At 58.1% G+C, this 56,963-nt stretch carries 55 protein-coding genes (1 of these 55 running past the window's edge); 26 read left to right on the top strand and 29 right to left on the bottom strand.

Features of this window, described 5'->3' with window-relative positions; all coding sequences use genetic code 11:
* Together IC235_RS07885 and IC235_RS07880 are read right to left on the bottom strand one after the other, a co-directional pair.
* Positions 1–1,506, bottom strand: partial view of a valine--tRNA ligase gene (locus IC235_RS07885; protein WP_191004630.1) — the 5' portion only. Its footprint begins 1,233 nt before the window's first position; only the first 1,506 of its 2,739 coding nucleotides appear in the window; the start codon lies at positions 1,504–1,506; the stop codon falls past the left edge of the window.
* A 250-nt stretch (positions 1,507–1,756) separates the two neighbouring features.
* Positions 1,757–2,107: a 4Fe-4S dicluster domain-containing protein gene (locus IC235_RS07880; RefSeq protein WP_191004629.1), complete on the bottom strand. Its 351-nt coding sequence runs from the start codon at positions 2,105–2,107 to the stop codon at positions 1,757–1,759.
* 193 nt (positions 2,108–2,300) lie between these two features.
* On the opposite strand from IC235_RS07880, the gene IC235_RS07875 reads away from it, so the two are divergent.
* Together IC235_RS07875 and IC235_RS07870 are read left to right on the top strand one after the other, a co-directional pair.
* Positions 2,301–3,314, top strand: a complete 1,014-nt coding sequence (locus tag IC235_RS07875; RefSeq protein WP_191004628.1) for an aldehyde dehydrogenase family protein — start codon at positions 2,301–2,303, stop codon at positions 3,312–3,314.
* Between the two features lie 108 nt (positions 3,315–3,422).
* The gene (locus tag IC235_RS07870) at positions 3,423–3,728 is read left to right on the top strand and encodes a hypothetical protein (protein ID WP_191004627.1); all 306 of its coding nucleotides are present in this window, start codon (positions 3,423–3,425) and stop codon (positions 3,726–3,728) included.
* 10 nt (positions 3,729–3,738) lie between these two features.
* Here the strand turns inward: IC235_RS07870 and IC235_RS07865 are convergent, their stop codons facing one another.
* From IC235_RS07865 to xerD, 8 genes are all read right to left on the bottom strand, one after another.
* On the bottom strand, positions 3,739–4,608 hold the full coding sequence (locus tag IC235_RS07865) for a nucleoside phosphorylase (protein ID WP_191004626.1): 870 nt from the start codon (positions 4,606–4,608) through the stop codon (positions 3,739–3,741).
* A 307-nt stretch (positions 4,609–4,915) separates the two neighbouring features.
* Positions 4,916–5,878: an oxygen-dependent tRNA uridine(34) hydroxylase TrhO gene (trhO, locus tag IC235_RS07860; protein ID WP_191004625.1), complete on the bottom strand. Its 963-nt coding sequence runs from the start codon at positions 5,876–5,878 to the stop codon at positions 4,916–4,918.
* 108 nt (positions 5,879–5,986) lie between these two features.
* Entirely contained in the window at positions 5,987–6,619 is a 633-nt protein-coding gene (locus IC235_RS07855) for a NeuD/PglB/VioB family sugar acetyltransferase (protein ID WP_191004624.1), read from the bottom strand.
* Positions 6,620–6,732: 113 nt separating this feature from the next.
* The gene (locus IC235_RS07850) at positions 6,733–8,049 is read right to left on the bottom strand and encodes a hypothetical protein (protein WP_191004623.1); all 1,317 of its coding nucleotides are present in this window, start codon (positions 8,047–8,049) and stop codon (positions 6,733–6,735) included.
* Positions 8,046–9,347 (bottom strand): DUF2851 family protein, encoded by a 1,302-nt coding sequence (locus IC235_RS07845; RefSeq protein ID WP_191004622.1) that lies wholly within the window; start codon positions 9,345–9,347, stop codon positions 8,046–8,048. The genes IC235_RS07850 and IC235_RS07845 overlap by 4 nt, the downstream gene beginning before the upstream one ends.
* A gap of 161 nt (positions 9,348–9,508) precedes the next feature.
* A complete protein-coding gene (locus IC235_RS07840) occupies positions 9,509–10,150 on the bottom strand; it encodes a LolA family protein (RefSeq protein ID WP_191004621.1) in 642 nt (213 codons plus the stop codon).
* A 211-nt stretch (positions 10,151–10,361) separates the two neighbouring features.
* Positions 10,362–13,301 (bottom strand): FtsK/SpoIIIE family DNA translocase, encoded by a 2,940-nt coding sequence (locus IC235_RS07835; RefSeq protein ID WP_191004620.1) that lies wholly within the window; start codon positions 13,299–13,301, stop codon positions 10,362–10,364.
* A 329-nt stretch (positions 13,302–13,630) separates the two neighbouring features.
* Entirely contained in the window at positions 13,631–14,530 is a 900-nt protein-coding gene (gene xerD / locus IC235_RS07830; protein WP_191004619.1) for a site-specific tyrosine recombinase XerD, read from the bottom strand.
* Between the two features lie 178 nt (positions 14,531–14,708).
* Between xerD and aroQ the strand changes: the two genes are divergently transcribed.
* The 6 genes from aroQ (at position 14,709) to IC235_RS07800 (ending at position 19,838) form a co-directional block, all read left to right on the top strand.
* On the top strand, positions 14,709–15,155 hold the full coding sequence (gene aroQ, locus IC235_RS07825; protein WP_191004618.1) for a type II 3-dehydroquinate dehydratase: 447 nt from the start codon (positions 14,709–14,711) through the stop codon (positions 15,153–15,155).
* Between the two features lie 189 nt (positions 15,156–15,344).
* A complete protein-coding gene (locus tag IC235_RS07820) occupies positions 15,345–16,418 on the top strand; it encodes an aminotransferase class V-fold PLP-dependent enzyme (protein WP_191004617.1) in 1,074 nt (357 codons plus the stop codon).
* A gap of 211 nt (positions 16,419–16,629) precedes the next feature.
* Positions 16,630–17,100: a ribonuclease HI gene (gene rnhA, locus IC235_RS07815; RefSeq protein ID WP_191004616.1), complete on the top strand. Its 471-nt coding sequence runs from the start codon at positions 16,630–16,632 to the stop codon at positions 17,098–17,100.
* 284 nt (positions 17,101–17,384) lie between these two features.
* Complete coding sequence (locus tag IC235_RS07810) at positions 17,385–18,509, top strand: leucine-rich repeat domain-containing protein (protein ID WP_191004615.1); 1,125 nt, start codon at positions 17,385–17,387, stop codon at positions 18,507–18,509.
* 15 nt (positions 18,510–18,524) lie between these two features.
* Positions 18,525–18,839, top strand: coding sequence for a leucine-rich repeat domain-containing protein (locus IC235_RS22790; RefSeq protein WP_191004780.1), 315 nt, complete (start codon positions 18,525–18,527; stop codon positions 18,837–18,839).
* 252 nt (positions 18,840–19,091) lie between these two features.
* Entirely contained in the window at positions 19,092–19,838 is a 747-nt protein-coding gene (locus IC235_RS07800) for a tRNA1(Val) (adenine(37)-N6)-methyltransferase (protein WP_191004614.1), read from the top strand.
* Positions 19,839–20,042: 204 nt separating this feature from the next.
* Here IC235_RS07800 and IC235_RS07795 read toward each other — a convergent pair whose 3' ends face one another.
* The 6 genes from IC235_RS07795 to IC235_RS07770 all read right to left on the bottom strand — a co-directional run bounded on the left by IC235_RS07795 (position 20,043) and on the right by IC235_RS07770 (position 27,443).
* A complete protein-coding gene (locus IC235_RS07795; RefSeq protein ID WP_223847148.1) occupies positions 20,043–20,954 on the bottom strand; it encodes an SDR family oxidoreductase in 912 nt (303 codons plus the stop codon).
* Between the two features lie 1,034 nt (positions 20,955–21,988).
* Positions 21,989–22,681, bottom strand: coding sequence for an ATP-binding cassette domain-containing protein (locus IC235_RS07790; RefSeq protein WP_191004612.1), 693 nt, complete (start codon positions 22,679–22,681; stop codon positions 21,989–21,991).
* Positions 22,682–22,937: 256 nt separating this feature from the next.
* On the bottom strand, positions 22,938–23,939 hold the full coding sequence (locus IC235_RS07785; protein WP_191004611.1) for a WD40 repeat domain-containing protein: 1,002 nt from the start codon (positions 23,937–23,939) through the stop codon (positions 22,938–22,940).
* 274 nt (positions 23,940–24,213) lie between these two features.
* Positions 24,214–25,167: a hypothetical protein gene (locus tag IC235_RS07780; RefSeq protein WP_191004610.1), complete on the bottom strand. Its 954-nt coding sequence runs from the start codon at positions 25,165–25,167 to the stop codon at positions 24,214–24,216.
* Positions 25,168–25,383: 216 nt separating this feature from the next.
* A complete protein-coding gene (locus IC235_RS07775) occupies positions 25,384–25,884 on the bottom strand; it encodes a hypothetical protein (RefSeq protein WP_191004609.1) in 501 nt (166 codons plus the stop codon).
* Between the two features lie 194 nt (positions 25,885–26,078).
* Positions 26,079–27,443, bottom strand: a complete 1,365-nt coding sequence (locus tag IC235_RS07770; protein WP_191004608.1) for a saccharopine dehydrogenase C-terminal domain-containing protein — start codon at positions 27,441–27,443, stop codon at positions 26,079–26,081.
* A gap of 92 nt (positions 27,444–27,535) precedes the next feature.
* On the opposite strand from IC235_RS07770, the gene IC235_RS07765 reads away from it, so the two are divergent.
* On the top strand, positions 27,536–28,033 hold the full coding sequence (locus IC235_RS07765; protein ID WP_191004607.1) for a cytidine deaminase: 498 nt from the start codon (positions 27,536–27,538) through the stop codon (positions 28,031–28,033).
* 43 nt (positions 28,034–28,076) lie between these two features.
* Entirely contained in the window at positions 28,077–28,733 is a 657-nt protein-coding gene (locus IC235_RS07760; RefSeq protein WP_191004606.1) for an alpha/beta hydrolase, read from the top strand.
* A gap of 219 nt (positions 28,734–28,952) precedes the next feature.
* Here IC235_RS07760 and IC235_RS07755 read toward each other — a convergent pair whose 3' ends face one another.
* The 4 genes from IC235_RS07755 to IC235_RS07740 all read right to left on the bottom strand — a co-directional run bounded on the left by IC235_RS07755 (position 28,953) and on the right by IC235_RS07740 (position 33,743).
* Positions 28,953–29,693, bottom strand: coding sequence for an SDR family NAD(P)-dependent oxidoreductase (locus IC235_RS07755; RefSeq protein WP_191004605.1), 741 nt, complete (start codon positions 29,691–29,693; stop codon positions 28,953–28,955).
* Between the two features lie 170 nt (positions 29,694–29,863).
* Positions 29,864–30,667, bottom strand: a complete 804-nt coding sequence (porT, locus tag IC235_RS07750) for a type IX secretion/gliding motility protein PorT/SprT (protein ID WP_191004604.1) — start codon at positions 30,665–30,667, stop codon at positions 29,864–29,866.
* Entirely contained in the window at positions 30,616–31,344 is a 729-nt protein-coding gene (gene ubiE / locus IC235_RS07745) for a bifunctional demethylmenaquinone methyltransferase/2-methoxy-6-polyprenyl-1,4-benzoquinol methylase UbiE (RefSeq protein WP_191004603.1), read from the bottom strand. Before ubiE ends, porT begins: the two co-directional genes overlap by 52 nt.
* A 179-nt stretch (positions 31,345–31,523) precedes the next feature.
* Positions 31,524–33,743, bottom strand: a complete 2,220-nt coding sequence (locus tag IC235_RS07740; RefSeq protein WP_191004602.1) for an OmpA family protein — start codon at positions 33,741–33,743, stop codon at positions 31,524–31,526.
* 410 nt (positions 33,744–34,153) lie between these two features.
* On the opposite strand from IC235_RS07740, the gene yihA reads away from it, so the two are divergent.
* The 3 genes from yihA (at position 34,154) to IC235_RS07725 (ending at position 35,962) form a co-directional block, all read left to right on the top strand.
* The gene (yihA, locus tag IC235_RS07735) at positions 34,154–34,774 is read left to right on the top strand and encodes a ribosome biogenesis GTP-binding protein YihA/YsxC (RefSeq protein WP_191004601.1); all 621 of its coding nucleotides are present in this window, start codon (positions 34,154–34,156) and stop codon (positions 34,772–34,774) included.
* A gap of 78 nt (positions 34,775–34,852) precedes the next feature.
* A complete protein-coding gene (locus tag IC235_RS07730) occupies positions 34,853–35,299 on the top strand; it encodes an energy transducer TonB (RefSeq protein WP_191004600.1) in 447 nt (148 codons plus the stop codon).
* 120 nt (positions 35,300–35,419) lie between these two features.
* A complete protein-coding gene (locus tag IC235_RS07725) occupies positions 35,420–35,962 on the top strand; it encodes a DUF5606 family protein (RefSeq protein ID WP_191004599.1) in 543 nt (180 codons plus the stop codon).
* Positions 35,963–36,030: 68 nt separating this feature from the next.
* Here IC235_RS07725 and fbp read toward each other — a convergent pair whose 3' ends face one another.
* Positions 36,031–37,065, bottom strand: a complete 1,035-nt coding sequence (gene fbp, locus IC235_RS07720) for a class 1 fructose-bisphosphatase (protein WP_191004598.1) — start codon at positions 37,063–37,065, stop codon at positions 36,031–36,033.
* 173 nt (positions 37,066–37,238) lie between these two features.
* On the opposite strand from fbp, the gene IC235_RS07715 reads away from it, so the two are divergent.
* The 6 genes from IC235_RS07715 (at position 37,239) to rsgA (ending at position 43,097) form a co-directional block, all read left to right on the top strand.
* Positions 37,239–38,522, top strand: coding sequence for an aspartate kinase (locus IC235_RS07715; protein WP_191004597.1), 1,284 nt, complete (start codon positions 37,239–37,241; stop codon positions 38,520–38,522).
* A gap of 89 nt (positions 38,523–38,611) precedes the next feature.
* Entirely contained in the window at positions 38,612–39,385 is a 774-nt protein-coding gene (locus tag IC235_RS07710) for an enoyl-CoA hydratase-related protein (RefSeq protein WP_191004596.1), read from the top strand.
* Between the two features lie 165 nt (positions 39,386–39,550).
* Positions 39,551–40,135, top strand: a complete 585-nt coding sequence (locus IC235_RS07705) for a peroxiredoxin (RefSeq protein ID WP_191004595.1) — start codon at positions 39,551–39,553, stop codon at positions 40,133–40,135.
* Between the two features lie 120 nt (positions 40,136–40,255).
* The gene (locus IC235_RS22020; protein ID WP_223847141.1) at positions 40,256–40,471 is read left to right on the top strand and encodes a hypothetical protein; all 216 of its coding nucleotides are present in this window, start codon (positions 40,256–40,258) and stop codon (positions 40,469–40,471) included.
* Between the two features lie 209 nt (positions 40,472–40,680).
* The gene (locus IC235_RS07700; protein ID WP_191004594.1) at positions 40,681–41,931 is read left to right on the top strand and encodes a 3-deoxy-D-manno-octulosonic acid transferase; all 1,251 of its coding nucleotides are present in this window, start codon (positions 40,681–40,683) and stop codon (positions 41,929–41,931) included.
* Positions 41,932–42,167: 236 nt separating this feature from the next.
* The gene (gene rsgA, locus IC235_RS07695) at positions 42,168–43,097 is read left to right on the top strand and encodes a ribosome small subunit-dependent GTPase A (protein ID WP_191004593.1); all 930 of its coding nucleotides are present in this window, start codon (positions 42,168–42,170) and stop codon (positions 43,095–43,097) included.
* A gap of 281 nt (positions 43,098–43,378) precedes the next feature.
* Here rsgA and IC235_RS07690 read toward each other — a convergent pair whose 3' ends face one another.
* Positions 43,379–44,017, bottom strand: coding sequence for a fasciclin domain-containing protein (locus tag IC235_RS07690; RefSeq protein ID WP_191004592.1), 639 nt, complete (start codon positions 44,015–44,017; stop codon positions 43,379–43,381).
* 169 nt (positions 44,018–44,186) lie between these two features.
* On the opposite strand from IC235_RS07690, the gene IC235_RS07685 reads away from it, so the two are divergent.
* Positions 44,187–44,645: a peptidylprolyl isomerase gene (locus IC235_RS07685; protein WP_191004591.1), complete on the top strand. Its 459-nt coding sequence runs from the start codon at positions 44,187–44,189 to the stop codon at positions 44,643–44,645.
* A gap of 56 nt (positions 44,646–44,701) precedes the next feature.
* Here the strand turns inward: IC235_RS07685 and IC235_RS07680 are convergent, their stop codons facing one another.
* From IC235_RS07680 to IC235_RS07670, 3 genes are read right to left on the bottom strand one after another with little or no spacing between them, the layout of a single operon-like run.
* Positions 44,702–45,190 carry a hypothetical protein gene (locus IC235_RS07680; RefSeq protein ID WP_191004590.1) on the bottom strand — a complete coding sequence of 163 codons (489 nt, stop codon included), beginning with the start codon at positions 45,188–45,190 and terminating at the stop codon, positions 44,702–44,704.
* Between the two features lie 48 nt (positions 45,191–45,238).
* Positions 45,239–45,811 carry a DUF3109 family protein gene (locus IC235_RS07675; protein ID WP_191004589.1) on the bottom strand — a complete coding sequence of 191 codons (573 nt, stop codon included), beginning with the start codon at positions 45,809–45,811 and terminating at the stop codon, positions 45,239–45,241.
* A 44-nt stretch (positions 45,812–45,855) separates the two neighbouring features.
* Complete coding sequence (locus IC235_RS07670) at positions 45,856–46,023, bottom strand: hypothetical protein (RefSeq protein ID WP_191004588.1); 168 nt, start codon at positions 46,021–46,023, stop codon at positions 45,856–45,858.
* A gap of 280 nt (positions 46,024–46,303) precedes the next feature.
* On the opposite strand from IC235_RS07670, the gene IC235_RS07665 reads away from it, so the two are divergent.
* The 5 genes from IC235_RS07665 (at position 46,304) to IC235_RS07645 (ending at position 52,785) form a co-directional block, all read left to right on the top strand.
* Entirely contained in the window at positions 46,304–48,550 is a 2,247-nt protein-coding gene (locus IC235_RS07665) for an ATP-dependent helicase (protein WP_191004587.1), read from the top strand.
* 67 nt (positions 48,551–48,617) lie between these two features.
* A complete protein-coding gene (locus tag IC235_RS07660; protein WP_191004586.1) occupies positions 48,618–49,328 on the top strand; it encodes a DUF4290 domain-containing protein in 711 nt (236 codons plus the stop codon).
* A 92-nt stretch (positions 49,329–49,420) separates the two neighbouring features.
* Positions 49,421–50,725 carry a UDP-N-acetylglucosamine 1-carboxyvinyltransferase gene (murA, locus tag IC235_RS07655; RefSeq protein WP_191004585.1) on the top strand — a complete coding sequence of 435 codons (1,305 nt, stop codon included), beginning with the start codon at positions 49,421–49,423 and terminating at the stop codon, positions 50,723–50,725.
* 162 nt (positions 50,726–50,887) lie between these two features.
* Positions 50,888–51,796: a DUF4349 domain-containing protein gene (locus IC235_RS07650; RefSeq protein ID WP_191004584.1), complete on the top strand. Its 909-nt coding sequence runs from the start codon at positions 50,888–50,890 to the stop codon at positions 51,794–51,796.
* Positions 51,797–51,972: 176 nt separating this feature from the next.
* A complete protein-coding gene (locus IC235_RS07645) occupies positions 51,973–52,785 on the top strand; it encodes a DUF4349 domain-containing protein (protein ID WP_191004583.1) in 813 nt (270 codons plus the stop codon).
* An 11-nt stretch (positions 52,786–52,796) separates the two neighbouring features.
* Here the strand turns inward: IC235_RS07645 and IC235_RS07640 are convergent, their stop codons facing one another.
* The 4 genes from IC235_RS07640 to IC235_RS07625 all read right to left on the bottom strand — a co-directional run bounded on the left by IC235_RS07640 (position 52,797) and on the right by IC235_RS07625 (position 55,603).
* Positions 52,797–53,234, bottom strand: coding sequence for a hypothetical protein (locus tag IC235_RS07640; RefSeq protein ID WP_191004582.1), 438 nt, complete (start codon positions 53,232–53,234; stop codon positions 52,797–52,799).
* A gap of 305 nt (positions 53,235–53,539) precedes the next feature.
* Positions 53,540–53,923, bottom strand: coding sequence for a hypothetical protein (locus tag IC235_RS07635; protein ID WP_191004581.1), 384 nt, complete (start codon positions 53,921–53,923; stop codon positions 53,540–53,542).
* A gap of 216 nt (positions 53,924–54,139) precedes the next feature.
* Positions 54,140–54,478, bottom strand: a complete 339-nt coding sequence (locus IC235_RS07630; protein ID WP_223847140.1) for a phage holin family protein — start codon at positions 54,476–54,478, stop codon at positions 54,140–54,142.
* A gap of 27 nt (positions 54,479–54,505) precedes the next feature.
* Entirely contained in the window at positions 54,506–55,603 is a 1,098-nt protein-coding gene (locus IC235_RS07625; RefSeq protein ID WP_191004778.1) for an agmatinase family protein, read from the bottom strand.
* A gap of 1,200 nt (positions 55,604–56,803) precedes the next feature.
* Here IC235_RS07625 and IC235_RS22785 point away from each other — a divergent pair.
* Positions 56,804–56,963: transposase (locus IC235_RS22785; RefSeq protein WP_223847147.1), on the top strand; the 160-nt coding region annotated here is incomplete at its 3' end.

The following is a 56,963-nucleotide window of genomic DNA, read 5'->3' as shown; positions in this document are numbered from 1 at the left end:
CCACAGCCACGACGAAAACCACGTATCGAGCACGTCCTCGTCCTGGCGCAGGTCGCTGAGCTGCAGGTTGGGGTTAGCGCTTTGGACGCGGGCCTCCGCCAGGGCTGCCTCGGCGGTGAGGGCTACCACGAAGCTACCGTCGGGCAGGTAGTAGGCCGGTATTTGCTGGCCCCACCAGAGCTGGCGCGAAATACACCAGTCGCGCACGTTTTCCATCCAGGCCCGGTACATGTTCTTGAACTTGGGCGGGTGCAAGCGAACCGTGTCGTTTTCGACCACTTCGAGGGCGGGCCGGGCGAGGTGCTCCATTTTCAGGAACCACTGTAGGCTCAGCTTGGGCTCGATCACGGCTTTGGTGCGCTCCGAGGTCTGGACGATGCTGGCGTACTCCTCAACCTTCTCGAGCAAGCCGGCCTCCTGCAAGTCTTTGGCAATCTGCTTGCGCGCGGCAAACCGGTCCTGGCCCACGTAGAGCACGGCTTTTTCGTTGAGCGTGCCGTCGTCGGCCAGGATGTCGATAACGGGCAGGTTGTGCTTGACGCCCAGCTCGTAGTCGTTCAGGTCGTGGGCGGGCGTCACCTTCAGGGCACCCGTCCCAAAATCGGTGGATACGTACTCGTCGAAAATCACCGGAATTTCTCGCCCCAGCAACGGGATGCGCACGGTGGCCCCCGCCAGGTGAGCGTAGCGCGGGTCGTTCGGGTTCACGGCCACGGCCACGTCGGCCATAATCGTTTCGGGCCGCGAGGTTGCCACTGTTAAGAACTTAGAACCTAGAGCTGAGAGCTTAGACCCTTGATTTAATTCGTCTACAGCTCCAAGCTCTGAGTTCTCGGCTCTGGGCTCTAAGTTCTGAGTTCTAAATTCTGAGTTCTCAGCTCCCGGCGCTACAATCTCATACCGCAGATAGTACATTTTGGCCTGCACATCCTTGGCAATTACCTCCTCATCCGAGATGGCGGTGCGGCTTTCCGGGTCCCAGTTTACCATGCGTACGCCGCGGTAAATCAGGCCCTTCTTGTACAAGTCGACGAATACCCGCAATACGGCTTCGGTGAGGTCAGGCTCCATGGTGAAGCGCGTCCGGTCCCAGTCGCAGGATGCGCCGAGCTGCTTGAGCTGGTCGAGGATGATGCCGCCGTACTTCTCCTTCCACTCGAAGGCGTGGGTGAGAAACTGCTCGCGGGTAAGGTCGCGCTTTTCAATGCCCTGCTCCTTGAGCAGGGCCACCACTTTGGCCTCGGTAGCGATGCTGGCGTGGTCGGTGCCAGGCACCCAGCAGGCTTCCTTGCCCTGCATGCGGGCGCGGCGCACCAGCACGTCCTGAATGGTATTGTTCAGCATGTGCCCCATATGGAGCACGCCCGTCACGTTCGGGGGCGGAATAACGACCGTGTAAGGCGTCTTTTTGGGATTGGCGGAGGCTTTGAAAAAGCCTTGTTCCTGCCAACGCTGGTACCATTTGGCTTCAACGTCGGTGGGCGAATAGGTGGTGGCGAGAGACATAGAAAAGGTAACAAGAAGCGGAAAGGGCAAAAATAGGCATTAGAAGCCGGGGCCGAGAAAATGATCCGTCGCGCTTTAGGATCACGAAGTAGCCGCCCGCTATTGTCAGCAGGCGTAAGGCAAATGTTGCTCGCCGAGCTACGATCCGGGAAAAGTGCTCCGGGCTTTTTTACTTAGAAGAGGGAGCGGCTGGAAAGCAAAAAGGCCGCTTCTGCTGGAGAAGCGGCCTTTTTCGATGAAAGTCGAAAGCCTAGGCGGCAATGTGCAGCCACTCCTTCTTCTCGAGCAGTCGCTCGCGGGTTTCGCGGTAGTCGGGGTCGTCCACGCAGCAGTCGACGGGACAGACGGCGGCGCACTGCGGCTCTTCGTGGAAGCCCACGCACTCCGTGCACTTGTCCGATACGATATAGTAGTACTCGTCCGACACGGGGGCCTGGGGGGCGGTGCCGCTTACCACGGTGCCGTCGGCGACCTTTACCTCTTTCAGGGTGGTGCCATCGGCCCAGCGCCACTGGGCGCCGCCTTCGTAGATGGCGTTGTTGGGGCATTCCGGCTCGCAGGCACCGCAGTTGATGCACTCGTCGGTTATCATGATGGCCATGGGGCGTCGGGGGTCAGGGGTTAAAGGGAAACCAAAGTGTAACGGGACAGCTTTACGTAAAATGCCGGTCCCGCGCCGTTCTTTGGGGGTACAAAATTAACCAACAGCGGCCGGGTTTACATGGTTTTACTCGATTTCGCCCCGTATTTGTCCGCCGTGGCCCGTCTGTGAGGGCCCGGCGTCTTCCTTACTCATGAATCACTCCGAACGTTTAGCTGCTTTCGTCGCCCTCGGGCAGCGCCTGACTACCATTTCCCCCGACGAGCTTACCCGCCTGGCGGCCCGGGCCCGCAGCCAGAACGGCTGGTTCGACGAGCCCAACGTGCAGGCCGCCGTAACCGGCATCGCGCACCTGCTGGCCGAAGAGCCGCTGCGCCACTGGGCCGCCCGTTACCCTCCCGAACCCACCACCGTGCGCCAGGTTGGCGTGGTCATGGCCGGCAACATTCCCCTGGTGGGTTTCCACGACTTGCTGTGCGTGCTGCTGAGCGGGCATAAGCTGCTGGCCAAGCTCAGTGCCGACGACACCGTGTCGATGACCTGGGTGATCGAAGAGCTCACCCGCCTGGAGCCGCGCTTCGCCGATTTCATTCAGGTGCTGCCCCGGTTGAACGCGGCTGACGCCTTCATTGCCACGGGCTCGGACAACACGGCCCGCTACTTCGAATTCTACTTCGGCAAGAAGCCGCACCTCATCCGGCGCAATCGCACCAGCGTGGCCGTGCTCACGGGCCAGGAAACCCCGGGCGAGCTGGCCCGGCTGGGCCCGGATATCTTCCAGTACTACGGCTTGGGCTGCCGTAACGTGAGCAAGCTGTTCGTGCCCACGGGCTACGACTTCGTGCCTTTGCTCGACGCCCTGCAAACCTGCGAGGGGGTGCTCAACCATCACAAATACAATAACAACTACGATTACAACAAGAGCATCTTGTTGGTCAACGGCGAGCCCCACTTCGACAATGGCTTCTTGCTTGTTCGGCCCAGCACTGCCCTGGTATCCCCTATCTCGATGGTGTTTTATGCCGAGTACGCCAGCGAAATCGAGCTCGTCGACCAGCTCACGGACATTGCCGCGCAAACGCAGTGCGTGGTTTCGGCCGGGGGTCGCTTTGCGGGCAGCCAGCCCTTTGGCCGGGCGCAGTCGCCGGCCGTCGACGAATACGCCGACCGGGTAGACACCATGGCCTTTTTAGCGCAGCTACCCTAATCAGCTTTCATTGAAAAATCCGATTAAAGTGATTACCTTAACGCCTGAAACAGTAACCAACTGAGTTCTTTATTATTTTTCAGGCTCTTTATTTAATCACACTTCCCCATGTACTTCTCGCATCCCACCACAACTGTCGAAATTATTGAAAAAGAGGAGCTCGCCAGCATGCACTTCGCTGCCGGCGACGTGCTGACCGACCAAGCGGCCCGGCAGCGGCGGCGCGTCGACGCCGACCGCGCCACAACGCTCGGCAATGCCTACCACGGCAAGCTCGAAATCTATTTCCAGACCGCCGATGGTGCCGCCAAGCGCGTAGCCACCACGGTGTGGGCGGCCGATGGCGACCACCTCACACTTAAGTCGGGGCTCGCGCTGCCCCTGCGCGCCGTGCTCGGCTTCGATTTCTACTAAAGCGCCGGGCTTAGAGGCGTTGCAGGGTGCGCTCAATCAGGGCGTCGACCACGGCGGGGGCATTTTCGGCGAATTCCCCGGTAGCCCGGTTGGCGACGATGGCATTCAGCGAGAGCACCTCGTGGCCCAACAGGCGGCCCAGGGCGTAGTAGCCGGCGGTTTCCATCTCAAAATTACTGAGTCGAAACACACCCTCCGCGCTCTGGTGCCGGAAGTTCTGAAGACGGGAGATGTAGTCGGGCTGGCGCAGGTCGAGGCGCAGACGGCGGCCCTGCGGCCCATAAAAGCCGGGGCAGGTGAGCGTGTTGCCCATCACCATGCCCACTCCCAGCTGCTCCCGTAACAGGTCGGAGCCCCGCACCACGTAGGGCGCGTACGGCAGCCCGAGGGTTTGCTGCAGCTCGGTGGCGATTTCGGTTTCGAGGCCAGTTTCCACCAGTGGGTAAAACTGCATGAGGCTGTCGAGGCCCACCGCGTGCTCAGTGGCCAGCATCGCCCCGATGGGCACGTCGGCCTGCAGGCTGCCGCTGGTGCCGAGCCGAATAATGCGCAAGCTGATGCGCTCCTCCGCCGGGCGCACGGTGCGGGCCATGAAGTCGATATTCACCAGCGCGTCCAGCTCGTTCATCACGATGTCGATGTTGTCGGTGCCCATGCCGGTGCTCAGCACCGTGAGGCGCTTGCCGTGGTAGTAGCCCACGTGCGTCACGAACTCGCGGTGCGCCGTTTCAAACTCCACCGAGTCGAAGTGCCGGCTCACCTGCTCGACTCGGGCGGGGTCGCCCACGGTGAGAATGGTGTCGGAAATGTGGTCGGGCAGCAAGTTGAGGTGATAGATGCTGCCGGTAGGATTCAGAATAAGCTCGGAGGAAGGAATCATGGAGTTAATTAAAAATTAAAAAGGAGGAATTAAAAATACAAGTCTTAGAACTGAAGCGTATTATCGCTGATTTTTAATTCATCCTTTTTAATTTGATGATTATCTAATTTCAAGATGATTACAGGTTTTATTTTTCACCAAAGCATAATTTTTCAGCATTTCTCAAATATCTATCTCACTGAATCTAGCGTAAGATATTTCCCCAAAGGTGCCGCTTAATCATCGCTTAAATACCTTGATTTAGGTCACTACCAAATTAAAAATAGAGAATCAAAATTAACGAGTACTGCTGCCAATTCTTCATTCTTCATTCTTCATTTTTAATTCCCACCTTGGCGTACGAAGTCAGGCCTTGGGCGGGGTTGTAGTGGTTACTGAGTTTAGGATACGCGCCGGTGCCGTCGTAGGGCCGCTTGTCGGGGTGGGCGGCGCAGACTTCGGAGCAGGCGCCTTGCAGCTGTTCGCCGCAGGCTTCGCACAGGGGCAAGTGGGCGTTGCAGTGCGGGTTGGCGCAGTTCACGAGGCGGTTGCTGGGCTCCTGGCAGTGCTGGCAGCGCGAAATCACGGATGGGTTCACGCGGTTCACGTCCACGGCCACGCGGTTGTCGAACACGTAGCACTGGCCCTCAAAGTCTTCGCCACCGGCCTCAATGCCGTACTTAATGATGCCGCCGTGCAGCTGGTACACGTTTTCGAACCCTTGCTCGAGCAGGTAGGCACTGGCCTTTTCGCACTTCACTCCGCCGGTGCAGTAAGTCAGGATCTTCTTGTCCTTGAACTCCTTGAGCCGCTCCACCCGCGCGGGGAAGTCGCGGAAGTTTTCCAGGTCCAGCGTCACGGCATTTTTGAAGCGGCCGAGGTTGTACTCGTAGTCCGAGCGCACGTCGACCACCACTACATCGTCGCGGTCCTTCAGCGCCTTGAACTCCTGGGGCGACAGGTGCTGGCCGGTTTTCTCGTGGGGCCGCACGTGATGCAGGCTGCTGTGCACGATTTCGGGCTTCACACGCACGTGCAGCTTCTGAAACACGTGGGCCGCTACGTCGTCAACCTTGAACTCGAGGGTTGCGAAGCGCGGGTCGGCTTTCACGGTTGCCATGTAGCGGGCGCAGCTCTCCACCGTGCCCGATACCGTGCCGTTCAGCCCTTCCGCCGCCACGATGATACGCCCGCGCAAGTCCAGCGCCAGGCAGAGCCGGTGGTGCTCTTCCCGAAACTGCTCCGGGTTTTCGAGGGGCGTATAGCAGTAATAAAGAAGAACCTGGTACATTTTCAATTAAAAATTAGGAATTAAAAATTAAAAATTAAATGGGCTGACATAGGAAGCTTTGCTTCTTTTGACGAACGAGTTTTTTAATTCTTAATTTTTAACTTTTAATTAAACTTTAACGGCTGGATTGCCAAACACGGTTTGTCCGTTCGGGACGTTGGCCACCACCACGGAGCCCGCGCCGACCCGGGCCTTGTCGCCTATTTTGACGCCGGCCACCACTACTGCGCCCGCCCCGACGAAGGCCAGCTCGCCCACCTGCGCATCGGCCCCGAGCTGGGCCCCGCTGCCTAGTTGGGCAAAGCTGCCCACCTTGGCCCGGGCTTCCACCACAGCATTGGCCCCCACCAGGCAGCCGTCGCCCAGGGTGGCGGTGGCGGCTACCACGGCGTTGGGGCCAATGTAGTTGCCGTGGCCCAGCGTCGCGTGCCCCGACACACTGGCCCGCTGATGAATGGCGTTCACGGGCACGGCTTCGTACTCTGTCCGCAGCATCTCGGTGAGGCTACGGCGGCTGGCGGTATCTTCGGTGGCAACGAATACTTCGCACTTTTTGCCGAGCAGCTTCAGCAGCTCGCCGTCGTCGGTGTTGCCCATTACGGGCACGTCGAGCAGCTCGGTGCCTTGCAGCTTTTGGTCGTCGTCGAGCAGGCAGTATACCACGACGTCATTTGAAAGAAACGCATCGAGGGCTGCCGTGCCAACGGTTTGGGCACCAAGAATAATGACGGGATTTTCCATAAGAAAGAAGTAGTCGGTTGGGCGCTCCCGCCCGGAAAGAGTGGTTCCGGCGGCGGGTAAAGGAATCGCAAAGTTACGCCACCGGCCGGGCAAGGTTTTTAAGCCGCCGCGAATCAGCGCTGCGGCCCGCCGCCCAGCCTCAGGCGGCGCAGCAGCCCCGCGGCGTAATCGTTCTGCAGCACCAACAGCAGGAAAAACGGCAGCAGCTCGCTCCGGTAGCGGTTCAGCGAGCCCAGGTTGGGAGTAGTCACCCCCATGAGAATGGCCAGGATCAAACAAAATATGCTGAGGCCAAATCCCAGTTCGAACGGCAGCCCTCCCGCCCGACCCCGCACCACTGCCACCACGGCCAGGGTCAGCAGCCCCAGCAGGGCCAGGTTTTCCAGGCCGGCGGCCACGTAGAAAGGCAGCCTCGACTCCCCCACCCACGGCCGGGTGAGGGTGTTCACGACGGCTGCCGGGGCGTGCGCCGCAATGCTGGCCAGAGTAGGCCGCAGGTCGGGGTATTCAAGGCGGGGCCTTCCCGGAGGAGTCGGCGACTCAACGTAAACCCGGATGACCTGATAGGTGAACTTATTGATGCTAAACGCAACGCTCACCTGGGATGCCAGCCATACTCCGCTACCAAGTAACAAGATCGGTACCAGCGCCTGAGCCCACCGTTGGCGCACCAGGCCGCGGTGCTTCAGCACTCGTACCAAGGCCACCCCAGCAAGGATGCCAAGTAACGGCGCCGCGAAGAAATAGCGCATCTGAAAGTGCAGTACCGCCAGTGCAACCGTGCCCAGCCACCAGCCAATTCGGTACGGCGCCCTGCCCGGTTCTCCGTAAAGGTAGCCCAGCACCCGGGCCGTGAGCCACGCTCCGCTGCCCAGCAAAACCGCTTCCTTGCTGATGCCCGCAGCCCAGAACCAGACCGACGGCCACAGTAAAAAAGCCACCGTCGCGGCTCCGGCCGGCGTGCTCGGGAACACCAGGGGCAGCTTACGCACCAAATGCCAGCACCCGACAAAAGCAAAGATGCTCAGATAAAGGCCATTAAGCCAACTGCAACGCAGTGAGCCCAGGTTGAGCAAAGCCAGCAGCTTGATCAAAAACCAAGTATTGGACAGGTTATGGAAAATAGCCTCGTAATCGTTGCCCTGGAGCTTGATTCGGAAGACGTTTGAAGCCCCGAACAGTACCTGCCAAGCCGTGTCTGGCCTCGTCCAAAGCTTGGTCGTGACTAGCTGGCCGACCGTACTCATAAACTTGGCATCTTCCTTCGGCTCCCAGCTACGGGCTACTCCTACCAGCACCCGCAGCCCCAAGCCCAGGCCCAGAGTGTAGCGCCACCACCCGGGCCCTACCAGGAGCCACTGCCGCCGTACCCAGGGCAGTAGCACCGCCAACAGCGCGGCGTTGAGTACAATAGCCAGAAAAACCCTCATGAGGTAGGGGGAGCCTGCTGCACCAACCGGCTACCAATGGCGCAGTGCAGGCACCGACGCGGGGCACAGTAGCCGGTATGTAGCGCGAGCAGCCCCTGCGATTCGGCGGCAGTACGATGGGCAAAGCCCAGCGTTTGGTAGCGGTCAGTGTATTGATTGTGTTCGGCCGGCAACCCACCGAGCAGCCCCACGCTGCTTTCGACCAGCGCGGGCTGATCCAGGTGGTGCGCGTACGCCACGCGCAGGGGCACTACCACGTTGGTAATCAGCAGGTCGATGCTGCCCTGGCCCAACGCCGGTACTTTGCCCGGCCGGCCGGGCCGGAAGTGCATGCGCCAGTAAGCCGGCCCGGGCGCCCGGAAAAACTCGCGGAGCGCGGCCACGCTTTGCGCTGTCAGCAGCGCATCGAACAGGGCCGGCCGGGCGTGCAGCAACCCCACGAGTTGGCCCAGGCGCACGGGCGGGAAGTTAGCGGGCCGCAGGCGCAGGTAGTTCCATTCGTGCGCCAGCAAAGCCGAGGCCCCCAGCTGGTATTTATGCCGCAGAAACTCGTACTCCTGCTTCAAATCCTGAATGTAGTCATCACCGACGGTCTCCTCATTATCGGCCAGGAAGCCGGCTTGCCCAAAGAGCAGTGCTTCGACCTGGCGCTGGTTGTGGCGGTGGCGGCGCAGCACGGCCAGGGGCACGGCTTTGGCAAGGCGGGCCAGGGGCTCGCTATTTTTTTGAAAGCCGAAGGCGGCCATTAAGGCGTGGTAGGCGGTGGCCTCCCAATCCTGGCCCAGGTGCTGGTGCAGGGCCATGAGGGTGTCGGCTTTGCGCCCTACCCGCTCCAGCAGTGCTCGTTCGACCATCATCGTTTTCGTGATTTCGGGCACCAGACTCAGCAACGGGGCGCAGGGCAGCGGGGCCGTTGGGGGCGCCTCCATGAGGGCCCGGTAGCGAGCCAGCAACTCGGGGCTGAGGCGGGGCTGCAGGGCTAGGGCCGGGATGAGGCTGCCGTTGGTGCGGGCCACGTCGGCATCGTGGCTGCCCACCACGTGCAGAATCACCTGGTCGTATTTGGGGTCGGTCTGGTGGCTGTGCCGTACCCAGTCGGAAGCGCGCAGGTGAATTTCTACCGCTCCGTTCCACTCCACCTCGCCCAGGCGCAGGCGGGCATTCAGGAAGTCGGGGCCCGCATCGGCGTTGCGGTAGCCAGGGCGCAGCACCTGAATTTCCTCACCGCCGGCCGTGCGCAAGTCAGCCTTGTCAAAATACTGGTGCTGCCAAACGTAGTGGAGGAAATCTTCGCGCATATTTTGGTGCTTGGTGCTTGGTTGTTGGTGCTTGGTTGTTGGTGCTTGGTTTGGCGGTAATGGATTCCGTAAAAGTAAAACGGCCAGCTTCACGAGAAAGCTGGCCGGAAACAAAAACTATAGTACCAAATAACCAAGCACCAAGCACCAATAACTAACAACTAGCGTAAATCTACCACCTTCACGCCCTTGTATTTGGCTTTGTCGAAGGCAAACGTGGCGGCGTTGACGGGCGGATTGGCCTGAAACTTCTTGATGTTGAACGTGTATTGGTTGCCGTTCTTTTTAAACATCTGCCAGCTTTTCACCGACCCATCCTTGCGCACTTTCAGGCGCACTTTGAACACGTCATTCTGGCGATTTTCCGGGGCTAGCTCGATCACGTCAACGGGCTCGCCGCCTTCTTTTGCTTGCTGCACGTAGGTGTACTTATAGCCTTTTTTGTACATCGTATAAATCTGCGAGGGCGACATTTCCTGCGAATCGGGGTCGGAGTCGGAGACGTTAACCTCGTTTTCGTTTTTGAGGTAGGTCCAGGTGGTTTTACCGTCGTTGATAACTTCCTGGCCGCTGATTCTCAAGCGAAACTTCTGGCCACTCACCACAATGTCGCCGTTGATGTTCTGCTTCACCTTTGCGCTGGGGTTTTCCAGCGTTTGCGTGAACGTGGCCTGATAAGCATTCATCGCCTGATACTTGGCGCTCATCTGGTCCAGAATTTTGCCTGCTTTGGGGTCCTGCTGCGCGGCGGCGGGCAAGGCCAGTGAAGCCGTGAGCAGTAGCAGGGAGAAAGATTTTTTCATTTAAAGAGGAGAACTGATAGCGTACCGGACACGCTTGAAAAACCTAATACGGAATTCTGCTAACAAATGGCCGGCCAAACTGCCGGGACCCGGCTGCTAAAGAGAAAATAATACCGCCTCGGCGAGCAAAACGGTGGCGCGACATTTTTGGCGCTGGCCAGCAGAACGGCGGCTCTACTCGCGCCATATTTAACAGGCATAGCACCCTACCCTATTTCATGCTGTTAAGCAGCTGCTCCAGCTGATATTCGTCGGGGATGAGCACGTCGCGGGCCTTGCTGCCTTCAAACGGGCCTACGATGCCGGCGTGCTGGAGCTGGTCGATGAGGCGGCCGGCGCGGTTGTAGCCCAGCTTCAGCTTGCGCTGCAGCAGGCTGGTGCTGCCCTGCTGATGCAGCACAATGCAGCGGGCCGCTTCCTCAAACATGGTGTCGCGTTCCGACGGGTCCATTTCGTCGTTGCCGCTGCCGGCATCGCCGTCGGCTCCGGCCACCTCCGGCAGCATGTAGGCATCGGCGTAGCCCTGCTGCTCCCCGATGAAGTCACAGACGCGGTCTACCTCCGGCGTGTCGATAAAGGCACACTGCACCCGAATCAAGTCGGAGCCAGCCGAGAACAGCATGTCGCCCTGGCCGATAAGCTGGTCGGCCCCCCCGGTGTCGAGGATGGTCCGCGAGTCGATTTTGCTCGTCACCTTAAAGGAAATCCGGCAGGGGAAGTTGGCCTTGATGATACCCGTGATAACGTTTACGCTCGGGCGCTGGGTGGCCACGATCAGGTGGATGCCAATGGCGCGGGCCAGCTGCGCGAGGCGGGCAATGGGGGTTTCCACCTCTTTGCCGGCCGTCATCATAAGGTCGGCCAGCTCGTCGATTACCAGCACGATAAAGGGTAGGAAACGGTGGCCTTTTCGGGGGTTCAGGCGGCGCTCGATGAACTTGTGGTTGTATTCCTTCAGGTTGCGGCAGCCGGCCTCTTTCAGCAGGTCGTAGCGCCGGTCCATCTCCATGCACAGCGAGTTAAGCGTGTTCACCACCTTCTTAGTGTCGGTGATGATGGCCTCGTCGGTGTCGGGTAGCTTGGCCAGGTAATGGTGCTCAATCTTATTGAAGATGCTCAATTCCACCTTTTTAGGATCGACGAGCACAAACTTCAACGTGGCCGGGTGGCGCTTGTAGAGCAGGGAGGCCAGAATCACGTTCAGGCCCACCGACTTGCCCTGGCCCGTGGCGCCGGCCATGAGCAAGTGGGGCATCTTGGCCAGGTCGGCCACGAATACTTCGTTGGTGATGGTGCGGCCAAACGCCACCGGCAGATCCATTTCGCTGCGGGCGAACTTCTCGGAACCCAGCACCGAGCGGATGCTCACCATCTCCTTCTTGGTGTTGGGCACCTCAATGCCGATGGTGCCTTTGCCGGGAATGGGCGCGATGATACGAATCCCCAAAGCCGCCAGGCTCAAGGCGATATCGTCTTCCAGGCTTTTGATTTTGGAAATGCGGACCCCCACCTCAGGCACGATTTCGTACAGCGTAACCGTAGGGCCAATGGTAGCCTTGATGCTGGCAATGCCGATGCCGTAGTGGCCCAGGGTTTCCACGATGCGGTCCTTGTTGGCTTCCAGCTCTTCTTTGGTCACCTGGGCCTTCGCCTGGCCGTAGTCGTTGAGCAGCTCTAGGGTTGGAAACTGAAAGCGGGAAAGCTCCAGCGTGGGGTCGTAGTTGCCAATGGGCATGGCGTCGGGGTCCTCATCCTCGTCGGCCACTGCCGCGATATCGGCGCCGGCGTTGGGGTCCAGGTCGTCGCGGCCGGGCGTAGTGATTTCCAACGAGCGGGGGGCCGGTTGCGAGGGCAGCGAAGGGGGCAGGTCGCCATCGGCCAAATCAGCTAGCGACAGCGGCGTGGGAATGGTCGAGGCCGGCACGCTCGGGGCTACCTCCGGCTCCGCTACCGGCATTTCGATGGAGAACGCCGGCCCGCTAGTGGCCAGCGGTACGGCCGCGGCCGCCGCAACGGGCAAGGCGGCTGCCAATGGGGTTGCCAACGAGGTAGCTACACTGAACTCTACTCCAGCGCCCATGCCAACTCCCGTACGCGGCGCGGGCTCAAACTCCACGGGCGCTGACGCCTCGGCGGGTTCGTCCCCGGCGGGCTCATCGGTGTTCAGCTGCAAGGCTGGAGAAGCTGCTGGGGCATCAGGTCCGGGCCCAGTAGCAGCACTCGCCGCTACCTCCGCCCCGGCGGGCCTGGGATTTGCCGAACCAGCTCCGGCCGTCGGAACCGCGGCTTGCTCGGCAGCCAACTCAGCTTCAATGGCCGCGTCTTCGTCGGCGTCGTCTTCGGTCCCCAGGCGGCGGAAGCTGCTCAGGTTGATGCTGGTGACGTTGAAGAAGAATACCACGAACGAAATCAGCACAAACGCCAGAAACAGCACCGAGCCCCACCCTATGAGGCTGTCGAGCCAGGAGGCGGCCTCGAAGCCCACCCCGCCGCAGAGGAAATCGAGCCGGTGGGCCAGTACCGGGTCGGCACCGGGCGTGGCCAGGGTCACCACCACGTAGCCCAGCAGCACGCTCAGCCACGCCATCGTGAACAGGCCCAGGGCCAGCACGTAGCTAACGGAGCCGGTGGCCGTTCGAAACACAATTTTATAGCCCAGAAAAAACACCATGGGCACGAGGGCAAATGCGGCCACTCCAAACAGCTTGTAAATGAAGAGCTGCGCCGCCCAGGCGCCTAACAGACCCAGCCAGTTACCGGACTCCTGCCCGGCTTCTTTGAGCGGGGTGGCGCCCAGGCCGGCCACTACGCTCTGGTCGGCATGCCCCGTGAACAAGAAGGAAGTGAAGGCAATGGTCAGGTACAGGCTGCCGAGCAGCAGGCCAAATCCAATGAATAAGTGAAAGCGCCGATCGCGCAGCAGCGCCAGTACGCCCCCCACCCCAGGCAAGGGCCGGGGCGGCTTGGTGGCGGCTGGCCGGGGAGTAGCCGCTGCTCCCCGGGCGGCCTTGGGCACGTTGGCGGCCGGGCGAGACTCCGAACGCACGGGCTCGGCCGTGGGGCGAGGCTCGTTACGCCGCGAGGGCCGGGGCTCGGCGGGGCGGTTGGCCGAGGGGCCGGGAGGAGTATTCTTATAACGATTGTCTGCCATTCGACGGAAGCATAAAGGCCAAATTTACGCAATGCGGGCTTGAAAATGGCTGCGGGCTGAAAGGTGGTACGGCCAATGAATAACGAACAAGCCGCTCTGCTCTTCAGGTAGGGAGGGAATGTACAGGCCAAAGGTGGATACAGGCCGGGCGGAATAATGAACGAAAGGAAAACGACGTAGCTGCACGGACCTTAGGCTAGTCGCGGGCCTATCGTTCACCAACTTAACTACTCTAACTCCCGCAGCACGAAAACGTTCTAACTCTTCAGATAAATCTAACCTTTAGATAAAGAGGGAGCGGGTCGCGCGCTCCTTCCCTCCCCGCCCACCTAGCTCCGCGGGTGAAACTCGGTAATGACCTGCCGCAGATAGTCGCGGTCGAGGTGGGTGTAGATTTCGGTGGTGGTGATGCTCGCGTGACCCAGCATTTCCTGCACGGCCCGCAAATCGGCGCCGCCTTCGATGAGGTGCGTGGCGAAGGAATGCCGCAGGGTATGAGGACTGATGGTTTTGCGCAAGCCAGCTTGTTCGGCCAGCTTTTTCAGGGTGGTAAATACGGTGATGCGCGAAAGCGGCCGGCCGCGCTGGCTGAGGAAGACGAGGTCCTCAGCACCGCTTTTAATGTCCAGGTGCCCGCGCACGCCGCTGAGGTAGAAGTTGAGATGCTTCAAGGCCTCACGGCCGATGGGAACCAGGCGCTCCTTGTTGCCCTTGCCGACTACTTTCACGAAGCCCTGCTCGGCGTACATGTTCGACAGGCGCAGGTCACACAACTCGCTTACCCGCAGGCCAGACGAGTACATTACTTCCAGCAGGGCCCGCGTCCGCAGGCCTTCGTCGGTGCTCAGGTCGATGGCGGCCAGCAGCTGTTCGATTTCGGGGTAGCTGAGGGTGTCGGGCAGGTGGCGGCCGGTTTTGGGGGCTTCCAGGGTGTCGGTGGGGTCCAGCTTCAGCAGGTCTTCCATGATGAGGAAGTTGAAAAAAGCCTTGAGCCCCGACAGCGTACGGGCCTGCGAGGTGGCCCCGAGGCCCAGGCCCTGCAGGGTGGCCAGGAAGTCGCGGAGCAGGGGCGTCGTCACCTGCGTGGGCCCGACGTGCAGACGGGCCAGCACCAAAAACTGCTGGAGCTTGACGACGTCGCGCACGTAAGCCTCCACCGAATTGGGCGAAAGAGACTTTTCGAGCCGGAGGTAGCCTTGAAATTGCTGAATAGCCTGGGGCCAGGTCATGTTGAAGGATTAAAAACCAGCCAAAGAACGGCACACCGCGCTTGCCGAACCGAAGGTCGCCGGAGGCCAGCCGCTCACCGGCCCCGTTGCCCGACCATCCACGCGTAATTTACCACTGGCCCCGAGGGGCCTCGGCAAACCCGGCGTGCCGTTCTTTGGGCTTTCCACTACTTTGCATATGGACCTTCTCATCCTCAACGGCCCCAACCTGAACCTGTTGGGCCGCCGCGAGCCCGGCATCTACGGGACCCGTTCGTTCGAAAGCTTTTTCCCCGAGCTGGAAGCCGCTTTCCCCGAGCAGAAACTCACGCACTTCCAGTCGAACCACGAAGGCGCGCTGCTGGATAAGCTGCACGAGGTCGGCTTCTCGCACCACGGCATCGTGCTGAATGCGGGCGGCTACACCCACACCAGCGTGGCCCTGGCCGATGCCGTGGCCGCCATTGCCACGCCCGTAGTAGAAGTCCACCTGAGTAACCTCGCCGCCCGTGAAGACTTCCGGCAGAAAAGCCTGCTGGGGCGGCACTGCGCGGGCAGCATCAGCGGCTTCGGGCTCGAAAGCTACCGGCTGGCGGTGCAGTGGTTTGTGAACCAACAGCCCAAGCGCGTGGGGTTCCGGGTGTGACCCAGAAAAGTAGCGGATTTTTCGGGGCCGCCGGATTTCGGGGACGATTTCCCGACGAACTTTGCGGGGTGCCTTTTGTTTCTCTCGGCCGAGGTATGGTAGCCGCGGGCGCGGCGCCCGCCCCAGGGCCGGTTTGCCTGAACAAAGCGCCTACATCCGTTCCCGAAACGCCAATCCGCTAACTCCGTGGTGCCGACCTTCACTTTCAACCCTGGGCCCTCGGCCGTGTACCCCGCCGTCCGCCAGTACCTCACCGATGCCTTCGACGAAGGCTGGCTATCGGCTCCGCACCGGAGTGAGAAAGTAACCAGCCTGGTGCGCCAGACGGTGGCCGACTTCAAAAGCAAGCTCAACGTGCCGCAGGATTTCACCGTCCTGTTCACCAGTTCGGCCACCGAGTGCTGGGAGATTCTGGCCCAAAGCCTCACGGCCCGCCGCAGCTTCCACCTGTATAACGGTGACTTTGGCCTGAAATGGTTGAAGTACGCCCAGGCCCTGCGGCCGGCCAGCACCGGCCTGTCGTTTGGCGTGGATGAGGTCCCCGACGTGGCCACCCTCCCCTTCTCGGCCGACGATACCGACCTGGTTTGCATTACGCAGAACGAAACCAGTACCGCCACGCAGCTGCGCGAGGGCTTCATTCTGAACCTGTACAACCGCCTCGGAAGAGCGCTGCTGGCCGTGGACGCCACCAGCTCGCTGGCCGGCCTCAATCTTAAATACATCAAGGCCGACGTTTGGTTTGGGTCGCTGCAAAAGTGCTTCGGGCTGCCGGCCGGGCTGGGCGTACTCATTTTGTCGCCGCGGGCCGTGGCCCAGGCGCGGGTGGTGAACGACCGGGCTCACTACAATGCCCTGCCTGCCCTGCTGGCCCAGATGCTCAACTTCCAAACCAATTTCACCCCCAATGTGCTGGGCATCTACCTGCTAAGCCGGGTGCTGGCCGACCGCGAGCCGATCAAGACCGTGCACCAGCACCTGAGCGACCGCGCGCAGAAGCTGTACGATTTTTTCGAGCAGGCCACCCCTCTCCAGCCCCTCATCACCAACCCCGAAACCCGCTCCACCACCGTTATCGGGCTGAAGGGCGACGCCGGCACCATTGAAGAAATCAAGCGCAAAGCCCTCGAAGCAAGCCTGTTGCTGGGCAGCGGCTACGGTCCGCTAAAAAACACCACCATCCGCATCGCCAACTTCCCCGCCGTACCCGACGCCGCCTTTGAAGCCTTAGTGCAGTTCTTTGTCAAAGAATTTCCGCAGTAGTGGTGCCTGGTGCTTGGTTATTGGTGCTTAGTTGTTAGTGCCTAGTGCTTGGTTGTTAAGACGTTTGGCTGAGCGTAGCCAAGGCATAACGCATGCATCTGTTGCAATGACATATGTTTACCGTCCCACCGGAGCTGCTTCGGCTGCGCGGACGCCAGAGGAACAAAACTCCCAGCAACCAGGCACCAAGCACCAACAACCAAGCACCAAAATGATACATCTGTTTACCGATGGGTCGGCCCGTGGCAACCCTGGTCCCGGGGGCTACGGGGCCATCCTCCGCTACGGCCCGCACGAGAAGGAGCTGACCCAGGGCTTCCGCCTCACCACGAACAACCGCATGGAGCTGCTGGCCGTCATCGTTGGCCTTGAAGCCGTGACCCGGCCCGAACTGCCCATCCGCGTCGTATCCGACTCGAAATACGTGGTCGATGCCGTGGAGAAAAAGTGGGTGTTCGGCTGGGAGAAAAAGGCGGACTTCGGCAAGAAAGCCAACGAGGACCTGTGGCGCCGCTTCCTGAAAATTTACCGGCAGCGGCAGGTTTCTTTCCACTGGATCAAAGGCCACGCCGGCCACGCCGAGAACGAGCGTTGCGATGTGCTAGCCGTACAAAGCGCCCTGGGCAAAGGGCTGCTGATTGACGAAGGGTACGAAGCCCTGGCTAAAACGCCGCTGCTTTAGAGTGGGTGGCCCTTCATCGGGTCGAATCGAGGGCTGCTAGCAGAAGGGTTACGGCCACAAATGAAATTGCGTTTTTTTCGTGAGGGTAGCGAATTGGCGGACTTCTCGCTACAATACCACTTGGATACCCAATCAATCGGTTGTTGCGCCCCGTGCCTGCACCCTTGTTGGGAAGTGCCCAGGCTGTATTTTAACCACTTGCCAGGCGGGCGCTTAATTGGTGGCGGCACATAGGCCCAATACTAAGCCCTACATTGTCCACAGTCTTTAGCACCTCTTTATCGATGACTCCTGACCAACATACTCCTGCGGATCCGGCTTCCCGTTCCGAGCCCGATGCGCTGGCCAAACAAGTGGCCGAGCTGATCCGATTACTCCGCTCCGGAAAAAGAGCCAACATCAAATTAGCCTTGCTCTTAGCTAAAGGGCTAGGTAAACCAACTGCTTTCCAGCAGTACTTAGACGGGCTGCTTTCCCTCTACCACTTTGTTTTTGAGACCCAGTGCCAGAACCTTGATGCTACCGCCCTCACCAAGTTGCTCCAACTCACTGAGCTGGATATACAGGGGAGAAAACTTACCGCCCTGCCCCCGAACTTGGGAGAATTACACCACTTGCAATACCTGGATTGCTCCAATAACCAACTACAAGTCCTGCCCGAAAGCCTGGGACAACTACACGACTTGAAATACCTGGCTCTCGAGAACAACCAATTGCAAGCCTTGCCTAAAAGCCTGAGGCATTTACAGCAGTTGCAAAGGCTGGATTGCTACAATAACCAACTCCATGCCCTGCCCGAAAGTCTGGGACAGCTACACCATTTGCAATACCTGGATTGCTCGTCTAACCAATTACAAGCGCTGCCCGAAAGCCTGGGACAGTTACACCATTTGCAAAGGCTCTATTGTGGTGGTAATCAACTGAAAGCCCTACCCGAAAGCCTGGGGCGGTTACAAAAATTGGAACAGCTCAATTGCCCGTCTAATCAATTACAAGCCCTGCCCGAAAGCCTGGGACAGTTACACCATTTGCAAAGGCTTAATTGCTCCAATAACCAACTACAGGTTCTGCCCGAAAGTCTGGGACAGTTACAAGAATTGCAAGAGCTCTATTGTAGTAATAACCATCTGCAAACCTTACCCGAAAGCCTCGGGCAGCTACACCTCTTGCAAGGGCTCTTCTGCTCTTCCAACTACCTCCAAGCCCTGCCCGAAAGCCTAGGAAGGTTACAAAAATTGGAGCAGCTCGAGTGCGCTAATAATCAACTGAAAGCCCTGCCCGAAAGCCTGGGACAGCTACAAAATTCGCGGGAACTCCAGTGTTCTTGGAACCACCTCCAGATCTTACCCGAAAGCCTGGGACAACTACAGCATTTGAAATCGCTCTTTTGTGGTAATAACCATCTATAAGTCCTACCCGAAAGCCTGGGACAGTTACCGAACTTACAATATCTGTATTGCACTGATAATCACCTCCGAGCCTTATCCGAAAGCCTAGGACAGCTACCCCACTTAAAAGGGCTCGATTGTGGTCATAACCACCTCCAAGCCCTACCCGAAAGCCTGGGACAGCTACGCGACTTGGACTGGCTCATCTGCGCTCATAATCACCTACAAACTTTACCCGAAAGCTTAGCTGCCTTGCCCAATCTTACCAAGCTGGATGCCCGTCACAATCCGCTCACGCATCTTCCACAAGCCTTACGCCACAAGCCCGGATTAGAATTACTGGTAGATTAGCCACAGGAATAAGTTGCTTATATAAAGAGTGGCCGCGGCAGGAGTTGGTGGCTATTTTACGGTTGCGCCATTGGGCCCCTGTTTTTGGTTGATGCAGTGGCGAATCGTTACCGTTTGCAGGCTTGCCGACTATGTTTAGATAGCGGCCCGTATTGCCGCCGTTGTACGGGCCGCCGTAGAGCACTGGTCCCGTAAGTTCGGGCAAAACTCAAGCCCTGAAAATACACCCTCACGGAACTATCTAGGCCCGGCATGCCCAACAACTACTTCCAGTTCCAGCAGTTCCGCATCGAGCAGGGCGCGTGCGCCATGAAAGTCAGTACCGATGCCTGCCTGCTGGGGGCGGCTGCCGACCTCACCGGCGCCACTCGCCTGCTCGATATTGGTACCGGCACCGGCCTGCTGGCCCTGATGGCCGCCCAGCGCCACCCCACCGTCGAAATTGAGGCCCTTGAGATTGATGCCGCGGCTGCCGCTCAGGCGGCGGCCAACGCGGCGGCTAGTCCGTGGGGCGGCCGGATTCGCGTGTGGGCGCTAAGTTTAGCGGAGTACGTGGCCGGGCGGCCGGCACCCCTGGCGGAGACGGCCCCGGGGTTCAGCCACATCGTTTGTAATCCGCCCTTCTTCCGGCATTCGTTGCGCTCGCCTGATGCCCGACGCACCACTGCCCGGCACGAGGCCGCCGATACGCTTACTTTCGACGCCCTGGCGGGGGCCGCGGCCACGATGCTAGCGCCGGGCGGCCTGCTGACCATGTTGCTGCCGCCGCTGGAAATGCGAGCATTTGAGCAGGTGGCTGCCGCGGTGGGCCTGCATCCGGCCACGCGCCTGGTGGTGCGGCACCGGCCCGGCAGCCGGCCGCTGCGGCACATTACCGGGTTCCGGTCCGCCCTGGGCGCAACCCACGAAACGGAGCTGAGCATTCGAACGGCCGAGGATGACGCCCTTTATTCGGCGGACTTCCGGGCCCTGTTGGCAGGGTTTTATTTGGATTTGTAGTGCGAAGACAAGAACGATATCCGCCTGGCACTAGGTCGGGCGCTGCAGACGGACGCAGGCCTCTTGCGGGGTAATGACCTGGTCCGTAACCTTCCAGCGCATCCGTTTTTCGGCCCCATTCTGCAGCCTGTTCAGTGACGATTAAGTGTCATCTTTTCAACCCGCAGAAAGCAACAGGACAATTAAAACATTACTGGGCGGACGCTAGGGCTGGCCACCGCCGCCCATGGCCCCGTACACCTGACCGGTAGCGTAGCTAGCGTCATTGGCAGCCAGTTGCACGTAGATGGAGGCCAGTTCGACGGGCTGCCCGGGCCGGCCCATGGGCGTATCCCCGCCAAATTTTTTGAGCTTTTCCGGGGTTGCGCCGCCGCTCACCTGCAAGGGCGTCCAGATGGGGCCCGGGGCCACGCCGTTCACACGGATACCTTTGGGTGCGAGTTGCTTAGCCAGAGAGCGGACGAAGTTCGTGGTGGCCGCCTTGGTCTGGGCGTAGTCATACAGGTCGGCGGAGGGGTCGGTGGCTTGCTCGGAGGTGGTACCGATGATGGCTGCCCCGGGCGGCAGATGGGGCAGGGCCGCTTTTATAAGCCAGAAGGGCGCGTAGATATTGGTTTTCATCGTGGCGTCAAAGTCCTCGGTGGAGAGGTCGAGGATGGATTGCCGCTGCTGCTGCCGGGCCGCGTTGCTCACCAGGATGTCCAACCCGCCCAGGCCGCGCACGGTGTCGTCGATGAGCTTCCGGCAAAAGGCCTCGTCACGCAAATCCCCGGGCAAGGCCAAGGCCTGGCGACCTTCTTTCTTAATTAAGGCAATGACTTCCCGGGCGTCCGCCTCTTCGGCCGGCAGGTAGTTGATGGCCACGTCGGCGCCTTCCCGCGCGTAGGCAATGGCGGCGGCGCGGCCCATGCCGGAGTCGCCGCCGGTAATCAGGGCTTTGCGTCCTTTCAACCGGCCCGATCCCTTATAGCTTTTCTCACCGTGGTCGGGCACGGGGTCCATCTGTCCAGCCAAACCCGGCCAGGGCTGCGACTGGCTTTTGAACGGCGGTTTCGGGTATTTTTCGGAGGGGTTTTCCAATTTTTCAAGGGTGTCTGCATCGCTGGGGGCGGCCATTCCCGGTATGGGGAAGGAAGGGGCAACGGCAGCAGCGGCTAAGCTCGCTCCTAAGCCGCCAATCACCCGGCGCCGACTAAGTTGGGTTTTCTCTGTCATGGTAATGTGCTTAATGGTTAGGATAGGATGGAGCCGGGGGCGGCAGTTCCGGGGTGACCGTTTCCGGGCCTGTTACCGAATAAGAGCCCGCCTTCACTGGTTGAGCCGGTGCATTTGCGGAATCATCTCCGATAGGCTACGGGCGGAGCATGGGCAATAGGCGGCGAACACAGCTAAGAGCCGGGTAAAGTGGCAATGCGCGGAAGTGAAAAGAAAACGACAGACCTGGTTAAACTGCCAGGGGCGGGCAGCAAGCTTCTGTGCAGCGGCGGCAGGCGGCGCACTACTGGCCGTGGTCCATCTGGTGCCGGGCGCATTCCTCGCCGCAAGCGCGGCGGATTTCGGCACAGTCGTGGTCGGATGAGTGCAACGGGCCGTCATCTTTACGTCGTCTTCCGGCAAGCAGGCCGAAGCGCAGTATTGGCAGGCGACCACGCAGGCGGCCAGGGTTGGGAGAAAGAGTGGTTTTGCGGAGCCATGGTGGGGTGTTTTAGCAGATTTCGGCACTTGGTTTAGTGTAATACCCACATCATGCCGAAAGGGTTGTTAGGGCCGAGATTGATCTACGCCCCAGTGTGGAAGTAGGAATACGCTCAGAACCTTAACCAGAGTCTGGTAATACGCGAGGCTGTCGCACCTTCCCGTTGTTTCCTGCTTCGCATTTGATCATGCCCGACGAACGACTGAAGCACTTCAGGCCTGCGAACCAGTATTTTTTGGGGTTGGCGCTATTCTGGGCGCCAGCACTTCCACCATCATCGGTAAGGTGGCGCTACACCGGCACCAGCATAAGTGGATTTCGGTCCACCAGCAGCGCCCCCCCGAAGCGAAGCTGATTATTTAAACGGCCAATGAGACACTTTATTTGGTGGCTTTCCGAGCGGCTGGCGGGGCTTTATTTGGATTGGTAGCGCAACGGCAAGAGCGGTATTGGCCTACACCAATTCATCCAGCAGCCCCAGCTTTTCGCGGTGCAGGCTGTCGAGCAAGTCCTTTTCAAGGCGGCCAAAGTCGGCTGCCGGGTAATGGCGCTGCACCCGCCCCCCCACCAGCACGGTTATTTCATCGGCCGTTTCGGTCAGGGCCCCCAGGATGTGCGAGGTCAGCAGAATGCCGGTCCCCCGGTCGCGCAGCCGCCGCAGGATTTCTTTCAGCAGCAGGTTCGCCTCCAGGTCGAGGCCGTTGAACGGCTCATCCAGAATCAGGTAGTCGAAGTTCTGGACCAGTAAGGCCAGCAGGGCGAGCTTCTTGCGCATACCCGCCGAGTACTCCTCGGCATACTGGTCGAGTGGCAGCTCGAGTAGGCGGTTCCAGGCGGCAAAATCCGTCAGCGGGCGGCGGCGGGCTTGCAGGCAAAACTCCAGGTACTCGCGGCCGGTGAGGCGCGGGTAGAAATATGGTTCGTAGGGCAGCAGGCCGGTATGGTCGCGCAGGGGGCGGCCCGTGGTGTCGCGCACGGTGCCGCCAAACTCCGCTTCCAGCCCATACAGACAATTGAGCAGGGTTGTTTTGCCCGCCCCATTGGCTCCCACCAAGCCGTGAATCGTGCCGGGCCGCAGTGTCAGGCTTACGTCGTGGAGCACCACGTGGGGGCCGTAGGCTTTGCGTAGGTTAGTAATTTCAAGCATTCTAATAACGCCACCTTTTAGCTGGAGCTTTGATTGAACTAAATAATCAATGGGTAACAACAATTACCATTGGCATCAAAGTCACCCGTTTTCCTCCGACGCTAGAAGCATGTATTAATGGTATTGCGACTGATATTGAATAACTCACTGGCTTCGTAGCGCTTTATCCCATTGCGTTCAACTCCCAAGCACTTTCAGTCGCAAATTATAATTGCAAGAGCAGGTCATAAAAATATAAAAACCAATCACTTCTTCATCAAAAACTCCCTAATTCTTCTAAATTCACAATGGTAACTGTTCCATCTTCTCCACCTGAAATCATTCTTTTGCCATCGTTCGTGAAAACTATCGATTCAACTTGCCCTATATGGGTAAAATCAGAAAAAATAGTTCTTTTACATTCCAATGATTCGAGAGCGATTCTACCATTCACATAACCCGTAGCCAAGTAATTACTACTGGGATGAAAAGCAATTGCAGAACAGTTATCACTAGGCGATTCAAAGTTTTCTTGAGCTATTAACTCTTGAGTTTTTAGCGACCAAACAAATCTTTTTCGTTCGTCGGATTCATTTTTAGATTCTTCACCCCTTATTGCTAAATAGTTAGTATCTAATGACCAGCTTATCTCCGACCCTGCAAAAGGAGCCTGAAGGATAGTGTGGAGTAAAGCGCTCGTCTCGATATCGTAAACCAATATTTTTTGACTACCAGTGCGGATTACGGCTACTTTTTCTCCATCAGCAGATATATCTGCAGCACTATAAAAATAAGTCCAGTCTCGATAATCGGATTCGTGTCCTGGTAATTGCCAAACTTGTTCTTTTTTCAGAACATCCCACACTTGAACTGTTTGGTCTGACCCTCCATAAAAAACGACCCGACTTTCCATGCTAGTTTTGACTAGCCCCCCTATATCTCTAAAGGGGATAGTTGCTACTATTTCCTTAGCTCGACAATCATACAGCTGGATTCCTTCATAAACATGGTAAATCAGGAGCGGACTACGATTGATAAAATTTAGTTTAGTGCCTGGTCGTTCACCTGTCAGGTTTATTGTCGCTAGATGCTGCCCATTATTAATTGATAGGAGACTGATTTTGGGCTGATCTGGAATATCAACATCATTTCTAACAGCCAAGAATGTCTCATAGCTATCAAAATCATGGCTTAACGCTAAATACTCTCCGTCACAACTCACAGCCATCTGAAGGACAGGTGAATCAAATGTTAGTTGCCGTATCAATTTATCGGCCATAATAGAAGTGATTTATTTTTACAAAAAAGATCGTATACATTTGTATTTCAATCCACAAAGCTTCAAAGCCAACCCTTTATGCACAGTATACGGAACAGAAATATAATAAATAGAGGGATTATTCCTCATCTTCCATCACCCAAATGAGGTTTTAAGCATACTGTCAAAATAAGCATAGAGCCTTGGTTAAAGTAAATGAGTTGGTTAAATTAAAAGTCAGCAGGCTAGCAACCATTACAAAGGAAGCAAAAATTACTACTCCCAAGATCAGGCTTCACGCCCCGAGCACCGCGCGAAGCCGCCGCTGGCTCTGCCAGATGAGTCCCCCAACGGCCACCAGCAACAACGCCGGGTACATTGGGTGCCCAGGCATTACCAGGGCCACGCCCACTACTAACCCTTGGGTGGTTCGAATGTGCAGGGCATTGGGGTAAAAAGCATATTTGGTTAAGATGATAAGCGCTACCAGCCCGAGCCAAACCAATCCCACGCCCAGCGCGCCCCCGGCTCCCACCGGGCCCACGGCCAGCAGCCAGCACAATGGAGCGGCAGTAAGCGCCGCGTACCCCACCCCCAGCCCCAGCCGCCGACGCAGAAATTGCTGGGGAGTGCGCGCCGCCAAGGCCATCATGGGCAGCGGCTCGGGTATCCTATAGCAGCTCAGCACCACCAGCAGCCACCCCGCCAGGGCCAAGATGGGCCCCAGCGGTGATTCGTGCTGCCATACCGCCCCGGCCAGCAGGGCCACCCAAAGCCATCCGCCACCCCGCCGCAGGCCACTTACCCACTCGAATGCCTCGCTGCGAAACGCGCTCCGCCCCCGGTATTGCGGGCTTCGGCCTTCGCGGGCGGGCGGCAGCCAGGCCACTGCCGGTGCCAGCCCCAGCGTGAGGGCCGCCGCGCCCCAATCGTTGAAGAGCACTAGTATTCCCGCCAAAGGCAGCGCGCCCAAGGCGTACTCTACTGCCAACCACCGCCGATGGCCCGGCGCGCTGATGGCCAGAAAGCGTAAGTCGGAGCGCTGCCGGTGCGCCGCGGCCAGCCACAGCCCAAAGCCCACGGGCAGCGCCCATTGCCCCTGCGGATGAGGAGCCACCACTACGAGCAGCCGGCCAAGGGCCGCGACCAGCACCGGCGCCAGGATTGCCAGGCGCAGCCAACCTATTTCGCGCACCAGGCGTCCTAAAAGGCGTAGGCGCAGGTTCAAGTAGGCGCAGGTTGCTGGCATGTGGCGACCCAATAAGCTGGTTTATAATATGTTTGCCTTAGCTACTCCAACGATTGCTGCGCTAGGATGGAGAACCTAGAGTGGAGAACGTCTTCTTTTTTAACCCCAGCCAGCTCCTTTCCTCAGTCTAAGCTCTAAGTTCTAAGGCTAAATCAAACAGCTTTTTAGGGTTCTATTGTAGTCATATACTGTATAGTTAATGAGTACTAGACTCCATTATTTAATTTTCACTTTGGTGATCCTGCTAGAAAGCTTTTCTGTACTTATGCCAATCTCATCGCCAAAGTTAAAAATTTGTAAGTTGTCATTCGGTTCAAATACTAGCTCAATTCCATATAGCAAAATCTCGTATTCAAGTAAGATATTAATCTGTTCAATCTTCTTGCCGAGGAGTTTATTGATATCTTCCTGACAATTGGCTTTCCATTTCAATGGGATTTCACATCCTGCTCCGTACCAATCCAATGGTTGGCTTATATCAATTCGGTCCGCCGTTAGACCAAACAGATCTTTATAGGCAGTCAATTCATAGTGGTAAGAACCTATTTCTAATATTACTGGCCCCTCACTCCACCATTTATCAGCTTTGGTCTCCCACATCAGCCAATAGCTATTTAATCTTTGATCGATCAATTTTGACAATACTTCCTTATGGTCCCTGATCAGCAAACCTGCCTCATTATAAAAGTCGGGTTTGTAATTTGGAATACCGAGCATATTTTATCTAGTTAAACAGATAACCGGTTTTAAAAAATCATTATACTCCTGCCATTTTTTTGTTGTTTTTACTTCATTATACTATAGGCACAGCCAGCCTGCTTCGCGCGACAAACGTCCCAAAAGGCGTCGGCGCAGGTTTAGGTGAGTGCCGGTTGCTGGCATGTGGTGGCCCAACGAATTGGTTTAGGGTTCTATTGCGGCGGGGCCACCGGCTGCTCTTCTTCGTTGAAGCGGATGCTGTACTCGGTCGCCAGCTCCTCAAGGATGGACTCGTACAGCGCGGCATCCAGGGGCAGCAGCACTCCACGGGTCGTGACCTGCCCCCGGGCCAGCCGGCGCACGGCCATGCCCAGGGGCAGGCCGACGGTTTTAGCCATGCCGGTGTGGGTAGCATCATCCCCCACCACGGCCAGCGACGAAGTAAGCCGATGGGCCTGCCCCGCCAGCTCAAACTCGAACTGGTGCTGCATCACAATCAGGTCATGGTCGTGGGCCTGGAGCTGCCATTTTTCGCTCAGCAGGCGTTCGAGCAGCTGAGCGGGGGTCGCGTTGGCGTGGCCCACGGGCCGGTCCGAGAACAACCCCAGCCAGCGCAGGCGGCCCATTTCTTCGCCCGTGGGGTTGAGCCCCAGGTAGGTGGCCAGGCGCAGCGATAAGTCCAGGTGCGGAATGAGCGAAGCCGGCAGGTACGCCTCAATGAGCTCAGCCCAGGTCATGGTCTCGGCGTTGCCCAGGTTCACGGAGTCGTCCGTGAGGCCCAGACGCACCAGGGCGTGCCAGGCCGCGCAGTAACCGGGCCGGCGCAACGTGCCGCGCAGGATGGTCGGGATATCGTCGAGGCCGTAGGGGGCGCAGTAGCTGAGCGAGTCGCGGTTGGCGTAGCCCTCGTACTCGCCATAGTCGGGCACGGCCAGGGTTTCGGTACGAGCAAATAGCTGCTGGTAAGGAATGAATCGCGGGTGGCCGTTTTCGAGGTACTTGGCGGTGCTCTGTCCGGCCAGCACCACGTTGCGCGGGTTCCAGGTGAACTTGTACTTCCACGGATTATCAGCTTCCGCCGCCGGGGCCAGCAGCCCGCCGCAGTACGACTTAAAGGAAGTAAGCCGCCCGCCCCGGGCCCGAATGTGCTCGATAGCCCGCATGGCCGACATATGATCCAGCCCCGGGTCGAGGCCGCACTCCATCAGCAGCGTCACGCCGGCCGCGGCGGCCGCAGCGTGCAGGGCCCGAATTTCCGGGCTCACGTAGCTGGCCGTGGCCAGGTGCCGCCCGTGCCGCACGCAGGCCCCCGCCACCACCGGGTGCAGCAGCGCCGGCAGCATGGAAATAACGATATCCGCTTGCCCGATCAGTTCATCCAGCAAACCCTCGTCCTCCGCGTTGAAGGGCACCGCCCGGGCGTACTCCGAATGGGCCGCCAGCACCGGGGCCAGATGAGCCGGATTAGCATCAGCTACGGTCAGAAACCACTGTTCGGCAGGCGCGTGGCGCAGCAGGTACTGAATAAGCGACGAGGCCGAGCGGCCCGCGCCGAGCAATAATAAACGGGAAGTCATGCGGCAAAAGTACACGTCCCGGGCAGTGCTCCGCGCTTCGTTCCGCATTAAGCGCCGCGTCATTACCTTCGCCGCCTGCTTACCCCAGCCCCATGGCCCGTACTTCCCGCCAGCAGCTCATCTCCTACGAAGAGCTGGATTCCGTCAACGACCTCACTCCTGCCGAACAGGTGGCCTGGGCCGCCGCCCGCGACGCCACCCAGCACGCCTACGCCCCCTACTCTGGTTTTCACGTGGGGGCCGCGCTGCTGCTGGCCGATGGCACCGTGTTCCGCGGCACCAACCAAGAGAATGCCGCCTATCCCTCGGGCCTCTGCGCCGAGCGCACGGCCTTGTTTGGGCTGGCGGCCAACCAGCCCGGCCACCCGCTCATCGTGGGCATGGCAATAGCCGCCCGGCCGGCCCGCGGGGAGTTCGGCGCGGCTTTTCCCTGCGGCGCCTGCCGCCAGGTAATGCTGGAAAGCGAAGTCCGGCAAGGCCAAGCCATTCCGCTCCTGCTGCCGGGCCGCACTGGCACCATCCTCCGCTTCCGCTCGCTGGCCGAGCTCCTGCCGTTCAACTTCTCGGCCGACGACCTGCCCCCGAGGTAGGCTTGGCACTCATAACTATCCGGCAATAACCCCTCACTCAATTATGGAACGCCATCTAGCCGTCACCCGCTCGGCCCGCTACTACCAGCTGGGCGAATTATCGGCGGCCACTAAGCGGGTTTGGTTTGTATGCCACGGCTATGGGCAGCTGGCGGCCTACTTCTCCCGCCACTTCGCTTTTCTGGCCGAAGCCGACCCGGCCACGGTCGTCATCGCGCCCGAGGGCCTCTCCCGCTTTTACCTCAGCGGCAACAGCGGCCGCGTCGGGGCCAGCTGGATGACCCGCGACGACCGGCTGCACGAAATTGCGGACCACGTCGGCTTCCTCAATCAGTTAGCCGACCAAGTACTGGATGAATGCCTGGCCGACGTCCGCATCACGGTATTGGGCTTCTCGCAGGGCACGGCTACCGTTGGCCGCTGGCTGGCCCAGGCCCACTTCCGGCCCGCTCACCTCATCCTGTGGGCCGGCGGATTTCCCGAGGACCTCACGCCCACCCAGGCCAGCAACCTGCTGCACGGGCTTCCGCTGACCATCGTCGTGGGCACCAACGATGAATTTATCCCGGCCGCCCAGGTAACCGAGCAACAGCAGCGGCTGCAAGCGCTTGGCAGTTCTCCCCAGCTCATCCGTTTCGAGGGCAAGCACGAGCTCAACCGCGCCGTGCTAGAGGAACTGGCGGCCCAAGGGCATATCTAGAGCGGTTTGCTGGGCCATATCCCGGTTATCTTCCCTGTCCGGCAGAAGGCCCCTTGCGGGAGCACCTAAGGTTTAACCTCCCACGCCGGGCACACCGACCCAGAATCCACTCTATAGCCGTATCCCAGTCCTTATCGTCTGGCTCCCCTCTCCTGAGGCTTCGCGCATGAAGCGAACTGGGGCCGGGGGTGAGGTTGCGCCCCGGGTACACGAAGCACGTTACTTTCTCACTATCGTCGTGGCCGCGCCCTGGGCGCCGGCCAGCACCTCGGCAATGGTCACGTGCGGCGGTCGGGTCACCATAAATACGATGATGTCGGCAATATCTTCGGGGCGCAGGGGCTCGAAGCCCTCGTACACCTTGGCCGCCCGCGCCGTGTCGCCTTTGAAGCGCACCTGCGAAAACTCCGTGGCTACGGCCCCGGGATTTACCTCGGCCACCCGGACGCCGGTGGGCAGCAGGTCCAGCCGCATGGTTTTGGTGAGCATGCCCACGGCCGCTTTGCTGGCGCAGTACACATTGCCGTTGGCGTAGGCCTCCTGCCCCGCCACGGAGCCGATGTTCAGAATGAAACCCGTTTGCCGGGCCGTCATGCCCGGCAGCAGGGCGTGGGTCACGTTGAGCAAGCCGCGCACGTTTGCATCGAGCATCTGGTCCCAGTCGGCCGGGTCGCTAGCCTGCACCGGTGTCAGCCCGTGGGCTCCCCCGGCGTTGTTCACCAGCACGTCGGGAGCTCGCAGCTCGGCCGGTAGCGTGGCGACGGCCGCCTGCACCGCCCCCCGGTCCCGCACGTCGAACACCAGAACCTGGACGGGCGCCGGGGCCAATTGGGCCGCCAGCTCCTCGAGCCGCTCCCGCCGCCGCCCGGTTACAACCAGCTGAAACCCGGCTCCGGCCAGGGCAACGGCCGTCGCCCGCCCAATGCCCGACGACGCCCCGGTGATGAATGCGGTTTTCATAGCTTGTTTAGCTGTTGGCTGTTGGTCAGACCTTAAGGGTAGCGCTTTAGGGTACCGTTTTTTAGGAATTAAAAATGTGCTGGTCCATTTTTAATTCTTCATTTTTAATTTTTAATTCTTTCCTCCTCTGCGAGAACTGCACTAATAACCCGCCGGTAGCCGCCGGCAGCTCAGTTTTGGATGTTGATATACAGCGTCACCGTGTTGGTGCTGATGCTTTGCAGGCTCCGGCTAAAAACGTCGTTGTGCGGCACCAGCAAGTTGCGCAGGCCGTGCGAGAAGCGCAGCTCCGGCGCCAGCTTGAACAGGGGATAGAACAAGTCCATCCCCACCCCATACTCCAGCGTCAGGTCGCTGCTCACGGCCTGCAGCTGGTTGCGCATGGGGTCGCTGCGGCGGCTGCTAGCGGTGATAATCGGGTTGATTCCCGCCAGCATGTACACCCGGGAGTTGCGCCGACGGTTCGACTGATACTTAAGCAATAAGGGGAATTGAATTACCGTCGAGGTCACCTCCTGGGTCAGGATTGAATCCGGGTTGGGATAGCCCCGCGGAAGAAACTCCACCTTGCGGGTGAGAAAGATAACCCCCGGCGCAAACCGCAGAATAAACGGCGAAAATGCCGGGCCCAGGCGCGCGTCGCCAATAAAGCCCACTCCCAGGCTGGGGCTATACACCGAGTTGGCGATAACGTTTTGCCGGTTGGTGTAAAGCGCCGACTGCTCAATAACAAACCGGGAGGCCGTGAGCCCAATGTACATGCCGGGATGAAACCAACGCTCGTCGTAAGCCGGCAGGTTCTTCACCGTGATGGACTTGACTGCGCCGGAATGGCTGCGGTTGATTTTGGAAGTCGATTTGTGTTGGGCCAGTGCCGCCGTGGGCACCAGCAACCCCCAAAGCCCCAGCAGGGCCAGTCGTTTTATTTGTGCGCCGTGTAAACGGAACTGATGCCGAATGTAAGTGGTTGCCATGAAGGTTGGTTGAAACCGACTTTGGTTAGGATGGCCAGGAAGTCGGGCCCGTCGGGAAATGCCTGCACCGAAGCCGGCAAATAGGTGTACGCCGATTGGTCTTTGGAAATCAACTTGCCGAACACCGGCAAGACCCGACGGAAGTAAAAATTATACGCTTGCTTGAGCGGAAATGCGGTCGGCTTGCTGAACTCCAGAATCACGAGCTTTCCGCCGGGCCGCAGCACGCGCCGCATCTCGGCCAGGCCGGCCTCCAGATGCGCGAAATTACGGACTCCAAAAGAGGCGGTCACCGCGTCGAACTCGCCATCGGCAAACGGCAGGTTTTCCGAATCGCCGAGTTCGAGCTGAATGCGGTGGCCCAGCCCTTTCGCGGCCAGCTTCCGGCGCCCCACTTCCAACATGCCCTCCGAGATGTCGACCCCGGTCACGTGGGCGTCGGTGGCGGCGGCGCGCAGGGTTTCGATGGCGAAATCGGCCGTGCCGGTGGCAATATCCAGAATGCGCGCCGGGCGCAGGGCCTTCAACTCGTCCACCGCTTTGCGCCGCCAATAAATGTCGGTGCCGACACTGAGGAAGTGATTGAGAAAATCGTACTTGCCCGCGATGGAGTTAAACATCTGGGCAACCTGCGATTTCTTATCGGCGGAATTGTCTTTGTAAGGTAATACGGCCATGAGCGGTGCAAAGAACGGAAGTGAAGCGGAAAAATTGTTCTTCTCCAACGCCTAACAGGACTGGTTTGTTAGCGGAATACGGGAGAAGGAGCCACCGAGGCCCGATTTGAAATACAAAAAAGCGGGCCGGACAATGTGCCCGGCCCGCTTGGCTCGCTAAAGGCTAAAGACTTAAACGACTATTCATTTTTAGTCTTGATTTTGGTCTTATCACCGTTGGCATCTTTGGCTTTGCCATCCACTTCACCATTCTTGGTTTTCGTTTTGGTCTCGCTGCCGTCGGGCGACTTGGTTTTCACCTTCACTTTATCGGAATCCTCGTCAACCTTGGTTTTAACCTTGGTGCCATCAGCCATTTTCACCTTGCTCTTGCCAGGGGTCAGCGGCACGGCGGGGCCAGCCGGGGCCGGCGCGGGGGCCGCACCTGGGCTCGGCGGCGTCGCACCTTCCACCATCACGGGCTTAAACTCGGCCCGACGGTTGAGCTGCATGTTCTCCGGCGAATCGTTCGGGGCGGCCGGACGCCGCTCGCCGTAGCTCACGGTGGTCATACGGGATGCGGCAATACCCTTGCTCTTCAGGTACTTGAACGCGGCATCGGCCCGGTTCTGGCCCAGCACCATGTTGTACTCGTCGGTGTTGCGCGAGTCGCAGTGCCCTTCGATCGAAATGTTGATGCCCGCGTTGGCCGTCAATATCTGGCTGATATTGTTCAGCTCCGTGATGGATTCGGGACGCAGCTTATACTTATCGGTGTCGAAGTAAATGTTCTTGAACGCCATGGCACTGGTCGTGTCAATGTAGTTCACGTAGAAGTTCTTGGTAATCGTCGTCGAGTCATTGGTCGACACCGGAACCGCGAACTCCTGCGTTTCGATGTTCTTACCATCCTTGCTCACGGCCACCTGGTAGGTGCGGCCCGAAAGCACGGCTACCTGATAAGCCCCGTTGTACTTGGTGACATCGCGGAAGCTCAGCGCCGTTTTATCGGCCTGCGTCCCGGTGAAGACCAGCTCCACGCCCGGAATCACGGTCGTGCTATCCTTCGACGAGAACACCTTGCCCCGGATGTTGGCGTTCTTGATGTAGTTGATGGTGTACAAGTCTTTCTCCCCGTAGCCACCAATGCGGTAGCTGCTCAGGTAGGCGTACGAGCCGTCCGGGCTCAGGCGATAGTACGAGTCGTCGTCGGGGGTATTGATGGGATAGCCCATGTTCTGAGCCGCGCCCCACTTGCGCCCCACGCTGTCGAACTCCGACTTGAAGATGTCGTAGCCGCCCATGGTATTGTGGCCGCGCGAGGAGAAATACAGGGTTTTGCCGTCTCGGCTGAGGTAGGGGCTGTCGTCGTCGTACCGGGTGTTGATGTTGCCCCCGAGCGACTTAGGAGTACCAAAATCCGCGTCAATGCTGGGGCGGGTCGCCACGTACAGGTCGAGGGTACCATCCTCCGAGTACCTGCCGGTAGAAAAGTAGAGCGTCAGGCCATTGGGAGTAATGTAAGCGTCGCCTTCGTACGACTTAGAGTTGATATTACCATCCAAGGGCTTGGGGGTACCCCACTCGCCATCGGGTTTCTTCTCCGACACAAAAATATCGCCGTTGTTGTCGTTGCGATACATCAGCAGCTTGGTGTCGTTGTCGAACAGCTGGGTCGAGGCATCGTGGCCTTTGCTGTTGAGCGCGGCGCCCAGCGAGCGGGGCTTCTCCCAGTTCTCATCGTCGATGCGCTTGGCCTCGAAGATGTCCTCGTAGTACTCGCCATCGGCGGCAATGCTTTTATTTTTCGCGTCGGTGACCTTGCCCTTGGCCCCCGTTACGTCTTCGCCCCGGGAGGTGAAGATCAGCATTTTATCATCCGACGAAATAACCGGGCTGTGCTCCGAGAACTGCGTGTTAATGGTGGGGCCCAGGTTTTTTACAAAGATGTCCTTGGGCGAGTTAAACTGCACTTTGGCATTTTTGCTGTGCTGAATGAGTTGGGCCAGGCCCTCTTTGCGCTGGTCGTTCTTTTTTAGCGTGGCGTTGTAAGCCTGGAAGTGCGCCACGGCCTCGTCGAAGTTATAGTTGAGGTGGTCGACCCGCCCGAGCCAGTACTCCACATCTTTCGACACTTTCGGCTTCAGCTTCTGCGCCTTGTAAATGTAGTCGCTGGCCTTTTCCTTATCGAATGACATATAGGAAATACCGGCGTTGAACAACGCCTTCGCGTTATTCGGTTCTTTAGCCAGCACTCGCTCGTAAAACGGGAGGGCCGCGCGGTAGTTTTCCTGCTCGAAGAACTTGTTGCCGGTCTTGAGGTCTTTACGCGTGCTTTGCGCCTGTGCCGGAGAGCTGATGGTAGCGGTGAGGGCAACAGCGCACGACGCTTGTAGTAACCTTCTGGATAAGTTGTCCATTGGAGGAGTGTTTTGAAGAAAAAGGAGTTTCTGAGGGGGGTGTAAACAGAGATATGCCGGGTATAAAGCAAGGACCACAAGCTACGTTGGGGCCTTATACTGAAAAAATACAGAAGGGTTAATCGTTAATCGCTAGCCGCAGTCATTAACGGCTCACCTTGCATAATGGATTGTCGGGAAAGTGTAAAAAGATAAGTTTTTTGCCCTCTTAAGCGGTTTCAAGCAAAATTTCAAGCATTTAGAAGCCGGGTAACTCCATGGCCGGGCTCCCAAAGCTAACGGCCATGCCGCGCAAATATAGAAGCGCTCCTGCAATAGCTATTCATTACGCTCTTTTTATTCGCTCGACGGCCCATTGTTTTCGGGTGTAATTTTGAGGCTTGTTCCCGTTTTCCCTATCTCCTGCGTCGATGCTGATTCGTGATGCCCGCTTTTTAACCAGTAATTCCCGGGCCGATTTGTGTCCGGCACCCACGCTGCCCGAATACGCCTTTATTGGCCGTTCCAACGTCGGGAAGTCTTCGCTTCTTAATATGCTGACGGGCCGCAAAGGCTTGGCCAAAACGTCGGCTTCACCCGGAAAAACACAATTGATTAATCATTTCTTAATTAATGAGGAATGGTACCTGGTTGATTTACCGGGCTACGGGTACGCGAAAGTGAGCAAAACAGCCCGGGCCGAATGGACGCGCATGATTAATTTCTATTTGCGGCACCGCCCTAACCTCATGTGCGTGTGCGTGCTGATCGACTCGCGCCATCCGCCGCTGCCCGCGGATTTGGAGTTTATGGAGAAGCTCGGCGAAGAAGGCATTCCTTTTGTAATGATTTTCACCAAAATAGATAAGCAATCGACGGCGCAAACCAAGGCCTTGCTGGCGACTTATCTGCAAAAAATGGGCGAGACCTGGGACGAGCTCCCCCGCTACTTTCAGACCTCGGCCGAAACCGCCGCGGGGCGCGATGAGGTGCTCGCCTTCATTGCCGATGTGAATAAACAATGGAGCGCCACTGCCACCGCGAATGCGTAGATTGGCCCTTAAATTGCCAAGAGCGGCCAAGTCCGCATCGGGTTAAAACCTTATCCTTTTTGCTTCCGCACTTTATTTATGACGAAGAAACCATCAATTACGCGCCTGTTTCTAGGCTTACTGCTGACGGCCGCCGTGCCAGCCGCAGCCCAAACGACCCAGCCGGCTCCCAAGGCGACCACTGAGCAAGGCACTGGTATTCAATCGGTAGGCAAGGCTATTCCGGTGGCCGAATACTACGAGGGGGGCCAGGAGGCCATGTACGCCTTCATTGCCAAAGAGCTGAAATACCCAATCATGGCCAAACGCAACCGGATTCAGGGCCAATGCGTGGTGAGCTTCACGCTGAATCCGGACGGGACCATGCAAGGCGTTAAGCTGGTGAAGCAGGTTGGCGGCGGCACTGGCGAAGAAGCGCTGCGGGTCGTGCGCCTGCTGAAATTCAAAAAGCCGGAATACCCCATTCTCACCAGTCTTCCCATCGTGTTTAAGCTCGGCGTAACGGGCTCGAACGCAACTGAATAAGTCCAATTAGCAGTTAGCAACGAGTGGTTTGCCGGGCATTTCGGGACGCTAGTGCTTCCTTTGTGCTTTGCTCATTGTCAACTGTTGATTGCCCACTGCTAACTGTTTAATCAAAAAAGAATGCCTTACGAACTGCAAGAGTTGGCTGCCATCAGCGGCATGCCTGGTCTTTACCGCCTGGTGCGCGCCGCCCGCCACGGGGTGCTGGTAGAAAGCCTCGACGAGAAAGCAACCCGCTCCCTGGCCCCGGCCCGCAACAAAGTGTCGCTGCTATCGGAAATTTCCATCTACACCCAGGACCCCGAACAAACCGTGCCACTTACCGAAGCGTTCGAGCGCATTTACCAGCAGTACGGCGCCACGGCCCCCGTCACGGCTAAGTCGAGCGAAGCTGAGCTGACCGATTTCATGGCCCGCGTCATTCCCGACTACGACCGCGACCGGGTGTACCTCTCCGATATTAAGAAGCTGGCTACTTGGTTTGGCATCGTGAGCAAGCACGTGCCCTACCGCGAAGCTGAATCCACCCAGGAGGCTACCGCCACCGAGCCAAGCGCTCCCGAGCCGGTTAGCCCCGGCGACGCACCTGCTGCCACCGCCGACGCGGCGAGCGAACCAGTAGCCGCCGCCCCGGCCAAGAAAAGCCGTAAAAAGGCCGAATAAGACCGCCGATTTCCAAAAGAAAGGCCGCTCCTACCTTAGAAGCGGCCTTTCTTTTGGGCTTACGGCTCCTACCTGGCAGCCTTGGCACTCTTGGAACCCACTTTTTCTTCCTGGGCGATTAAGGCTTCGGCGTGCTCGACCAGCTCCTTGCTGCCAATGAAAATGGGGCACCGCTCGTGCGGGGTTTTGGGCTCAATTTCCATGGTACGCTGCAAGCCGTTGCTGCTGCGCCCCCCCGCCTGCTCGACGATGAAAGCCAAGGGGTTGCACTCGTACATGAGGCGCAGCTTGCCCTGGGGGCTCTTGGCCGTGGCCGGGTACATGTAGATGCCGCCCTTGAGCAGGTTGCGGTGGAAATCGGCCACCAGCGAGCCAATGTAGCGGGCCGAGAAGCTGTGGTCTTTGCAGTGCTTCACAAAGGCGGCCACCCCGGGCGAGAAGGAATCCGAGCTGCCTTCGTTGATGGAGTAGATATTGCCGGTTCGGGGCGTGGCAATGTCGGGGTGCGAAAGGAAGAATTCGCCCAGCGAATGCTCGTAGGTGAACCCGTTAACGCCGTTGCCGGTCGTGTACACGAGCATGGTGCTGGAGCCGTAGATGACGTAGCCGGCCGCTACCTGGTGGGTGCCGGGCTGCAGGCAATCGGCCGTGGTGCCCTCGCGGCCCGTGGGCGATACGCGGCGGTAAATGCTGAAAATGGTGCCAATGCTCACGTTCACGTCGATGTTCGACGAGCCATCGAGCGGGTCGATAGCCACCACGTACTTGCCTTGGTTGTTGCCGGTTTGAATCATTTCGTCGTCTTCCTCGGAAATGATGGTGCAGACCTCGCCGCCGTTGCGCAAGGCCCGGATAAAGCGGATGTTGGCGATGACGTCGAGCTTCTGCTGGTCTTCGCCCTGCACGTTGCGGTTGCCGTAGGCGCCGGCAATATCGATGAGCCCGGAGCGGTTGATTTCGCGGTTGACAATTTTGGCGGCCAGCGCGATGTCGCGCAGCAGCTGCGACAATTCTCCCGTGGCGTAGGGAAAATCCTCCTGCTTGCGCATGATGAAGCGGTCGAGGGTAGTGCCGACGGGCAGGGCCAGTTTGTTGTGGTCCATAAAACGAGTTGAGTGGGAGAGCTTGCGACAAATTTACCCGGTTTTAGCCGAGAACGTGCAGTTCGTAGCCGACGCCGACCGGGGCTAGCCCGAAAAACAGCCTTCCGGGGGTGGAAAAGTACGCAGCAGCTGAGAACTGGCCTTTCCGGCTTAGCTGCCTACTTTTGGGCCTTATGAAGGAATGGTCCACTCTGGAAGTACACAAGTTTGGCGGCGCCTCGGTGAAGGACGCGGCGGCTATTTTAAACCTTCGGCACATTGTGCAAACGCACCCGGGGCCGCTGCTCATCGTGGTATCGGCCATGGGCAAAACGACGAATGCGCTCGAGGAGATTTTTGGGTTAGCGTACACCAGCCAGGATTATACTGGTCCCCTGGGCCGCCTGGTGGCGTTTCACCACGAGGCCGCCGAGGCCTTGGCCACCGGAACGAGCCCCTCCACGGCCGCCGATATCAGAGAAGGGTTCCGCGATGCTTTGCGGGAGCTGGACGAGCAGTTGGCGGCTGTGAGCTCGGCCCGCGACTACGACGAGCAGTACGACCAAGTGGTGAGCTTTGGGGAGTTGTTTGCCTCGCAGTTCGTGGCCCACGTGCTCAACGACACCCGACCGACCCGCTGGCTGGACTGCCGCCCGCTGGTGCGCACCGACGAAAGCTGGCGCGAAGGCCGCGTGAACTGGAAGCTGACGGAGAACAACCTGCGCACCACCGTGCCGCCCCTGCTGCGCGAGGCGAGTACGCTGGTGACGCAGGGCTTTGTGGGCGGCACCACCAAAGGGCGCACTACCACGCTCGGCCGCGAAGGCTCCGACTACACGGCGGCCATTCTGGCCTACTGCCTCCGGGCCGCGAGCGTAACCATCTGGAAAGACGTCGCCGGCCTGCTCAACGCCGACCCCAAGATCTTCCCGGACACGGTGCGCTACCCCGAAATCAGCTACCGCGAAACCATCGAGATGGCCTATTACGGGGCCTCCGTCATTCACCCCAAAACGCTGAAGCCCCTGGCCGACCGCAACATCCCCCTGCGGGTAAAGTCCTTTCTGAACCCCGAGGCTGAGGGCACCCTCATTCACGACTGCCAGCATCCGCCCCTGGCGCCGGCCTTTATTTGCAAAACCGACCAGTGCCTGCTGTCCTTTGCGAGCAAGGATTTCGCGTTTATCTCCGAAGAGAACCTGGAAGTAATCTTTGGGGCCCTCGCCCAGGCCAAGCTTAAAATAAACGTGATGCAGAACTCGGCCCTCAGCTTTTCGGTGTGCACCGACTTCTCGGAGCGCCGCATCAACAAGCTGCTGGATCTGCTGCGGGAGCAGTTCACCCTGCACTACAACACTGGCCTGACGCTCTTTACCATTAAAAACTACGACGCGGCCAGCGTGGCCCGCCTCACCGCCGGGCGCGGGCTGCTGCTGGAGCAACGCACCCGCAGCACCTTCCAGTTTGTGTGCAAGTAGCCCGCCGCGGTTAGCCGGGTCAGTGGCCCGCCACGCGTTTCACTTAGTTTTCACCTTTTATTGGCGGAGCACAGGCTTCGCCCTACGGCATGGAATTCATTCTCGTAACTCCCCAGGCCCGGCCGGCCATGGCCCTCATTCAGCTTAACCGACCCAAAGAGCTGAACGCGCTGAACTTGCAGCTGATGCAGGAGATTCGTGACGCTTTAAAAGCGCTGGACGACGACGAGGCCGTGCGCGTGGTCATCATTACCGGCAATGAGCGGGCCTTCGCGGCTGGGGCCGACATCAAGCAGATGGCGGGCAAGTCGGCCATCGACATGCTCAGTGCCGACCAGTTCAGCACCTGGGACCAGATTCGGAAGTTCCGCAAGCCGCTGATTGGCGCCGTATCGGGCTTCGCCCTGGGTGGGGGCTGCGAACTGGCCATGACCTGCGACATGTTGGTGGCGTCGGAAACCGCGCAGTTTGGGCAGCCCGAAATCCGCATCGGCACCATGCCGGGCGCCGGCGGCACGCAGCGCCTGACCCGCGCCGTGGGGAAAGCCAAAGCCATGGAGATGGTGCTCACCGGCGAATTCATCTCGGCCCAGGAGGCCCACCGCGTGGGCCTGGTGAACCGCGTAGTGCCCGTGGGCCAGTACCTGGAAGAAGCTTACCGCCTGGCCGCCAGCATTGCCGCCATGTCGCCGGTAGCGGCCCGCCTGGCCAAGGAATCGGTCAACCGGGCCTTTGAGACCCACCTGGACGAGGGCCTGCATTTCGAGCGTAAGAACTTCTACCTCACCTTCGCTTCCGAAGACCAGAAGGAGGGCATGGCCGCTTTCGTGGAGAAGCGCAGGCCGAAATTTAAGGGGAAATAATTCTTTAGATGTGAGAAGTGTGGTTTAATGCGGAAATGTGGAAATGTACTTCATAGTAAAGAATATTGACAAAAGGCGGCCGTTTCGTTGCTGAATGCGTACTCTTCAGCCACTCGCTGAATCAGCACATCTTCACATCAAATCACATTTTTACATTAAACCAAGATGGCCGTTCTCGTGGGCAAGCGCGCCCCTTCCTTTAAAGCCGTAGCCGTTATCGATGGCACTTTCGAAGTAGATTTCTCGCTGGACCGCTACCTGGGCAAGAAGCACGTGCTGTTCTACTTTTACCCCGCCGACTTCAGCGTGGTGTGCCCGACCGAAATCCTGGCTTTTCAGGACCGGCTGGAGGAATTCGAGCGCCGGAGCGTGGCCGTGGTGGGCTGCTCCACCGATTCGCAGTATGCCCATTTGGCCTGGCAGCTCATGCCGCGCGACCGGGGCGGCATTGCCGGCGTGAAATACCCGCTGGTGGCGGATACTACGAAGACTATCGCGGCTAATTACGACGTGCTAGGCGGCCACTACGACTACAACGAGCAGGGTGAAATGACCTTCGTGGGCTCACCCCTGGCCTACCGGGGGCTGTTTCTCATCGACAAGGACGGCATTGTGCGCCATCAATTGGTGAACGACCGGCCCCTGGGCCGCAGCCTCAACGAAGTGCTGCGCATGATTGATGCCCTGCAGCACTTCGAGAAGAACGGCGAGGCCTGCCCCGTCGACTGGGCAGCGGACGCCCAGTCTTAGCATGGTTGGTTGCTGTTCACTTAGTCAATAAGAGAAGAAATTTTGGAATCACTTTTGCAGGCTTGGTTACAAGAATCAAACAAAATTGCTCGTCTCTAAAGCTATAAAGTAGTTGAGATGATGAAAACTAGGAAGCGTTTTGAATACCGAATTGAACAGGTAATATTCGACAAAGGAGAGTCGCGGGACCAACAGCTCCTCGATTTATTGAATTATGTAGGTCAGGAGGGATGGCGTGTAAGCAGCCTTGTGGTTGAGCCGCGCCTTGCAAGCAACGAGAGCAAAATCAAGGTATTGCTGGAAAGGGAAGTAGATGATGAAGGAGAAGTCACCTGATTTGGAGGCAATATTTTCACGTTCAAATCTACTGGCTCTCAGATACCAACATCTAGCGGGATAGGTTTATAGAATTCAGATAGTAGCTATAAGGCTTGATACCGCTTTTAAAACAATAATGCCGGAGTGGTGAGTTTGGCGTTCCGTCCTTTCTAGGTTCGCCAAACCCGAGCAACGAGCTACTGAGCCCGGATGTGTAATTTTGCGCGTTGTTGCTTCTCTACGATATTGCCCTGCGGCTGTATGGCCTGCTGTTGCGCCTCCTGGCGCCGTTTGTGCCCAAGGCAGCGGCCTGGGTAGCCGGCCGCCGGGGGCTGCTGGCCCACATACGCCATACCCTGGGTGCCGACCCCGCCCCGCGGGTGTGGTTCCATTGTGCCTCGCTGGGGGAGTTCGAACAGGGCCGGCCCCTGCTGGAAGCGTATCGGCAGGCCCACCCCGGCACCAAAGTAGTGCTGACGTTCTTCTCGCCCTCGGGCTACGAAATTCGTAAAAACTGGCCGGGGGCCGATTTTATCTTCTACCTGCCGCTCGACACGCGGGGCAATGCCCAGGCCTTCCTCGAGACAGTGCAGCCCCGGCTGGTGGTATTTGTGAAGTACGAATTCTGGTATCATTTCCTGAGCGAAGCCCAGCAGCGGGGCATTCCCACCATCATAGTCTCGGCTATCTTCCGGGCCGACCAGGTTTTCTTCCGGCCCTGGGGTGCTTTCTTCCGCCGGATTCTGACCCGCTTCACGCACATCTTTACCCAGAACGAAGCCTCGGCGGCCTTGCTGCGGGAGATAGGGCTGACGCGGGTAAGCGTGGCCGGCGACACCCGCTTTGATACCGTGGTGGCGACGGCGGCGGCTCCGCCCCGGCCCTTACCGCTGGTCGACGCCTTCGTGGCCGATGGCGCGCCGGTGCTGGTGGTGGGCAGCAGTTGGCCCGAAGATTTGCCTGCCCTGCTCCCGCTGCTGCGCCGCTATCAGCCCCACCTGCGGGTGCTCATGGCTCCGCACGAAATCAGCGAAACCAACCTGCGGCTAGTGGAAACCGCGCTCCCGGGCCAGGTGCTGCGCTATTCGCAGGCGCAGGCGACCACCGTGGCGCAGGCCCGCCTGCTGCTTTTCGATAATGTTGGGCTGCTCAGCCAGCTCTACCGATTTGGCCGGTTTGCTTACATTGGCGGCGCCTTTGGCAAGGGCCTGCACAATACCCTGGAAGCGGCGGCCTTTGGTCTGCCCTTGTTCTTCGGGCCCACGTACGGAAAGTTTCAGGAAGCTCTGGAGCTGGTAGCCTTGAAATGCGCGTTTCCGGTGCGGAACGCGGGAGAGCTGGAAGCCGCCTTTACGCCCCTGTGGCTTAACGAAGCCGCCCGCCTACAACTGCAAGACACCATCCTCGACTATGTGCACGGCCGGGCCGGGGCCACGGCTCAGATCTTGCAAGAGTTAGCCGTAATGGGTGAAAAATGAAGAATTACTCGCGGCGGCTCACGGCGGAGTGGTGGCACGAATGCCCCGCAGGGGTTCGTGCCACCACTAATTCCATAACGATGCCTACTTACCTTCTCATTAATAGTCCATCCGTACACCACTACTCTTCAGAACCATTAGCGCTTGCTACATAGTGGTGCCACGAACCCCTGCGGGGCATTCGTGCCACCACTCCGCCGTTCTATTTTCTCACGAGCTTTCTTCTCTTCCTCCTCATGTTGCACGGCACTGTTGTTAAATCTACCGGCTCGTGGTACGTGGTACGCGGCACCGAAACCGGGCAGCTTTACCGCTGCCGGCTGCGGGGCAAATTCAAGATCAAGGGCTTGAAGGTGAGCAACCCGCTAGCCGTGGGCGACCACGTACAGTTTGCCGTGGAAGCTCAGGCGGAGGGCGCCGCCGTCATCTCCCACATCGCGCCGCGGCGCAACTACATCATCCGGCGCTCGGTGCACAAAGCCGGGCACTCGCACATCGTGGCCGCCAACCTCGACCAGGCCCTGCTGGTGGTGACGCTGGTTTCGCCAGCTACCTCTTTTGGGTTTATCGACCGGTTTTTGGTTACGGCCGAGGCGTACCACGTTCCGGTTACCCTGCTCTTCAACAAAACCGATTTGTACGACGCCGATGGGTTCGAGTACCAGGCCGAAATTGCCGGCATGTACGCCAGCCTGGGCTACCCCAGCCGCACCTGCGCGGCTAGCAAGGGCGAGGGCGTGGCCGAAATCGACCAGCTACTCGACGGCAAGGTGAGCTTGCTGGCCGGCCATTCCGGCGTGGGCAAGAGCACGCTTATCAACGCGCTGGTGCCCGACCTCGACTTGAAAACGGCCGAAATCAGTGAGTTCTCGGACAAGGGCGTCCACACCACCACGTTTGCTGAGATGCTGGAAGTCCGCCCCGGCACGTTCATCATCGATACGCCCGGCATTAAGGAGCTGGGCCTCGTAGAAATTCCGCCCGCTGAGCTGGCGGGCTATTTTCCCGAAATGCGCGCCTTGCTCAACCAGTGCCGCTACCACAATTGCCAGCATACCCACGAGCCCGGCTGCGTCGTGCGCGCAGCCGTCGACGAGGGTCGAATCGCACTACCACGCTACGACAGCTACTTGAGTATGCTGGCGGGCGAAGACAACCGGCACTAATGCCGGGGCTACGATGCGGTGGTGGCTATTGCCCGGATGCGGAAGATTCCACGCCTCAAGAACAACATGAATCCTTCCTGTACAGGCCACTACGCCTTGAAATGCAAAAAGCCCCGACTCGGTCATGAGTCGGGGCTTCTCCTTTTAAGGGCTGGTTACCTTGGGCCGTAGTCCATGTCCTTACCATCAGCCGCCCCTCTCCTGGGGTTTTGCGCCCAATGCGAACTGGGCCCTGGGGTAAGGGTCCCTCTCACCGCATCAGCGCGGCTCCCAAATTGCTACTACTTCTTGGCTAGGGGCAGCACCACGCCGTCAATCACGTGGGTTACGCCGTTGCTGGAAATAACGTCTGGGATTTGCACGGTGGCGGGAGCATCCTTGCCGTTGCCGACCATCACCTTGCCGTCCTTAACCGAGATGTGCAGCTTCTCGCCGTTTACGGTGGTCAGCTCCTGGCCGTCTTTCAAGTCGGCGGCTACCAGACGGCCGGGGATGACGTGGTAAGTCAGGACGCCCTTGAGTTTTTCTTTGCTGGCCGGGTCCATCAGGCCGGCAACCGCGCCTTTGGGCAGCTTGTCGAAGGCCGCATTAGTGGGCGCGAATACCGTGAAGGGACCAGGGCCGCTCAGGGTTTCAATTAAGCCGGCCTGGGTCACGGCCGCAACCAGCGTGCTGACGCTTTTGGCCCCCGCGGCATTCTGCACAATGTTTTTGTCGGCGGTCATGGCAACGCCATCGACCATTACCCCTTCGGGTTTGGCCATCCGGGCCGAGTCGCCGGCCATGGCGGCCAGGGAATCACTGGGGTTGACGGTACCCGCGGCACCGGTTTCGGTAGTGGCGGGCTTGTCGTTGCCGCAGCTGGCGAGCACCAGCGAAGTGGCCAAGGTCGCCAGCAGGGAAGCAATGTTTTTTTTCATGGAAAAGGCTATTAGAAAAGTAATAGAGAAAAATAGTCCAAATTGGTCGTGGAGCTTACGAATAACATCGCGGTTCGGATGTTGCCCTAGTTAGCCTATCCTTACCTTCGCCCCCGCAAAAGCGTTATTGCTTTTCATCCCACCCTTTAATTCGCTAAATCCGCGATCCATGAAAACTGCCGAAATCCACACCAAGAAAGGGGTTATGAAGGTTGAGTTCTACGAGCAGGACGCCCCTAAGACCGTCAAGAACTTTATCGATCTGGCCGAGAAAGGCTACTACGACGGCCTGAAATTTCATCGGGTCATTCCCAATTTTGTCATTCAGGGCGGCTGCCCCAACACCCGCGCCGGCGCCAAGGGCCAGCCCGGCACGGGCGGCCCCGGCTACAAGATCGACTGTGAAACCAGTGGCGGGCATCAGTACCACGAACGCGGCGCGCTGAGCATGGCCCACGCCGGCAAAAACACGGGCGGCTCGCAGTTCTTCATCGTCCACGACCGTCAAAATACCGCTCACCTCGACGGCGTGCACACCGTGTTCGGCAAAGTGGTGGAAGGCATCGATGTGGTCGACCAGATTCAGGCTAACGACGAAATCGAGAAAATCGTCGTGAAGGAAGAGTAAGCTCTAGCTCTTCGAACAATAAAAAAGACCGGCCGCGCAGCCGGTCTTTTTTATTGTTACCTCCCCTCAAACCGGCCGTAAGAATCAAACTTCATACTGGGCAATGGATAAGGGCCAAGGATAAGCACCGGTTTGGCATTCAACTCCCCAGATGCTACCTCGCTGTCATCGGCTAAATAGCTTTCGCCCCGCTCGAATACAATGCCATAGTATGGGTCCGTTGGCCTATCAGGGTGTGTAAATGAAACCCATACTGTCAACTCATAGCGAGCCGACAGCATTTGCCCCAACCATAGCTGCCTTTCTTCAACTCTTTCCCTTGGCAAATTATAGATGCTTAAACGACAAGGGAATAGAGGCAGGCTGTCTGACTCCGCATCGAGTTCAAACCAGATATGAGTATCAACGTCAGGATTAAGGTCAGGCGGAGCATCTTTCCCTTTCATCATATCCCATTCGAACACGATCAGACTTGGCATCGCCGACTGCAACAGCGCTTTGGCTTCTGCTGAAGTTATCGCCCGGCTCAAAAAAATTTCTTCCATAACCTGGAAAACATCGCTCAAGAAGCAGTAGCCTCGTATTTAAGCAGCTTACTTGCTGGTCGGACTCTCTATTTCCTTTACCAGCTCTCCGTACCACCCTTCCCCGTACTTGCGAATCAGCGGCTCCTTCAGGAATTGGTAGACCTTCACGCCCAGCATGCCACCGAACGCACAGGCGGGGCTGCAGATACCCCAACGGTCGTAATTCAGGGCGTCAAACCCGTCGTACTTCGTGATGCGAATGGGGTATAAATGGCAGCTGATGGGTTTTTTGAAGGTGGTAGCGCCGGCTAGGTAGGCTTGCTCGATGCCGCATTTCAGGATGCCACGCTCGTCGTAGAGCGAGTAGGCGCACTCCCGGTCGTTGATGGTCGTGGTGCTGAAGTCGCCCTCCCAATCCTTGATGTAGAGCCCCTGGGCTTCGATGGCGGCGCGGCCGGCCTCGGTAAGAAAGGGCTTGATGTTGGCGTACTCCTGCTCCAGAATCCGCAACTCGGGCTCTTCGAGCGGGGCCCCGAGGTCGCCTTCCACGCAGCAGGCTCCCTTGCAGGCTTCGAGGTTGCAGACGAAAAAGTTGTCGGCGATGTCGTCGGAGATGACCGTTTCTTGAATAATGATCATTTGTTTTCGAGAAGAGGGCAGCAAAGATACCTCTCCGCCAAGCCCTAGGCGTTGTGAGTCACGCCTGCCATCATGATTGCGATACCGACCGGTAACAACGCATGGGCGGCCAGCATTCCTTTTGCCACCGCGCCGCGGTAGCTCAACAGGTAGGTGACGATGGTAACAACGGCCCCACCGGCGCCAATCCCAAGCGTGGCCAGGCCAGTCAAGAACGGCAAGCCGGGGTTGCACCTATCAGCCACCGGCATAAACTGAGCCAGGACCAGGGTCCCCCTAAACCAATGGTGTAAAAGAGGAGGATCCCGAAAAATCCCCGCTGCAAATAAGCCAGTTGAAGCAAAGACGGAAAAGCCATAAACGTAAATAATGCCGTTGCTAAAGAACTTAACGCTACCTAAGTTTATTAGTAGTCCAGCGCAAGCCTTTCCGGCCTCACTATCAAATGTAGTACCTTTGCCGCTATAGATAGGGGCTTGTTTTACCTGAATAATGGCACTAGATTATTTATCCCTCCTGAACCCGTCGCAGGCCGCGGCGGTGCTGCAAACCGAAGGCCCGTGCATGATTATCGCCGGGGCGGGCTCGGGCAAAACCAGGGTGCTCACCTACCGCATCGCCAACCTGCTGGAGAAAGGCGTCGACCCATTCAACATCCTCGCCCTCACCTTTACCAACAAGGCTGCCAAGGAGATGCGCGCCCGGGTAGAAAAGGTGGTCGGCCCCGCCGCCCGCAGCCTATGGATGGGTACCTTCCACTCGGTGTTTGCCAAAATTCTGCGCTCCGAGGCCGACAAGATCGGCTACCCCCGCAGCTTCACTATCTACGACACGCAGGATTCGAAAACCCTGATTGGCCAGATTGTGAAAGAGCTGGAGCTGGACGACAAACTCTACAAGCCCAGCCTGGTGCTCGGCCGCATCTCGGCCGCCAAGAACAAGCTGATCTCGGTTAACCAATACCTCAGCGACGCGGCCATCAAGGCCGACGACGAGGCGGCCCTCCGGCCCAAGATCGGGGTGCTGTACCAGCAGTACCAGCAGCGCTGCTTCAAGGCCGGGGCCATGGATTTCGACGACCTGCTCTTCAACACCAACGTGCTGTTTAAGGAGCACACCGACGTGCTGAACAAGTACCAGAACATGTTCCGGTTCGTGATGGTGGACGAGTACCAGGACACGAACTACTCGCAGTATCTTATTACCCGCAAGCTGGCTGCCAAGGAGCGCAACATCTGCGTGGTGGGCGACGACGCGCAGAGCATTTACGCCTTCCGCGGGGCCGACATTACCAACATCCTCAATTTCGAAAAGGACTACCCGGAATTGCAGGTGTTTAAACTGGAGCAGAATTACCGCTCAACCAAAAACATCGTGTGGGCGGCCAATTCCGTCATTAAAAACAACCAGGCGCAGTTGCGCAAGGACGTTTATTCTGAGAACGAGGAAGGCACGCTGATTGAGGTGCTGAAAGCCGCTTCCGACAACGAGGAAGGCAAGCTGGTGGCCAATTCCATCTACGAGGACAAGATGAATGGCCATCTTTCCTACGACAACTTCGCCATTCTCTACCGCACCAACGCGCAAAGCCGGGCGATGGAAGAAGCCCTGCGCAAGTTAAATATCCGGTACAAGATTGTGGGGGGCCTCTCCTTCTATCAGCGCAAGGAAATCAAAGACCTGGTGGCTTATTTGCGGCTGACGGTAAACCAGAACGACGAGCAGGCTCTGCGCCGGGTAATTAATTATCCGAAGCGCGGCATCGGCGACACCACGATCAGCAAATTGATTACCACCGCCGACGAGCACAACCACTCGCTGTGGGAAGTGGTAGCCAATGCCGACCAGTTTATGCCGGCGCGGGTGGCGAACCCGGTGGTGGGCTTTGCCGAGAAAATCAAGAGCTACCTGGTAGTCGCGGCCAAGGAAGACGCATTTGAAGCCGCCAAGTTCATCGCCAAAAACTCGGGCATGCTCGAGGAGCTGTACGCCGACAAGAGCATCGAGGGCCTCTCCCGCTACGAAAACATCCAGGAGCTGCTCAACGGCATCAAGGAATACGTCGATGACCCCGAGCGGGAAGACAAAAGCCTGGGCGCCTTCCTGCAGGACATTGCCCTGGTGACGGACTCCGACGTGAAGGACGCTCAGCAGGATGGGGAAGCCGTGACGCTGATGACGATTCACTCGGCCAAGGGCCTGGAATTTCGCAATGTGTACATCGTGGGCCTGGAGGAAAACCTCTTTCCGAGCCAGATGATGATTACCTCGCGGGCCGACCTGGAGGAAGAGCGGCGGCTGTTTTACGTGGCTATCACGCGGGCCGAAAAGAAGCTGACCCTGAGCTACGCCACCTCCCGCTACCAGTGGGGCAACCTGCGCAGCTGCGAGAAGAGCCGCTTCCTGGATGAGATTGACCCGCAGTACGTAAACTTCAAATTCGCCGCCGGGCCGGGCGCGGGCGAGTCGCCCTTCCAGCACGTATTTGAGCGGCGCTCGAATCTGATTCCCACCGCGCCCCGTAAAACGGCAGCCACCAAATACGTGGCGCCGGCCGACTTCACTCCGTCCGACACCTCCCAGCTGCGGAGTGGGCAGCGCGTGGAGCACGCCAAGTTTGGCTTCGGGGTGGTGAGCCAGCTCGAAACCCAGCAAGGCACCACCAAGGCCACTATTCTATTCGAAGAAGTGGGCGAGAAGGTGCTGCTGCTGAGCTTCGCCAAGCTGCGCGTGCATTAACGGTTTACCAGCCGGCCGGCCCTATCTTTGGCCCGGGCCAGCCCCGGGCGGACCCCTATTATACTTTATGACCGACCTTACCTCCCTGCCCTTCCACCTGCAACTGCTGGTGCGCGAATACGGGCACAGCACCTACCAGCTTATCCAGGGCCTGGCCCAGATTGAGGACGTAGCCGAACGCAGCAAACGCGCCGCCCAGCTGGTGCAGCTCATGCTGCGCCTGCAGCCCGCGTTGCGCGACTTGCCCGAAGTGCAAACCCGCCTCTGGAACCACCTGCACGCTATGGCCGGCGAGGATGTCGCCCTGGATGCGCCCGTGCCCCTGCGCAGCCTCACGGTACGCACGCAGAAGCCGACCCGCGTTCCTTACCCGCGCCAGGGCCCCCGGCTGCGCGCTTACGGGGCGGCCGTGGAAGCCCTCATCGCCAAGGCCGTCACCCTCGAAGACCCGGCCGAGCGGGAGCAGGCCACCGTACAGATTGGCCGGACGATGAAGTTCCTGTACCGCCAGCACAACAAGGAAAACGCCAAGGACGTGACCATCCTGCGCCACCTGGGCGAATTGTCGGGTGGCCAGCTCCGGCTCGACCCGGCCATCGTCGACAGCGAAAACCTGTTTGAGATGCCCGGCGGCCCGGCCCGCTCCCAGGCCTTCATCGTGCCCCAGCCCCAACTGCGCGACCGGCGCGACAACCGCGAGGGCCGCAATGGCTTCGGCAACAAAAACGGCAAAAAGCGCAAAAAAGGGCGCCAGGACCCGCAGCAGCCGCCCCAGTAGCCAGCGACTATCTTGTTGAACGTCATGCGGCGACTAGCTCAGCATGACGTTCTTTTTATTCTTCGATCTATTAGCATCTGACAACCAATCTAATGGCTGCATTTGAAGTACGCGGCGGCAAAGCTCTGCGCGGTGAAATCACGCCCCAGGGCGCCAAAAACGAAGCGCTCCAGATTCTCTGCGCCGTCTTGCTCACACCCGAGCCGGTTACCATCAGCAATATTCCCGACATCCGCGACGTCAATAAGCTGATTGAGCTGCTGCGTGATATGGGGGTGAAAGTCGGCAAGCTGGCCTCGGATACCTACATTTTCCAGGCCGAGAACGTAAACCTCGACTACATGGACTCGGCCGAATTCGCGGCCCAGGCCGGCGCGCTGCGCGGCTCGGTTATGATTCTGGGTCCTATGCTGGGCCGTTTCGGCCGCTGCCAGCTGCCCAAGCCGGGCGGCGACAAAATTGGCCGCCGCCCCATGGACACGCACTTCCTGGGCCTGGAGAAGCTCGGCGGCAAGCTCACGCTCGAAGGCACCGACTTCTACCGTATCAAGGCCGATGGCAAGCTCCGGGGCACCTACATGTTGCTGGATGAAGCCTCGGTAACCGGCACGGCCAACATCCTCATGGCGGCGGTGTTGGCGGAGGGCACCACCACGATTTACAACGCAGCCTGCGAGCCCTACCTCCAGCAGCTCTGCCGGATGCTCGTGCGCATGGGCGCCAACATCCAGGGCATCGGCTCGAACTTACTCACGATTGAAGGCGTGGAGCACCTGGGCGGCACCGAGCACCGCATGCTGCCCGACATGATTGAAGTTGGCTCCTTCATCGGCCTGGCCGCCATGACGGGCTCGGAAATCACCATCAAGGATTGCCAGATTCCGCAGCTCGGCCTCATCCCGGACACGTTCCGCAAGCTGGGCATTCAGCTCGAATTCCGGGGCGACGACATCTACATTCCTGCCCAGACGCACTACGAAATCGCCACCTACCTCGACGGCTCCGTGCTGACCATCTCGGATCATACCTGGCCCGGCTTCACGCCTGATCTACTCAGCATCGTGCTGGTGGTGGCCTGCCAGGCCCAGGGCACGGTGCTCATTCATCAGAAGATGTTCGAGAGCCGCCTGTTCTTCGTCGACAAGCTCATCGACATGGGCGCCCAGATTATTCTCTGCGACCCGCACCGGGCCACCGTCATCGGCCTCGACCAGCGCACCCGCCTGCGCGGCATCACCATGACCTCGCCCGACATCCGGGCCGGGGTGGCCCTGCTCATCGCGGCCCTCTCGGCTGAGGGCACCAGCACCATCCTCAACGTGGAGCAGATTGACCGTGGCTACCAGGCCATCGACCAGCGCCTGAATGCGCTCGGAGCCGATATTCGGCGCGTGTAAGTGGGCTTTGGGCTGCTGAACTCTGACCTCCTGATTTCTCAGCGCTGGGTTTTCAACTCTTGCTCTCCGGTTCTCGTCCTATTTTTTCTTGGACTTAGATGGGTTACTTCGGTTCGAGGGTCAGCATTAAAGCTGATTTCTCACTTATGTACGCCCTGAACCATGAAAAAATCTATTTCCGCGCTACTCCTAGGTTTACTCGCCTTGCTGAGTAACTGCGCCAGCAAGCACGAGCAGTCGGCGGAGGCAACGACTGACACCGAGACGGTAGTGGCAGGCAACGCTCAGGATGAGAGTGCAAAAAAGGAGGCAGAAGCAGACTATGCGGCGCCTGCCGAAAGCAGCGACGAGGTTCACTTCACTCCCCCGGCGGCCCCCACCAGTACTGCCCCCCGCCCCCGCCTGCTCATCTACCACGCCGAGCTGCGCCTGCGGGTAGAAAACGTGGCCCGCACCACGGGGCAGCTCGACAGCCTCGTGCGGCGTAGCGGCGGCTACCTGAGCGCCGCTGCCGAAACCCGCGACGAGGACGGCCGCAACGAGTGGCGCCAGGAAATGACCATCCGGGTCCGTCCCGGCGGCTTTCAGTCGCTGCTTAGCAGCATCAGCCGCTTGGGCACCGTGGAAATCAAAAAGCTCAGCACCGACGACGTGACGGCCCAGCACGCCGACATAACGGCCCGTCTGGCTACCAAGCGGGCCGTGGAGCAGCGCTACGTGGCCCTGTTGCAACAGGCGAAACGAATTAAAGACGTCCTCGACATTGAGGAGAAAATCGGTGAGGTGCGGGAGGAAATCGAAAGCACCGAAAGCCGCCTCAAGACCCTGAACGACGAGGTTGCGTACTCGACCATCACCCTTACCTGCTACCAGCCCCTGGCCCAGCCCACCCCCAATGCGCCCATCGTTTCGCTGGGCAGCCGCCTGCTGGAGGGCCTGTACGACGGCTGGAGCCTGCTGACCGAGCTGCTGGTGAGCCTGGTTAGCAGCTGGCCTCTGCTGTTGCTAGCCGGAGTAGTTAGCTGGCTCGTCTACCGGCGGTGGCGCCGGGCCCGGGCGGCCAAGGGCTAAGAAAAACACCCGTCGCCTAGGGGCCGGACAGAAAATTCTCCCTGAAAATAGCCCGGCCCCGTAAGGTCGGGCTATAAATTTTTATACAAGTTGGGTTACCTAAGCCAATAAGTTAGATAAAAAGGTAGCTGCGCAGCTGTTTTTTCTCAAACTCAGCTTTCCCCCTTTTCTTTCCGATGAAACGTCTCATTTATCCTGTCCTGATCGGACTAGGGCTGGTAGGATGCAGCCAATCCAAATCTAGTAACGAACAAGCGGAGGTCGCCACCGAAATGGCGGCGGAGGCGCCCGGTACCCCGGTCGCAGGGCGCAATGCCCCGGCCCGCCAAGCCGAGCGAAGCGTCATCTACGAAGGTCAGCTAGATCTTGAGGTTGATGATTTTGAGCAGACCACAACGGCTATCGACCATTTGCTTGAGCAGCACTGGGCTTATCTGAGTACCGCCCACGAAACCCGGGCCAATGGTCAGCATCGCCAGGAAATGACGCTGAAAGTCAAACCCTCCGAGTTCCTCCCCTTGATTGCCGCACTGGGCAAGCTTGGGCGTATCACGAACAAAGACATCTCATCGGCCGATGTAACGGCTGACGTTCTGGCCGCAACGACTACGCTGGCGGCCAAACAGAAAGCGGAAGCCAAATACCAACAGCTGCTGGCCGCTACAACTAACCCCGCCGAAGTTCGGCGGCTGGGCGACCTGGCCCGCGAATCACACCTCGACATCGCCGACGCCCAAGCTAAGCTACAACAGTTTGGTACCCGTAGCGCCTGGGCCACGCTCACGCTACGCTATTCCCAGGTGCTCCCCACCCCCGCTCCTAGCTCGCCAATGCCCGATTTCGCGCCGCGCTTTCTCGAAGCTTTTTACCGCGGCTGGTCGATTTTGCTCGGGTTTATCGTGGTGCTCACTAATCTATGGCCCCTCCTGCTGCTGGGTGGCATCGGTACCTGGGGCCTGCGTAAGTTTCAGCATAAGAAGTCATTGTAAATTTTCACAAATTATTGTTTCTCTAACCAATTCGACAGCGACTTAGTTAATTCAACGAACTCTTCATCTTTAGCCACATATACATTGGATGGAAAGACCTGCAATAGTTCCTTTATGTACTTTTTGCAATCCGTTAGAGTGCTAGAGTCTTGTAGACGTATAATCAGGTTCAAAAGCGTTTCCAACCTATCTTTAAAATAAACAGCAAATCTTATACCGCGCCCGGACTTCTCATGTGCATCTAATAAAATATAATTATACTCCGCAACATAAGCGCTTTCAATATCCATTGTTTCGCTTCTATATTCCATAACTGCTTCAGGAATACATAATTCTCCTCTTTCAAAGGCTTTAGCTCTTTGTGGTCCTTGCCAGCCTGCATTAGCTAAGACTCGAATTATTTGAGCACGTTTTTGTAACTGCTCTTCCGTCATTTCATATTTACGCATTTCAACTATTCTGTTAAATTTCAGTAATCGCGGGCGCCGGCAAGGCCAATCCCAGCTAGTGCGCACGGAAGAATAAACGTAAAAGGCGCTTCTGCGGGGACAGAAGCGCCTTTTCACTATCAGCAATGGTGCCTGCCGGAGTGGTGCTACGAAGCCAGCTAAATAACTTAGGGCCCATCCCACCAGGCCTCACTGCGTCTCCATTAGCTAATTCTTAGTTTTTGGGAATAACAAAGCATCAACAGATTAAATCAGTACAAAAGGATTTCCCTATTGTTACTGAAGGAGCAGGTATAGCTATTTTATCAGGTTTTCTGACTTTCCTCGAAAAGTTGATACGTTTCTCTTCTCAGACTAACGATTAGTGCTTTCTCCTCCATTGTAAGGCTTGCTCCTTTCTCTTTAGCAACACCTTCAATAGCATTGATCAATTCATAAAGGACGTAGACTGTTCCCTCTCCCTTCAGGCTACTTCCTCTTAGCTTTTCAACATGTTGCACAAACTCTTCTTCGGATACCTGCTCTACATCATCTTTCCCAAACCTAACTCTGCTTAAATACTTCATTCCATAGTCGAATCTGCCGGTCTCAAAATTGTATTTGAGGACGTTCAGGCCACCATCTTCAGTGGGCACTACTTTAATGGGGCGCTCGACTACGATGTAGTACTCCGGTAGGTCTACTGCCATAGGCCGTTCTTGTTCAAGTCATCTGAAAAATTTCTCTAGCGCATGCTTCAAAGCATTATCATACATTCGTCGCATTTGCATCAATTCAATTTTTCTCAGATACGTACCGCACCGTAAGTTGTATGCTGTATGGTCGCCTGTTCAACAAGAGTTTCGATGCTACGAATCACATCAAATAAATTGGGTTCCATAACCAAAACCTCATAAAGCCCCAGGTTAGTCCACCACCAAATCAACTACTGCGTTCACCAGCGACAACGCTATGCTGAACAGCAGCGCGTTGAGGAAGCCGTGTACGTCGAAAGTGGCCATCAGGTAGTCCGCCATTTTTACGATGATAACGTTGATAACGATCAGAAACAGGCCCAGCGTCAGCACCGTGATGGGGAAGCCCAGAACCTTGAGAATGGGCTTCACAATGGCGTTGAGGATGCCCAGCACAATCACCAGAATGGCGGCGCTGCCGACGCCGCCCAGCACTACGCCCGGCAGCACCAGGCTCAGGCCATACACCAGCACCGCGGTGAGAATAAATTTGAGAAGAAAGCTTATCATGAAAATAAAGGGTGAAGTGAAAGATGCCTACTCGCCCGCTTCCATTCCTTTGGCAACGAGGCGCCCCTGAGATACGGCCATCCAATTGCAAAGTTGGTAAAGCAGGCGGGCGCCTACTATGCCGTTCCACTCCGTATCGCCGGGGGCTACTTCGTTCAGGTCGCAGCCAATGATGGTAATGCCCGCCCGCACGATGGCCCGAATCAGATAGGTAGCTTCTTCAAACTCCAGGCCGCCGGGGACGGGTGTGCCAGTGCCGGGGCACAGTTTGGGGTCGAGCCCATCGATATCGAAGCTGATGTACACCTTGGGGGGAAGCTGGGCAATAATTTTACCGCACACCTTCTTCCAGGACTTTTTGGCGAACTTCTCCTCGCTCAGGAAGCGCTGGCTGAACAAGGCCACCCGGCCGTTGGAGTGGGCAATAAAATCGGCCTCCTGCTGGCACAGGTCGCGGATGCCCACTTGCACCAGCTTCTTCACCTGGGGTAGTTCCAAGGCATTGTACATGATGCTGGCGTGCGAATACCGGAAGCCCTCGTAAGCCGGCCGCAGGTCGCAGTGCGCGTCGAACTGCAAAATGGCAAACTCCTCGTGGCGCTCGGCCAGCGCGTGCAAGTAGCCCAGGGGGGTGCTATGGTCGCCGCCGAGCACCACTACGCCCTTGTGCTGGTCGAGCAGCGCGCCGGTTTTCTGTTTGAGCCACTCCAGCATCTGCTGGCCTTCGGCGTTGACCTGTTCCGGCACGGCCCCGAGCTTCTGCTCTTCGGCGGCCGGGCGGCCGGCCTCAATCCACTCAATGTATTCGGAGGCCTGGGGGCGCAGCTTGCGGCTCGCGGCGGCAATGGTTTCATCTTCGTCTTCCATAGCCAGGCCCAGCTTCCAGGCATCGGGCAGGTCCGGGTCGTAGAGGTCGACCTGCAGGGAGGCCTCGTGGATGGCAGCGGGCCCTTCGGCCGTGCCGGCCCGGTAGCTCACGGTCACTTCCCACGGCACGGGTACCACTACCACCTGAGCTTCCTCGGCGGTGAAAGGCAAACCAAACAGGCCGCCCGCCACGTCGCCGGGGGCATTAGGGTCGAAGGAAGCTATTTTTTGGGCTAGGGCAGCGTCAACTTTGGGCATCAAAACTTTACTTGGGTTGGTGAACTACAAAGCTAACGCCACCAAGGGAGTTCCGCTGGGCAACAGGGCTCTTACGCTTTGCGGTAGCGAATGACTTCCTATCCGTAATCACCGGCTGCAATACCCGAATGGCTTCGGCGGTCAGCTACTGCAAGTCGTCGGGTATCAGGTGTCTCCTCTACTTCCTTAATTTATAGCAGGTCTGAACCTGGGCAAATAAATCGCCAGCTAATCATGGATAAGTCAATAAAATCTTTAAAAATATTTACTCATTCAACTTGTGTTTCTTGCCTAACCGCTATTGCAGTACCACAATATAGTACAATCCAACTTAATAGAGGGCAAGCGATGGGGATAAGTCCTTCATGCTATCTGGTTCCTATGGCTACACTGATAATTCCTGGTTTATTTTTTATTGACAGAAAGGATAACAATCGTTTTAATAAGGTTTTCGGAATACTGACTCAGTGCCGTTTTTTACCATATTTTATTTACAAGGTAGTTCTCTATTATCGCGTAAATAATGATCCCGGGTTTGAAAAGGAACACTTTTACGGTCATTTCCCACCTCCTAATGAAGATTCATAGCTTGCATTCCTATTTTATTCTTTCAGAAAGACAAAAGGGTGATTTTTAGGGTCGCTCGGCCTTGACCAGTACCCAGGATAAAGGGCTATAGAAATAAGGATAAGCCTTGCGACAAGGGACTGATTTAAGGCACGCTCCGAGATAGCTGAGCAAGCTGAGCATGGCGTAGGTGCGGCCGTTGAGGTCTTGATGGTAGCTGTGCTGGCCACGGTGTGATATGCCAGCATAGTGAACACTTCCGCACCGCAAGCTTACTACCAGTTACTGACTCACGGACAAATAATGGGTCCGCACTAGATGAATGGAGATAGCGAACCCATCTTTAATAAGGTGATTCATAGCCTTGAGCACGGGCATTTTTCAAGATGCCTAACTTAGCGGGTGCAGCCCACATCAGGCACGTAGTTGGTCGAATTGACGACATTGTACTCCTTGAGCGCACGATCATGCTGAGCTAATCGACGCCTCTCTACCAGCCAGTTTTGACCCAACAAAGCGATAGAGCGGCTTCGCTAAGCTCAGTAAGCACGACATCCTTAACTGCTGCTGTTTGCCGACCTTCCCTTCCACAGACCCTAGGGTGTGTGGACAGTGTAGGGTTAATTTTGGGCTATGCGTCGCCATGAATTAAGTGACCTGGAATGGAAGTTAGTCGAACCGCATACCTTGGGTCGCCCCGGCACAGGCGGGGGTAGGGGCCGGGACAATCGACTGTTTGTCAATGCCGTTCTGTACCGCGTGCGTACGGGTATTTCGTGGCGCGACCTGCCCG

The organism is Hymenobacter montanus, from assembly GCF_014699115.1.
Taxonomy (GTDB): Bacteria; Bacteroidota; Bacteroidia; order Cytophagales; family Hymenobacteraceae; genus Hymenobacter; species Hymenobacter montanus.
The sequence above is the reverse complement of the archived record's forward strand: the minus strand, read 5'-3'. Positions and strand labels throughout refer to the sequence as shown.

Coding starts and splice junctions, on each gene's coding strand:
- IC235_RS07675 (WP_191004589.1), bottom strand. CDS start 45,811: ATGATCATTATTCAAGAAACGGTCATCTCCGACGACATCGCCGACAAC.
- IC235_RS07810 (WP_191004615.1), top strand. CDS start 17,385: ATGACTCCTGACCAACATACTCCTGCGGATCCGGCTTCCCGTTCCGAG.
- murA (WP_191004585.1), top strand. CDS start 49,421: ATGGCTGCATTTGAAGTACGCGGCGGCAAAGCTCTGCGCGGTGAAATC.
- fbp (WP_191004598.1), bottom strand. CDS start 37,065: ATGGACCACAACAAACTGGCCCTGCCCGTCGGCACTACCCTCGACCGC.
- porT (WP_191004604.1), bottom strand. CDS start 30,667: ATGGCAACCACTTACATTCGGCATCAGTTCCGTTTACACGGCGCACAA.
- IC235_RS07725 (WP_191004599.1), top strand. CDS start 35,420: ATGCCTTACGAACTGCAAGAGTTGGCTGCCATCAGCGGCATGCCTGGT.
- IC235_RS07625 (WP_191004778.1), bottom strand. CDS start 55,603: ATGCCCAAAGTTGACGCTGCCCTAGCCCAAAAAATAGCTTCCTTCGAC.
- IC235_RS07875 (WP_191004628.1), top strand. CDS start 2,301: ATGAATCACTCCGAACGTTTAGCTGCTTTCGTCGCCCTCGGGCAGCGC.
- IC235_RS07710 (WP_191004596.1), top strand. CDS start 38,612: ATGGAATTCATTCTCGTAACTCCCCAGGCCCGGCCGGCCATGGCCCTC.
- IC235_RS07650 (WP_191004584.1), top strand. CDS start 50,888: ATGAAAAAATCTATTTCCGCGCTACTCCTAGGTTTACTCGCCTTGCTG.
- IC235_RS22020 (WP_223847141.1), top strand. CDS start 40,256: ATGAAAACTAGGAAGCGTTTTGAATACCGAATTGAACAGGTAATATTC.
- yihA (WP_191004601.1), top strand. CDS start 34,154: ATGCTGATTCGTGATGCCCGCTTTTTAACCAGTAATTCCCGGGCCGAT.
- IC235_RS07760 (WP_191004606.1), top strand. CDS start 28,077: ATGGAACGCCATCTAGCCGTCACCCGCTCGGCCCGCTACTACCAGCTG.
- ubiE (WP_191004603.1), bottom strand. CDS start 31,344: ATGGCCGTATTACCTTACAAAGACAATTCCGCCGATAAGAAATCGCAG.
- rnhA (WP_191004616.1), top strand. CDS start 16,630: ATGATACATCTGTTTACCGATGGGTCGGCCCGTGGCAACCCTGGTCCC.
- IC235_RS07755 (WP_191004605.1), bottom strand. CDS start 29,693: ATGAAAACCGCATTCATCACCGGGGCGTCGTCGGGCATTGGGCGGGCG.
- IC235_RS07880 (WP_191004629.1), bottom strand. CDS start 2,107: ATGGCCATCATGATAACCGACGAGTGCATCAACTGCGGTGCCTGCGAG.
- IC235_RS07660 (WP_191004586.1), top strand. CDS start 48,618: ATGACCGACCTTACCTCCCTGCCCTTCCACCTGCAACTGCTGGTGCGC.
- IC235_RS07795 (WP_223847148.1), bottom strand. CDS start 20,954: ATGGCCGCCCCCAGCGATGCAGACACCCTTGAAAAATTGGAAAACCCC.
- IC235_RS07730 (WP_191004600.1), top strand. CDS start 34,853: ATGACGAAGAAACCATCAATTACGCGCCTGTTTCTAGGCTTACTGCTG.
- IC235_RS07870 (WP_191004627.1), top strand. CDS start 3,423: ATGTACTTCTCGCATCCCACCACAACTGTCGAAATTATTGAAAAAGAG.
- IC235_RS07645 (WP_191004583.1), top strand. CDS start 51,973: ATGAAACGTCTCATTTATCCTGTCCTGATCGGACTAGGGCTGGTAGGA.
- IC235_RS07840 (WP_191004621.1), bottom strand. CDS start 10,150: ATGAAAAAATCTTTCTCCCTGCTACTGCTCACGGCTTCACTGGCCTTG.
- IC235_RS07680 (WP_191004590.1), bottom strand. CDS start 45,190: ATGGAAGAAATTTTTTTGAGCCGGGCGATAACTTCAGCAGAAGCCAAA.
- IC235_RS07715 (WP_191004597.1), top strand. CDS start 37,239: ATGAAGGAATGGTCCACTCTGGAAGTACACAAGTTTGGCGGCGCCTCG.
- IC235_RS07705 (WP_191004595.1), top strand. CDS start 39,551: ATGGCCGTTCTCGTGGGCAAGCGCGCCCCTTCCTTTAAAGCCGTAGCC.
- rsgA (WP_191004593.1), top strand. CDS start 42,168: ATGTTGCACGGCACTGTTGTTAAATCTACCGGCTCGTGGTACGTGGTA.
- IC235_RS07800 (WP_191004614.1), top strand. CDS start 19,092: ATGCCCAACAACTACTTCCAGTTCCAGCAGTTCCGCATCGAGCAGGGC.
- IC235_RS07685 (WP_191004591.1), top strand. CDS start 44,187: ATGAAAACTGCCGAAATCCACACCAAGAAAGGGGTTATGAAGGTTGAG.
- IC235_RS07630 (WP_223847140.1), bottom strand. CDS start 54,478: ATGATAAGCTTTCTTCTCAAATTTATTCTCACCGCGGTGCTGGTGTAT.
- IC235_RS07770 (WP_191004608.1), bottom strand. CDS start 27,443: ATGACTTCCCGTTTATTATTGCTCGGCGCGGGCCGCTCGGCCTCGTCG.
- IC235_RS07780 (WP_191004610.1), bottom strand. CDS start 25,167: ATGCCAGCAACCTGCGCCTACTTGAACCTGCGCCTACGCCTTTTAGGA.
- IC235_RS07690 (WP_191004592.1), bottom strand. CDS start 44,017: ATGAAAAAAAACATTGCTTCCCTGCTGGCGACCTTGGCCACTTCGCTG.
- IC235_RS07850 (WP_191004623.1), bottom strand. CDS start 8,049: ATGAGGGTTTTTCTGGCTATTGTACTCAACGCCGCGCTGTTGGCGGTG.
- trhO (WP_191004625.1), bottom strand. CDS start 5,878: ATGTACCAGGTTCTTCTTTATTACTGCTATACGCCCCTCGAAAACCCG.
- IC235_RS07740 (WP_191004602.1), bottom strand. CDS start 33,743: ATGGACAACTTATCCAGAAGGTTACTACAAGCGTCGTGCGCTGTTGCC.
- IC235_RS07765 (WP_191004607.1), top strand. CDS start 27,536: ATGGCCCGTACTTCCCGCCAGCAGCTCATCTCCTACGAAGAGCTGGAT.
- IC235_RS07845 (WP_191004622.1), bottom strand. CDS start 9,347: ATGCGCGAAGATTTCCTCCACTACGTTTGGCAGCACCAGTATTTTGAC.
- IC235_RS07835 (WP_191004620.1), bottom strand. CDS start 13,301: ATGGCAGACAATCGTTATAAGAATACTCCTCCCGGCCCCTCGGCCAAC.
- xerD (WP_191004619.1), bottom strand. CDS start 14,530: ATGACCTGGCCCCAGGCTATTCAGCAATTTCAAGGCTACCTCCGGCTC.
- aroQ (WP_191004618.1), top strand. CDS start 14,709: ATGGACCTTCTCATCCTCAACGGCCCCAACCTGAACCTGTTGGGCCGC.
- IC235_RS07635 (WP_191004581.1), bottom strand. CDS start 53,923: ATGGCAGTAGACCTACCGGAGTACTACATCGTAGTCGAGCGCCCCATT.
- IC235_RS07790 (WP_191004612.1), bottom strand. CDS start 22,681: ATGCTTGAAATTACTAACCTACGCAAAGCCTACGGCCCCCACGTGGTG.
- IC235_RS07665 (WP_191004587.1), top strand. CDS start 46,304: ATGGCACTAGATTATTTATCCCTCCTGAACCCGTCGCAGGCCGCGGCG.
- IC235_RS07640 (WP_191004582.1), bottom strand. CDS start 53,234: ATGCGTAAATATGAAATGACGGAAGAGCAGTTACAAAAACGTGCTCAA.
- IC235_RS07855 (WP_191004624.1), bottom strand. CDS start 6,619: ATGGAAAATCCCGTCATTATTCTTGGTGCCCAAACCGTTGGCACGGCA.
- IC235_RS07865 (WP_191004626.1), bottom strand. CDS start 4,608: ATGATTCCTTCCTCCGAGCTTATTCTGAATCCTACCGGCAGCATCTAT.
- IC235_RS07785 (WP_191004611.1), bottom strand. CDS start 23,939: ATGGCCGATAAATTGATACGGCAACTAACATTTGATTCACCTGTCCTT.
- IC235_RS07775 (WP_191004609.1), bottom strand. CDS start 25,884: ATGCTCGGTATTCCAAATTACAAACCCGACTTTTATAATGAGGCAGGT.